Here is a 57,671-nt window from a genome sequence, read left to right as displayed (position 1 = left end):
TTTAGTTTCTTAACGGGCTCAGAGTTAAAAGGTTACCAATACAAATTTCATGCCGCTACTCAAGAGCTCTTTTTGGGTACAGTAAGAACCATGACCTTAACGGGATTAATGGGCAGTGTGTTTTACTTGGTGAATGAGTGGCTTTATTTACTTGGATTTGCGGCCTTGTCCGTACTGTTTTCTTTGTTGTATTGGCAAAGGTTAAAAGCACAAAATAGCAGTCTATTAACCTTTTTAGTCTGGGCGCTAACCTATAGTTATGCACCGCTAGTGATGACACAACCTCTGTGGCTGGCCTCTGCGGTTTTTGTGGTGATTGTTTTGTTATTAAATTCAAAACAGCTGTTAGCAGATTGGGCAGAAAAAGTATCAAATGAAGAGCTAAATACTTTAGCTAAACTTGTGTTGTTAAGCGTTGTTATATTGCCATTATTACCCCAAGAGAATATTAATCACTGGATTCCTGTTTCACCGTTTAAAATTTGGTTAGCGGTGGTTGTGGTATCGTCTGTTTCTTATTTGGGATATGTCTCACAAAAGTTCTTTGTAAAAGATCAAGGGCTGTTGATTACGGGCGTTTTAGGTGGGATTTATTCTTCAACGGCGACAACCGTTGTTTTGGCAAAAAAGTCGAATGACTACCCTAGGCTAAGTTACAAAATGACAGGCGCCATTATATCGGCCACGGGTTTAATGTATATTCGACTGTGGATTATTGCCGCTCTATTTATGTGGGATGTTGCAATGGAGCTTTTGCCGTTTATGGCGGGGCTAAGTGTTTTTGCATTTGTTCTGGCGTTTATTTATATTCAGGTAGAAAAACGTAATGGTGAACATAAAAGCGTGGATACAAGCAGTGTACAAAATCCATTAGAGCTCAAAGTGGCCTTTATTTTTGCTGGCTTATTTGTGTTAATGGCTGTGGTGACAGAATTTGTTATGAATAACTATGGCGATACAGGGGTGCGGTATTTTTCTGCTTTGGTTGGTTTTACCGATATTGACCCGTTTGTTTTGTCTATTTTAAATGGTCATTTTAATGTGCAAACGAACGTGGTTGCGGGGGCGATTTTAATTGCAGCAGGTTCAAATAATTTGCTTAAAGCCACTTATGCATTGGTGTGGTCAGAGCCAAAAGCTGGACGTTATTCCGCTTTTTGGTTGGTAGTTTTGGGTGTGGTAAGTATTGCAGTTGGTTGGCAGCTTTAATAAAGTTAAAGCAAATATTGCAGACAATAATACGAAATAACCTGGCCTGATAAAGTTGAAAATACCAGGCCTGGTAAATTGTTTTAAGAAAGGGTTTTAAGCAAGGCTATCTCTAACATATTGAATAATACTCGCCGTTTCTGGTTTTACCCCTCGCCAAATGTAAAATGCCTCGGCCGCTTGGCCTACCAGCATGCCTAAACCGTCCATGGTTTGACAAGTTGGTTGAGCTTGTTTAGCCCAGTCCATAAATACGGTTGGTTTTGCGCCGTACATCATGTCATATACCAAACTATTTTCACCAACCACATCCGTGGTAATAGGCGGTAACTTGCCTTCTAAACTGGCTGAGGTTCCGTTAATAATAATATCAAAAGGTTGTGCAGGAATATCTTCCCAACCACTTGCTGTAATAGGTGTAGACGCTTCAAAACGATCGCCAAGCACTTGTGCTCTTTTCTCTGTACGATTGGCAATATGTACCAGGCCTGGTAATTTTGCCAAAAGCGGTTCTAAAATGCCTTGAACAGCGCCACCAGCACCTAAAATTAACACGCGTTTGTCTTTAAATGCGCATTTTCCGTTGATTTCAATGTCATTTACTAAGCCAATACCATCGGTGTTATCGCCTAGGGTTTTGCCTTCACTTGTAAAGTCAAAGGTATTTACTGCGTGAGCGGTTTTGGCTCTTTCGGTAAGTTCATCGGCATATTCAAAAGCATCAAGTTTAAAAGGCACAGTGATATTGATACCTTTGTAGCCACGGTTTTTTAAATCTGCCATTGTCCATTCAAATGTGGTTTCTTCTGAATCGATTAAAATCGCCTCATAAACCAAATCTTGCTGCGTTTGTTCAGCAAATAAACGATGAATTATTGGCGATTTTGAGTGTGCAATAGGATTACCCACAACGGCATATTTATCTGTCATAGTTTTAAACCTTATTCCCTTATTTTGACCTTAATTTATGCTAATTTGAGCTTATTTCGCTTCATTTAACCAAATAGCAACTAACTTAGCGTAGTAGGTCAAAATGCCATCTGCACCAGCGCGTTTACAACTTAATAAGGTTTCTAAAACTACGGGTTTCTCATCAAGCCAACCGTTTTGAGTAGCGGCTTTTAACATGGCGTATTCACCACTGACGTGATACACATAGGTTGGCACTTTAAATTCATTTTTAATGTCACGCACAATATCTAAATACGGAATGCCTGGTTTAACCATGACCATGTCTGCACCTTCATTTAAGTCTAAAGAGACTTCGTGCAGAGCTTCGTTACGGTTTGCCGGATCCATTTGATAGGTGTATTTATTTCCAGAACCTAAGTTACCCGATGAACCGACCGCGTCACGGAATGGGCCATAAAAAGAAGAAGCGTATTTGGCAGAATAAGCCATAATACGGGTATTAATGTATCCATGATCTTCTAGTAATTCACGAATTTCTACAATACGACCATCCATCATATCTGATGGCCCAATTACGTCAGCTCCCGCTTCGGCATGCGATAGAGCTTGCTGCATTAAGGCATCAACCGTGTCATCATTTAGCACATAACCGTTTTCATCAATAATGCCGTCCTGACCATGTGTGGTAAAGGGGTCTAAAGCCACATCCGTCATAATGCCAAGTTCTGGACAAGCTGCTTTTACCGCACGTACTGCTCTTTGTGCCAAGCCTTCTGGGTTATAAGCTTCTTCAGCAGTCAATGTTTTTACTTCAGTAGGTGTAACAGGAAAAAGGGCAATCATGGGAATCCCTAAAGCATAAATCTCTTTGGCTTCTGCAACCAAAAGGTCTATACTCAGTCGCTCAACTCCTGGCATCGATTTTACAGGTTCGCGGCTGTTGTGGCCTTCAATAACGAACATAGGCAAAATTAAGTCATTGGTTGTCAATACGTTTTCACGCATTAAACGACGAGAAAACTCATCTTTACGCATGCGACGCATTCGGGTAATGGGGAATTGGCGATCAATCATAATAGTTACCTCTTTAAATAGTGTCAGATAAATAGAATCAGCGAGAATGGTTATAAACTGTATCGAATGATACTCGTCACAGCGTTAAAAATAAAGGAGCAGAATTGTGGAAGATTTGATGGAGTATATGTTTTTTGATGAAATCTTAGCAAAACGTTTTCAAACCTACTGTGAAGGCTTGGGGGTAAAAACAGAATTTGATCAAGATGTTACTCATACCGATGATGATTCATTTACCATCAAAATAGCGGGTAATTTAGATGACGATTTGACAGAAAAAATAGAAGATGAGTATGGTGAGATGTTGTTTGGTGAACAAGCCGCACAAGTAGAAGGTAATGATGGTGCTGGAGCAATTGCTGATGCTTGTGGTGTGCAGGTTCAACTCAGTAGCGGACAATATACAACCGTTGCTATTCATCCAGAGATAATGAATAAAATATTATCCGTACTTTCAATTGATGAATTACAACAATTTTTAAGTCAAGTGGCTGAAGATATTGAAGTCCCAAAAATGGGCCCAATATGTTCAAGAAAAGATTTACCCACTATATAGTGTGTATTTAGTACTGTAAAAGAGACTTCATAGATATCAGGCGTGTCCCTTATAAAAAATTTATATAAGAGAATCCTAATTTTTGTGTTGTTTAGGCTTGCAGTGCGCGGTTTTAAAATTTATTATACCGAGTTAGCAATAACTGTATTAGCCCTGGTTGGTATATTCAACTAATTGGCAATCAGGCTATTTGGATAATTTAAACTCTTGAATCTGGGGTGTTACTGTTTAGTAGGGCCATCAAGGAGCAATAAATGACAGATCAAATCGTAGAAAAGGTTGCAGTTCAGACTGAAGAAAGTCGCAACCAAGGTCGTCGTGCCTTTTTAAAAGGTAGTGCGGCTGTAGCTGGTGGAGTGATGTTCACTAAAGCAGCTAGTGCAGCAGAAGGTGCTGGTTATGATGCTAAAAAAGCAGTAGCCCCTTATGCTGGTGAGAAAGAAATTACAGAGGTATTACAAGACGGAGCGGCTCGTAAGTCACTTGGTTTTGGTGTTCGTAAATACCCATATGGTATGCCTTCTCCTTTTGAAAAAGAAGTTCAACGTCGTACTTTAGAATGGTTAACACCAGACTCTATGGCTTCGATTACTATGACTCCTATTCAAAGTCTAAATGGTATTATCACTCCTAACGGTCTTCACTTTGAACGTTACCACGGTGGTGTACCAACAATCGATCCTGAAGAGCATCGTTTAGTTATTCATGGTCTTGTTGAACAGCCATTAATCTTTACTATGGAAGACCTTAAGCGTTTCCCATCAGTATCACGTATTCACTTTATCGAATGTCCTGCTAACGGTGCATTAGAGTGGAAAGGTGTTCAGTTGAACTCTGTTCAGTGGACTCACGGTATGATGTCTTGTGTTGAATACACTGGTGTACTTCTATCTGACCTATTGAAAGAAGCGGGTATCAAACCAGAAGGTAAGTGGATTATTCCTGAAGGTGCTGATGCATCTGGTATGTCACGTTCTATTCCTCTTGATATGGCAATGGATGACTGTTACGTAGCTTACGCACAAAACGGTGAAGCACTTCGTCGTGAACAAGGTTACCCAATTCGTTTGGTTGTACCTGGTTGTGAAGCAAACATGTGGGTTAAATACCTACGTCGTGTACAAGTTCATGATGTTCCTTTACAGCACCGTGAAGAGACTTCTAAATATACTGAACTTATGCCTGATGGAACTGCACAGCGTTTCTCATGGTACATGGAAGCTAACTCAGTAATTACATATCCATCACCAGACTTTAAAATGCAAGGCCCAGGTAAATACTATCTACGTGGTTTAGCTTGGTCAGGTCGCGGTAAAGTTGCTCACGTTGACATCTCTGTTGACGGTGGTAAAAACTGGAAAGAAGCACATTTCACATCTGTTGTTCTAGACAAAGCTTGGACTCGTTTTGAGCTTGAATGGGATTGGGATGGTTCTGAAGCGTTCCTAATGAGTCGTGTTACTGATGAAACGGGTTATGTTCAGCCTGCTATGCCGCAAATGCGTGCACTAGAAGGTACGAACAACGTTTATCACCGTACAGCTATGGTTACATGGCGTGTACACGCATGGGAAAATGGTCAAAGCGGAGGCTTAGTAGAAAATGTTCAGTACTAAAAAAACGTTGGTTGTAGCTACTGTTACAGCATTATTCTCAGGTTCTGTTCTTGCTATGTCTGGAAACTCAGACAGCAACTCGGCGTCTGGCGAGAAAATTAATGGCAAATATGCCGCAAACTATAAGCAAATTATTGAAGATGCTGACGGTAAATATTTAGATTCTAAAGTTATCGAAGCCATTCTTGGTAAAGAAGCTACTTACGGTCGTGAAGGTCTTGAAGGTAAGTTAGATCCTGCTAACCCATATTCTTTTGAAGTTGACGACAGTATCGATGGTGGTAACCATGGTAATGCTCAGTGTAAAATTCCTGCGGCATTTGTCGATGTTCATGAAGCTGCTCACAAAAACTTCTATGACGATTCTAAATTTGTTGCCAAAGGATTTGGTAAGCCAATTGCAGAAGAAGCTTTAGCTAAATGGAATATCATGGTTGATGGTGACGGTAACGGTCTTCCTGATCCTAAAGTTGGTATGACTGTAGAAGAAGGTGGTAAGGTTTACGTTCAATTCTGTGCTATGTGTCACGGTGAGTTTGGTGAAGGTGCCAAAGGTTATCTACCACTAGCGGTTGATGAAAACTTAATTACATCTAGTTACACAGATCCTGCTCCTATGAAGACTGTAGGTAACTACTGGCCTTATGCAACGACTTTGTTTGACTACATTCGTCGTACAATGCCTTTCTGGACTCCAAATGCTCCGTTTATCGGTGACGCTGGATACATGGGTATGGTTGGTTATATCTTACAATCTAACTATGTTCCAATGGATGACGAAGGTACTGAGTTAGAAGATGATACTTTCTTCAACTCTGAAGTGCTTATGAAAATGAATAAGTACATGAAGAACCAAGGTAACTTCTTCTGTGATCACCGTCCTGTTGTACACAACGAACGCTGCATGACAAACTGTCCTGACGCTGAAGTTGGTAACGGTAAAGGTGATATTCATAAATATCGTCAAGCGCGTAAACTTCCTGACGGAACTCCTCAGTATAACGTTCCACAACGTATGCATGAAGATCCTCCAGGTGTTGGTCACGCTGGAATGTAATTTTAAGCGGCTGAAAGGTCGCTTAGCACCGCAATTTCTGCGTTAGAATCTAGTTACTGACATGTGTCAGCTTCTAAATTCTGCTTTGAACTTACGGCACTAATCGACATTTCATCGTGCTTAAATAAGCATTTAAAACCCGCGATTACTTAGGTAATCGCGGGTTTTTTTATGTCTAAAGAAAAGTTGACAGAATTAAAATTTAGAGTTAATGAAAAAAATAGGGGTCTGTTTTTAGATGTAACCTGTTTAAAATAAAGGGTTTTTAGGTAAAGTTTTAAAATGAGTTTTAAAAGTTTGCGAAAAAATGCCCTAAATGCACCTCAAATAGAACCAAAAAGGCAGGCAAGCGTAACGGTATCCAGCGTTACTTTTGTCACGTCTGCCAATCAAAATTCCAGCTCAAACGAAAGCCTAAAAAACACATCGATAAAGTCTTTAAGGAATACTTCTATCAAAGACAGACACTTCAATGTTTAGCCGATAAATACAAAGTAAGCATCCCCACTATTCGGTCATGGATTTCACAATATACCCCAACAAAAGCAACCGCAATTCCAAGTGACATCATCCTCATTGCAGATGCTACTTTTTTTGGTAAACGCATCGATAAGTTTGGCGTACTTGTGTTTAAAGATGCCATCACATCTAAGGTACTCTGCTGGCGTTATATTCAAACAGAAACAATTCAAGATTACATCGTTTTAAAACAAGAATTAGAGGATCAAGGATTCAATATAAATGGTGTCGTACTGGATGGACGAAGAGGCTTAATTCAAGCGTTTGAAGGAATTCCTGTTCAATTATGTTTATTCCACATACAAGCGACTATTACACGTTATTTAACAAAAAATCCCAAGCTAATGCCTGCAAAAGATTTAAAAGAAATCGCTGGATATATTCAATATGTTGACGAAGATTTATTTAAAGAAATGTTGGAAGAATGGTTTTCAAAACACGAAGCATTTTTAAAAGAAAAAACATTTCATGAGCATTCAAATCGATGGAGTTATAAACATCGCAGAGTAAGGTCCGCTTATCGAAGTTTGAAAACAAATATAGCATTTATATTTACTTATCAAAAACGCAAACGGCTTCAAATCCCAACCACCACAAATGGACTTGATGGCGGGGTATTATCACCATTAAAAAACTTACTTAGTGCGCATAAAGGAATGAATTTTGAGTTAAGAAAAAAGCTGATAGATGACTTTCTAAATACCTTACAAAAATAATGGTATCAGACCCCCGTTTTTTTCATTAACTCAAAATTTACCAGGCCTGGTATGCCCTTTGGATATTCATACTTTCTAAGGATAGAGTAAATAATATATTTGAATTAGGTCATGTTCAGTGAAATTAAGCGGCAAAAAGCGATATGTACTTAATTTGATTAGGATAATTAATACCAGCGAGTAATAATTTTAATAACAAATCATTGAATTCTAATATGTATTACGTGTAAAATGCGTTATCCCTTCTTGGCTATATCGCTAATTGAAATACTTCTGACTACTTTTGAAGTTTATAGGGAAAACAAAGGGCTTGTTACAACAAGAAAGATACTATGCGTAAAGAATTAATTGATCCATTTAATAGAAAAATTGAATACCTTCGAGTTTCAGTAACGGATAAATGTAATTACCGTTGTGGTTACTGTATGCCTGAACAAGGGGTTCATCCTGACGGTACCCATACAGAGTATCTTTCATATGATGAATTAGCACGTATTATTAAAGCCTTTGTTAAATTAGGGGTTGCCAAGGTACGCTTAACTGGTGGCGAGCCACTGGTACGCAAAAACCTTTCTAGTTTAGTAGAACAAATCAGTCAATATGATGGGCTTGAAGAGATTGCTCTATCAACTAACGCTCATCATTTAGGGCGTGAAGCTGATGCGCTTCATAAAGCGGGTATTACACGTTGTAATATCTCAATTGACTCTTTGAAGGTGGATCGTTTTCATAAAATTACACGTGGTGGCGATTTAGTTAAAGTGCTTGCAGGTGTTGATAAAGCTCTTGAAATTGGAATGAAACCAGTCAAATTCAATATGGTCGTGATGAAAGGGACCAATGATGACGAAATTGAAGCGATGGTCGATTACGGTTTACAAAAAGACGTAGAAGTTCGTTTTATTGAAACCATGCCAATAGGCCCAGCTGGTGTAAGCATGATGGATCAGCATTATCCGGCAGAAAAAATTTTAGCACGTGTTAAAAAACACGTTGGAACAGATTTAATTCCCTCTACGGGTAAAACGCATGATGGGCCATCCCGTAATTTTTTAATTGCCGGAACCAATACCAAAATAGGGGTTATTTCAGCGGTATCGCAGCATTTTTGTGAAACTTGTAACCGTGTACGTTTAACGGCTAAGGGTGTTTTGGCATTATGTTTAGGCCAAGAAGATTCTGTTGATTTAAGAACGCCTCTTCGCGAGGGTGTAACAGACGAACAGTTAGAGCAAATTATTATTGATGCTATGCTTAAAAAGCCTGAAAAGCACTTTTTTAATGAAAATGTACACAATATTGAATTTAGACAAATGGTTCAACTTGGCGGTTAACTTTAACGAACACATAGATAACGCTAATTTGTATAGGATAGAAAAATGGTAAACGTATTATATTTTGCAAGTTTTAGAGAAATGTTAGGCAAGGCTGATGAGCAAATTAAAGCCGATTACAGTACCGTAGGTGCTTTAATAGAAGACCTTTCAGCGCGTGGTGAAAACTGGCAGCAAGCTTTACTGCATAATCAAAATTTACAGATTGCAGTGAATCATGATATTGCACAAAGAGAAACTTCAATTAAGGCTGGTGATGAAGTGGCCTTTTTTCCTCCCGTTACAGGTGGTTAAATTTCTGTGAATGCATTTCCATTTATAAAAATACAAAAAGAAGATTTTGATCTAACGACTGAAATTGCAGCTCTACGTGCAGGCCATAAAAATATTGGTGCTGTAGTCAGTTTTGTGGGTACGGTTAGAGATATTAATGAAGGTGATGAGGTTAGTGTACTTGAATTAGAACATTATCCAGGTATGACTGAAAAGGCCTTAGAAAAAATACGTTTAGAAGCTCATGAGCGTTGGCAGTTAGAGTCGAGTTTAATTATTCACAGAATTGGTAAAATGAACCCAACTGACCAAATTGTATTGGTTGCTGTCTCCAGTCGCCATAGAGAAAATGCCTTTTACGCATCACACTTTATTATGGATTACCTTAAAACCAATGCGCCATTTTGGAAAAAAGAAACTTTACCAGGTGGTGATGAGCGTTGGGTGGATGCAAGAGTGAGTGATAAAGAAGCTGAAAATCGATGGGTAAAACCATAAATTTTTGTTTTATTTAACACCGTTATTTAGCCGTTTATCTTCTGTTTTGTTTATTACCACAACCATTGCATTACCAATAAGCTTTAAACCTACAATACCTGCCTGTTGACAATTTTGAGAATAGAATATGAAAACCTTTGATGAAGCACTGCATTATCTTCTAACAAAAGCCGTTACCACCGAACAAACTGAAATTATTCCTATTGCCAATGCTTTTGGGCGTATTTTAGCTGAACCAATTAAATCACCTGTTAATGTCCCACCACATAACAACAGTATGATGGATGGCTATGCATTACATGGCTTTGATTTAGAGCATATTATTACGTTTGAGGTCAGTCAGCGTATACCAGCAGGTAGTACTCCAGCACCGTTAAAAACGGGAACAGTTGCAAGAATTTTTACTGGAGCTCCTATCCCTGAAGGTGCCAATATGGTGATTATGCAGGAAGAGACGGAACAAGTAGGTGAAAATAAAATCCGTATTAATGCAACCAAAACAAAAGCCAAACAAAATATTAGAATGGTTGGTGAAGACATTGCTAAAGGGGCTACTATCCTTAAGCCTGGACAAAAACTGCGCGCACAAGAATTGGGTTTAATTTCTTCAGTGGGTTTTGGAGAGGTTAAAGTTTATAAACCTTTAACTATAGCAACGTTTACAACAGGCGATGAGTTGCTAGAACCAGGTCAAGCTCCGCAAGCAGGTAAAATTTATAATTCAAACCGTTATGTGCTAAATGGCTTGGTAACACAGTTAGGTTTTAAGCTTATTGATTTAGGGCGAGTTGAAGATACTTTAGAGTCGACTATCGCTGCAATGGAAAAGGCAGCGGATCTTGCTGATGTGGTTGTTACCACTGGAGGCGCATCAGTAGGGGAAGAAGACCATATTAAACCTGCTATAGAACAGCTAGGCAGTTTGGATATGTGGAAAGTAAAAATGAAGCCAGGTAAGCCGATTGCCTATGGTGATATTCAAGGTACACCTTTTATTGGTTTACCTGGCAATCCTGTTTCTGCCTTTGCTACCTTTAACTTATTTGCCCGTCCTTATTTATTAAAAATGCAAGGTGCAAACGTACTTAAGGCCAAGCCAATTTGGTTAGAAGCAAACTTTGATTGGTTAAAACCGAATTTTAGGCGAGAGTTTGCGCGCGCACGATTAGTCAATAAAAATCAAATTAGCGTGGTTGAAGTATATCCGCAACAAGGTTCTGGTGTTTTAACATCAACCGTTTGGGCTGATGGTTTTGTGGTGATTCCGGAAGATACAAAAATTCATAAAGGGGATAAAGTCGCTTTTTACCCTTTTAATCCAGTGGACGAATAAATCATGTCAGAAAATGTATTAACGCACTTAGATGAAAAAGGTCAAGCTCGTATGGTTGATGTAAGTGCTAAAGCACATACAGAGCGTTCTGCAACTGCAACCGCCACCATTTTTATGCAACCCGAAACCTTAACTATGATTGTAGAAGGTAAGCATAAAAAGGGCGATGTAATGGCCACGGCACGTATTGCAGGCATTATGGCGGCTAAACGTACACCAGATTTAATTCCAATGTGTCACCCGTTAATGATTACTTCAGTAAAAGTAGAGCTTACGCCAGACCTAGAAAAAAACTGTGTCGTCATAGAAGCCACTTGTAAAACGGTTGGGCAAACGGGTATTGAGATAGAAGCATTAACCTCGGCTTCTACAGCGGCTTTAACATTATATGATATGTGCAAGGCGGTTGATCGTGGCATGGTGATTGATCAAGTTAAACTACTTGAGAAAATCGGCGGAAAATCTGGTCATTGGCAACGGTAAGAAATTTTGGGTAAACTCATTTTATGCGTGATAAACCAAAATGTTTAACCGCAAAGATAGGTAAAGTTCTAAAATCTAATTCCGGTTGTATTTGAGGGAAGAACTGGTCTATTGTCACTGTTTATTGCACTTATAGCTTTATAAAGAAAGTGTTTCTGATACGTACATTAAAAGTGTATGAATTATCTTTATCCACTTGTTATTACCCATTTTTAAAATATTTATGCGTTTGTGGTTAGTCTGTTGCCAAACGAGATGATTAATCACAAGACATGGATGCCAAGGCTTGTTAACAGTCATTGTTGCTAATAGAAAGTACCGGCTGGGAATTTTTAAAAAGATGTTTTTCTTCATACATTTTTTTATCCGCTATGCGAATGACTTCTTCTGCCGATGGGTATTCATCAGGGCCTGCTTGCATAAATCCCACACTAATTGTTAAATCAGGTTCTTGTTGTTGAATCTCTTTAATTAAGCGCTGACTATAAATCTCGCACGCCTGTTTTTCCGTACAATTTGGTAATACAATGCAAAATTCATCGCCTCCATGGCGAAAACATTGGTCATTGTCTCTAGAAACTCTATTAATTGCGTTTGCAACAATGCGTAAGATTTCATCCCCTCGGTGGTGACCTTCATTATCATTAATGAGTTTAAAGTTATTAATGTCTAAATAGGCAACTGAAACAGGTTCTAGTCTACGTTGTGAAGCTCGTAGAGTTTTGGTTAATATTTGATTCAAATGACGAACATTAAGTAGCCCCGTTAAAGCATCAGTGCGAGAAACCATTTCTAGCTGCATAGTTCGTTCTTTTACTTTTTTCTCTAGTTCAATGGCATACTCTTCAGACTTTAATTTTGAACTTTCAATTTCAGAGATTAAGCTTCGAATGTAGGTATCAAACACTAAGGAAACATCAAACATAAATAATTTTTCTAAAGCCGACTGTATTTGTATAGATTTTTCTGGTTGGTCTTTAAAGAGTGTTTCGATGAGTTGCATGAGTAGTGTTTTAAGTTGATGTACAGCAGAGAGATATAATTTGGGTTCAACCCCAATGCGTTTATGAATCATTCCTATACGAAGGCGATTGTTAACGTATTCTATATCGTATATACCGCTAAATAAATCGATAATATATTGGTGTTGTGCGCCACGTAAACGTTCAAGAGTATCTGCATCTCCTATTAAGAGAGCAATTTCAGGAACGCTGGTTTGTAGGTCATAGAACTGTTTTACCAGGTGGTCAATTTCTCGTTCAATGAGTGGTTTTGCAAAACTAAGAATTTCCTTATCTTCAAAAGTGATATTGAACAATGCTTTTCTGTTGTTGATTTCAAGATCCGTTATACGCATCTGTTCAAGTAAGGTTTGATCTGTTCTATTATTCATTAATATTCTCGTGGTTTACGATTTGAAAATGTTGAAGTAGCCAGTCAGATAAGTATATTAGTGATTTAATTTTAGCCATTTTTAACCGTGGCGTGACTCGTGCAAAGATCTCATTAATTATAGTAAATGATTTTTTAAGTTCATTATTAATTATTATACGATATCTAAAAAATGTAAATATTATTGTTGAGCTGGAAGGTGTTTAATGAAAAATCCAATAAATTTAATTCAAGTTGAATCGCAAGGTGAATCAGATTTATGGTCAGTTTATTTATTACGCTGTGCAGATAATAGCTTGTATTGTGGTGTCACTACGAATTTAACCAAACGCTTGCGCCAACACAATGGTGAACTGGTGGGTGGGGCAAAATATACTAAGGTTCGCCAGCCTTGCAAATTGGTTTATTTTGAACATGCAAAAGATCGGAGTGAGGCTTGTAAGCGAGAGTATGAGATTAAGCAATTGCCTAAAAAAACGAAAGAACAATTAATATGTTGTGATTAGGGTAACTTTACCAGGCCTGGTAAACTAAGATTATATGCTTGATTTTATAAGAGTATAGACCATAAAAAACCCGCTTTAATGAGGGTTTTTTATGGTTAACTTAAATGAACGAAACGGTAGTCTAGCCACGTTTTGGCGCGCGACGAGGTTTACCTTTGTCTTTTCCTGCTCCGCCAGCTGGCTTATTGCGTGAAAGACGTTTACGTGGTTCACCCGCTCCGCCAGTAACTTCACGAATTTTAAGCTGTTGCCCACATACCCAAGCTTTACTTAAATCTTCTTTAGCCGCTTTTGGCATGTCTGAAGGTAAATCAACGGTGCTGTAACTATCTTCAATATTTAACTGGCGAATAAATTCGCTGTCTAAGCCCGCTTCATTGGCAATACATCCAACAATATTACCAGGACGAACACCATGTTGCGTTCCCACTTCAATACGGAAGCGAGTCATGCCTTCATCTGGTGTTGCAGAACGCTCACGACGTGGTTTGCGTTCTGAACGCCCACCACGATCACCACCACGGTCAGAACGACCACGACCGCCACGATCTTTGTCACCGCTATTACGTTCAGCACGAGGCTCACGAATAGGTTTGTCTGACATAAAGAACGGGATATCACCTTGTAATAAGCGCGCTAAACCAGCTGCAATCTCTACGGCAGGGATGTTTTTATCGCTTTCAATCTGTTCAATCATTTCTTGATAGAACGCAGTATCTTCTAACTGAGTTGCATCAATGATTCGTGATTTGAATTTCTCTACACGACTGTCGTTAATGTCTTGCGTTGATGGCAAGTGCATTTCTGGAATTTTGCTTTTAGTGGTACGTTCAATTGAACTAAGTAAACGGCGTTCACGTGGGGTAACAAATAATATTGCTGTACCACTACGACCTGCACGACCAGTACGACCAATACGGTGAACATAAGATTCATTATCTTGTGGAATGTCGTAGTTAAATACGTGACTAATACGAGGAACATCAAGACCACGAGCAACCACGTCTGTTGCTACTAAGATATCTAATTTACCTTTTTTAAGTTGGTCAACAATACGTTCACGTTGGTTCTGTGCAATATCACCGTTAAGGGCTGCGGCTGCATAACCACGAGCTTCTAAGCGTTCTGCTAAATCAACGGTGGCTGTTTTAGTGCGAACAAAGATAATTGAACCATCAATCTCTTCTTCAGCTTCTAAAATACGGGTTAAGGCATCAAGCTTATGACCACCACTGACTAATAGATATTTTTGTGAAATGGTTGTTGCGGTTGCTGTCTGTTGCTTAATAATCACTTCAGTTGGATTATTTAAGTAGTTACTGGCAATACGGTGAACTTCTTTCGGCATGGTTGCTGAAAATAATGCAATTTGACGAGTAGAAGGTGTTTGCTGAAGAATCCATTCAACATCGTCAATGAATCCCATACGTAGCATTTCATCAGCTTCATCTAAAACTAATAGTTTTAGGTTATTTAGTTTTAATGTGCCCTTACGGATATGATCCATAACACGACCAGGTGTACCAACCACTACGTGAACACCGCGGTTTAAAGCGCGAATTTGTGTACCATAGTCTGAACCACCATAAATAGGTAAAACGTGAAAGCCTTTCATGTGTTTTGCAAAACCTTGAAATGCTTCGGCTACCTGAATCGCTAATTCACGAGTCGGCGCTAATACTAAAATTTGGGGATCTTTTTGTTTAATGTCAGCTTGGGTTAATGCAGGTAAAGCAAAAGCGGCTGTTTTACCAGTACCAGTTTGTGCCATACCTAAAATGTCGTTACCAGTCATTAAAGCAGGAATCGCTTGAGCCTGAATTGGAGATGGCGTTTCATAACCAATATCTGTAATGGCTTGAAGTACTTCTGGTTTTAGGTTTAAGTCTTTGAAAGTTATATCAACAGTCATCGGGGGTGTCCTTTCTCATTTTGAGAAGTGTGTGCCCGTGAATAAATAAGCGTTTTTCAAGTCGATAGCAACTCAGCCATATACAAAATTATGTAATCTGTTGGCTTAAGGTAAAACTATTAACGAAAGGTTTGAATCGTTATTCTGGGGCAAATTGCTTTAGGGAAAATACCCTACTAGAGCACCTTTGCATCAGAATAATCAGATCGCTTGGTATAAGTAACAAGCGTAGGCAAATGGCTCTTTGAAGCATGATTTTTCTAAAGCAAACAAGTAGTTATGTGTGCCAAATCATTGCGAGTGCGCGGATTTTACTAAAAAGTAGGTGATAATGCAAATTAACGATGATATTAATTTTTTTGATGAAGAATACTTAGGAGGGTAAATGAAGAGAACCAAAACTCTGCGAGGAGAGAAATAAACAGAGTTTTGGTATAGGACTAACCTAATGGTTGTTAAAAATACTGGCTACTACCAAGATTTATAGGCTAAAAATTTACCATTCATGGTTACTTTTACACGATCGCCAGCTGGATTTTCTTCTTTATCAATATCCATTGTAAAGTCAATGGCACTCATGATTCCGTCACCAAACTTTTCATTAATCAATTCTTTCATTGTTGGGCCATAAACGCCAACGATTTCATATAAACGATAAATTAACGGATCTGTTGGGATAACTTGATCCCAAGTTTTAGTAGGAAACGCTTTAAGGGCATCTGCTACTTCTTTACCAAGACCTAAAAATTCAGCTAGTTTTTCTGCTGGTTGTGGATCAAGGTGATTCATTCCTAGGCAAGCAGAGGTTGTATAAACTTCACTTAATCCTGCTGCGGCTGCGATATCAGACCACCCTACTGATTTTTCACTCTTAGCTAGAATAATCGCTTCTGTCATTTGTACTTTAGTCATCATTATGCTGTTCTCCAATATTATTTGAGATATAAAAACAATGTCCATAATGCAATGAATGTGCCAGTTATTTTAACTTATTGAATTGTAAGTGTTATTTTAAAAATCTTACAATTTAATACAAAACCTTTAGTTACAAAATGTAACAAAGTTGGATAATTTGTAACCAATTGTTAACAAAGTATTTCAAATGTAATAGTTGGTTTAACTTTCTGTGTTAATAAAATGGTTTAACTAATTGAAGTTAAAAGAAATATTAATTTATGGCACTTTAAAAGCTATGTAAGGTTAACTTTTCGAATTACCGAAAACTTAATTAAATTAATAATACTTTTAGGAGAATCTCATGACTGATGTCGTTATCCCATCTTGCTTACGTCCAATTGATATGGAAGGCCTTGGAAAACTTGGTGATGCAGGTAAAGCTGCGCCAGATACTATTAAAACCCTTAAGAGCAGAACGGTTCTAGAAGGTCAGTTTAAAAATTATAACTACATTCGTAATTTAGAGCCTGTTGTTGTAGATGAGCCACCAGTTTTATTAGGTGAAGATACAGCTCCTAACCCTTCAGAAATGGCGCTACTTTCTTTAGGTTCTTGTTTGTCAGTTGGTGTGCAAGCAAATGCTTCAAACCGTGGTATTGCATTAACTAAGTTAGAAGTTGCCCTAGAAGGTGATATTAATATCACTGCTGTATGGGGTACGGGTGACTTAGATCCTAATAAAAAATTAGGTGTAACAGAAGTAAGAGCGATGTTTACTATTGAATCTCCAGGTACACCTAAAGAGGTTCTTGAAGAATTGGTTGCTCATGCAATGAAATGGTCTCCAGTAGCAAACACCTATTTGAACGCGGTAACTATGTCTGGGAAATTAGTAGACTAAATTTTTACCAGGCCTGGTGATTTGGTTTTACCAGGCCTGGTAAATTAAAGGAGCAAAACTCATGATTAATCAAATTGTAAAAGATCATTTAAAACCTTTAACGCTTTCAATTGACCACGGTACCTATACAACTGAAGTGCTTGAGAAGTTAGGAAAAGCAGGTGCCTTTCGTCACCATATTCCTTCTCAAAATAATGGCGAATTAAACTTATTTGGCACGATTGCAGATATGGCTACGGTTTCTGAAGAGTGTATGTCAACAGGTTTTATGATGTGGGCGCATACAGTATGTGCTTGGTATATTGAAAACTCTGAAAACGAATGGCTTAAAAGTGACATTTTACCCAAAATGGTAGATGGCGATTTATATGGTGCCACTTCGCTTTCAAACCCAATGAAACATTTTGCTGGGATTGAAGAAATTAAGATTACGGCTGAAGAAACTGAAGACGGCTATATTCTTAACGGAACTTTACCTTGGGTTTCAAACTTACTAGAAGGTTCAAGTAAACATTTCTTTGGTTCAATTTTTACAGTACACGACAAACACGGTGAACCAGATAGAGATGCAATGGCAATCATTCCTTGCGACCTTGAAGGTTTAACGATGAAGCAATTAGTTGAATTTGTTGGTATGGAAGGAACGGGAACATATGCACTGATTTTTGACAATGCATTTTTGCCAAAGAAATATTTATTAGCAGACCCAGTTCAGCCTTTATTACAGAAAATTAAAGCCGGTTTTATCTTATTACAAACAGGTATGGCCGCGGGTGTTATTCAGGGTGCGATTAATGATATGAATAAATCAAACCTAACACTGTCAGAGATAAATGAATACTTAGACGATTCACCAGAAGAGATGCAAGAAGAGTTGGAAGATGCATTGGAATTTATTGAAGCTTTGTGTGAAGACCCTTTTACCAAAGGTGAAGAGTATATTAAATCGGTTTTAGAAGCTAGATTATTAGGCTCAGAGATTTGTAAACGTGCAGCAGATTCAGTTATGCAACATGCTGGTGCTAAAGGTTATATTGTTGATGCGGTTGCCCATCGTAAACAACGTGAAGCCTATTTTGTAATTATTGTTACCCCTTCAATTAAGCATTTACGTAAAGAAATTGCTCGTATTGAAGAAGCGGCTTAGGAGAAGATGATGAGCAAGCCATTTCAGAAATATATTTGTAGAACTTGTGGATTAATTTATGACGAGGAGTTTGGTGATGAGGATTCTGGTCTAGCTCCGGGAACACGTTTTGAAGATATTCCTGATGATTGGTATTGCCCATTGTGTTTAGTCAGTAAGGATGATTTTGTGCTGGTTGATACCACAAAGAAAAAATCTTCTGAAGACCAACCAAAACGTAAAGTCAGTAATAAAGCCGATATTTTAATTATTGGTTCAGGTTACGCAGGGTGGCAAGCAGCAGAAGCTATTCGTAAAGAAAACGCCGATGCTGTGATAACACTTCTTACAGCCGATGATGGAACGGTTTATCCAAAACCCGCATTATCTATGGCCTTAAGTCAAAACCGTACGCCAGATGATTTGCCAGAAGCAACAGCAAATGAAAAAGCTGCAGAATTAAACTTAGGTGTAAAAGTCAGAACCAAAGTTATGTCTATTAATAATAAACGTAAAAAGGTAATGACTACTACGGGTAGTTTTAGTTATGACAAGTTAATCTTAGCCACGGGTGCTAAAGCATTAATGCCAAAAGTTGGTGGTGATGCAGGGCATGAAATGGTGACAATTAATGATCTTGCGGCGTACAAAAAGTTTTATAAAACCTTACAAGGGATTAAGAAGCTAACGTTGATTGGTGGCGGTTTAATTGCCACAGAATTAGCAGAAGATTTAAGATCATTTGGTGTTGAAGTCGATATGATTGTGCGTGGTTCTCATTTAATGAGTCAAATAATGCCTGAAGCGATTTCAAATAACCTTGAAAGTAAACTGCATGACCGTGGTGTAAATTTGATTTTTAACTCTGAAATTAAAGAGATGAATAAAACTGAAACAGGTTATGTATTAAAAACAGATCAAGGCGAAACCTATGAAACCGATTTAGTCTTAGCCGCAATTGGTTTGTCGCCAAATATTGAACTTGCTAAAAAAGCCAAATTAGAAACCAATCTAGGTATTTGCATTAATGAACATTGCCAAACCAGTGATCCTGACGTTTTTGCCATTGGTGACTGTGCTGAGTTAGAAGGTGTTGTTCAGGCTTATTTAGAGCCTATCAGACGACAAGTAAAAGCATTAGCTTCACATATTTACGGAGATGCAAAATCTAACTTTGATTCATTACCAACGTTAATTAAAACCAAAACGCCAAGTTTATCTATTATGTTAAGCCCTCCATTACATGCTACACATGGACATTGGGAAATGAATGATAGCTCGGGTGATAATCAACGATTGCTCTATACAATTGATGGTGATGTTTCAGGATTTGCTTTAAGTGGAGAGTTTGTTACCTCTGCTAATAAAATGTACCAAGAGTTGTATGCAAGTTAGTTTTTAAGTTAAAACGTATTGGATATGACAAAAAAAGGCTCTAAATTAAAGAGCCTTTTTTATGAATAAAATTTTTATTTTAGAGTGTACAAAAAGTGTTTTAGGGAGATAACTCTGTGCAGGCTTTATGTGATTTTGCACTGTAGACATTGAGAAGCCTTGTTGTGTTAATGAACTTGCCCAAATAAAGTAACTAAACAAAGAGTACGACTGAAAATCTAAGAGAATCTTGCAACTTACTGAGACAGGTTAGTGTGGTCATCCGACATTGTTTATATCTTCAAATTGTATTAATCGATCTTTGCACTAAGTCTTTTGCATCATTTACCCCAACGAGGAAGCTATTTCTCAATGCATGGACTATAAACACAAAGTTTTTATAGTTAATGGTTTTTAACGAAAAACACTTGTGATAAACAATAATCCATTTTCAATCTATACATTCAGATGAAATCTAATGTTTACAAATTAGCGATCAAGCCCCAGCTTTTTTAAGCGGTAACTAAATTGGCGAGGTGTCATGTTTAATAGCATTGCTGCTCTGGTTTTATTACCCCGCGCCATTTCTAGCGCTTGTTGCAAGCGTTCAGTTTCATTTTCAGATACGCGCCAGTAGGTACGTTTTTCAGCTTCAGCAGAATTAACGGTATCAACAAACTCTAATGGTGGGTAAGGATCAATACGATTAGGCACCTGTTCAGTTGGTGCGGGTGCTGTATTGTTTGGAGCTGTAACAGGTGCTGAGTGGTTGGGAGTAGCATTTTGAGGAATAGCTGTACTTTGTTGCCAGCGATCAGCATAGGCCGTTGGTTGTTGCACTAATGCAGGTGTTTCTTGTTGTGTGCCACCTCTAATAATACCGCTCTCTTCAGAAATGATTCGGTTAATTAGATTAGCAGAAATAAGACGGTTATTATCGGCTAATAATACGGCACGTTTCACCACGTTTTCAAGTTGACGAATATTACCAGGCCAGTCATAACGCTCTAAAAATGCAAGCGTTTCAGGGTCAAAGATTGCACTGGTTGAGTACTCTTGGTTTGCATGGTTTAAAAAGTGTCTTGCCAATAAACGCACGTCACCTTCACGCTCTCTTAAAGCAGGGAGTTCAATTGGAAAAACGTTTAAACGATAAAATAAATCCAGTCTAAAGGTTCCATTATTTACGGCAACATGAAGGTCTTTATGTGAGGCTACAATAATACGAACATCAATAGGAATAGGTTTAGTTGCCCCTACTCGTGTAATAGTGCGGTCTTCTAAAACGCGTAATAATTTAGTTTGTAAGGCTAAATCCATGTCACCAATTTCATCTAAAAACAGCGTACCATGATTGGCCAATTCCATTTTTCCAGGTTTGGTTTGTATGGCACCTGTAAAAGCGCCTTTTTCATGACCAAACAGCTCTGATTCTAATAACTCTTCAGGAATGGCGGCACAGTTAATGGCAATAAAAGGACCATCTTGGCGGCGAGAGGCGAGGTGAAGCATGCGAGAAAAACGTTCTTTACCTGTTCCCGATTCACCTTGTAGCATAACGGTAACAGAGGTATTTGTTGCACGACTGACTTTATTTAAGGCTGACATTAAAGCAGGACTTTCGCCAATAATGCCATATTGACTTCCTTGTCCTAACGCCATCGAACGAAGTTGTTCATTCTCTTCTTTTAAGATTTGAGTTTGTCTTTCAATCATGGCGTGTACAGACAAAATTTCACTAATGAATAAGGCAATGAGTTTAAGCAGGCCTAAATCTTTGTCTAATGAACGTTTGGGGTTTGCCATACGGTTTACAGCGAGTACCCCGATAACCGTGTTATTTCGGGTGATGGGTGTTGCAATATAGGATACTTTGCCTTCTGGCAGAATATCTCGATCAACCGTTCTAAACAGGTAATCATCTTCGTTATCAATATCTGAAACAATGGTCGGTGTACCTGTGTACATAACTTTTCCAGATATGCCTTCACTCATCGCAAAACGACTACGTTTTATTTCCTCTGGCGTTAAACCATAAGAATAAGCGGTATGCAAAAATCCAGTATCGCCATCTTGTAATAAAATACGGCCGCGATTTAAGCCCATTTGTCTTGATATAAGACTCAGAATGGTACGAATCGCTTTATCTGGATCGTAGGAGTTCTCTATTTGTTCAGCGGCTTCTTTTATAACGAGATATTCTAAATGACTGGCAATATCTAAATGTTCAACATCTTTCACGGAGTTACCTGTATTTACAGTCTTGTATGATTTTTGTTTAAAAGGGTAAGATGGCTTCATAGTATCACTTTGTTATATTAAGCTAAAGACAGAAAGGGACGAATTATGGGGATTTCTTGTTCTATTTATGACCAATTAGAAATTGCATCGATGCATCAACAATTAGTACGTTTAGTGTTCAGTGCCCAAAAATCTGAGCCATTTTCAGTAGAGGGTGTTATTGATAATTTATTTGCAAAAGAATCTAAAGAATATGTCTCAATTAAAGGTGGTAAAACATATTGTTTAGATCAACTGATGAGTATTGAGCCCATCAATTAGTTTTGGATTTTTGACTTACACGCAACCATTAAGTGACGTGTAAGCCAGCGTTGTAAACGTTAAGGTTTAAAATTTGATGCTAGTCCAAACCCATAGTTTTGATGTATCAGTAGCATAAGTATCTGCTGAATAATCGGCATATTTAAGACCCACTAAATAGTTTTTACCGAATTTCTTAGCGGCTAATAAGTTGACCTCAGAACCATAGTTATCACTGTTTTTATCTGACTTATAATCATGGTAAGCAGCGGCTAATTTAATGCCTGAAACTTTAGTGCCCAAAGTTGCATAAGTATCGACTAAACCATTAAGAGGGGTTGATAAAAACTTATCTGCCCAACCGTTATAAAGGTGTAAGGTTGCAAGAGGTGTTTGGAAAGACGATGTACCATCACCACCTAATTTTTCTTGTGCAATAGTGGCATTAAAGCCTTTAAATTTGCCGCCTAATTTGAAGTGATAGTAGTCTCCACCTGTATTGCTTGGCGCATCTTCGTACTTTGATTGGTCTGCATATTCTGCAAAATAGGTTAAATTAAAGCTTTCAGATAAGGCTGTTGAACCTTTGATTCTTGCACCTAGTGTTTGGCTGTCAGCAGTACTATTAAGTTTATCTATAAAATAACCATAACCTGTAATGGTTGCACCAGGAATCACTTTAATATCCGCTTGTAATGCGTGTGTTGCCATTGGTACTTGTGTTCCAAGAGGCGTGTCTTGTTCTGCAATATAAGCATAGTCAAATGAGACAGTATCAAACTCTTTGATTGTGGCATGAAAACCATTGTAAACCTGCTCAGTTTGTCTCCATCCTACGTTTCCTAAAAAGCGGTTATCCATAATGATGCGCTGTTTACCCACTTTAAAGTTTGATTTTGAAATGCTGTAACTTAACCAAGCTTGGTTTAAACGAGTAACGGCTGGGTCTAAGACAACGCCTTTTGCATTCGTATCGGCATCTGGACCAGCTGCTACATGATAATCATCACGGCTACCAATTGATTCTGTTCCACTCATTTCTACAAAGGCATTAAACCCTTTAAAATCGCCAGTTTTATAGCCGATACGAGTTCTTTCTGTAAATGCAGAACCGTTGCTTGAGCCATCTTGGTCAACCGACTCATAACGAACAGTGATATCAACGTTTGTTTTACCGCCAGTTAAGGCTTCCGTAAAGTTATCACCCGCATTGGCAAGGCTAGGGGCAAGTAAACAGCTTGATAGTGCTAATGCAAGTGGCGTTAAAGCGGGAGTTTTGTTTAAAGACATTTTCGTTGTCATGGTGTTTCCTTAGTTTTAAATTTTAGTTAGGACGCTTTAAAAAGCAGGCCTTATTTAGTTGTTTCAACGCCGTTGTTGTTCGTTTGTTTGCTCGTTTTTTCTTAAATTAAAGACCGCGAGCGTGTTTATTTTGGGTATAAGTAACCCTATTCATCTTTTGGAGAGAATGAATTTACTGTATTTCTAAGTTGATAAGGCCTAGCAAAGACGTTTTGCTAGGCTAAGATAAATATAGGTTACGTTTTACTCTACGCGCCATGAATAACGTTTTATTAACATAACGGCCACAGCATCTAGCATATAACCAATAACACCGATGACTACCACAATTGCAGCAAGTGAATCGTAGTCTAAAGTATCACGAGCATCGTTGATGGCATACCCTAAACCAGAGGTAACACCTAAGTATTCGGCTGGCACTAATACTACCCACGCCACACCAATTGCTAAACGAATCCCAGCAAAAACATCTTGTGCAATAGCGGGTAAGATTACGCGGCGTAACATTTGAAAACCATCGGCACCTAAGTTTTTTGCAACGCTAAACCAGTTAGGATCAATACGTTGTACACCGTGTGCTGTACCAAAAATAATAGGCCAAACCGTTGCCATAATCAGTAAGAAAATAATGGCATTATCCCAAGTTTCAAAAGCTAATACGGCAATAGGCATCCAAGCTAGAGGGCTAATCATTCGTAAAAACTGAAAAGGCATGTTTGCAACTTGACGTACTGCGACAAAGTAACCCACTAATATCCCAACCGGTACACCAATAACAATCCCCCAGAATAGACCGATAATAATACGGTATAGACTTGAATAAACGGTTTCCCAAATTGAGCCTGTTTCAAATAAATAAGCTAAAGCTGAAAAAGCAGGGCCTGGTGCAAAGCCTGAAAAAGCTTCAGTGTCAGGGTTTGATGCAATTAATATTCCACCAATCCACCAAAGTAGTAATAAGATGGCCATACCTAAAGCGGCGTTAGTAAAGTTTTGTAGCCCTGAAGGCAGTCTCTTAAAGCCAGAATAAATCTGACCAAAAGAAAAGCTGGGCTTTGCTGCTATTGTGCTCATAGTACAAATACCTCTTCACGGTTCGTTTTATCTTCAAGGTTTACGCCAGGTACTTTGTCCCAAACATCATATTTATCCATGGCATTTTTAACGTAGTCATAGTTCACTAAGTCTTTTACAACAAAGTCAGTGTCTAAATCATTTAAGAAGGTTTTATCACCAGCAACTAAAGTGTCTTTTAGCTCGTCAATAATGAACTTAGTCGCAGTGGGATAAGGATATGGGTTAAAGTCAATACGCCCAATTTTCCAGTCTTCATGTTTAATAGCATCTGGTTCTGCATAATGATCTGGAGCATAGTCAGTCATCGCTTTAAGAACTACTTTTGATTTCATTGGTAAGTAACGTTTACCTTCACGTGAAAGCATTTTGGCAACTTCTTCTTTATTCTCTTGAGCGTATAAAGCACCACGAACAACAGCGTTCATAACTTTTTGTGACCAAACTTTTTTCTTTTCAACATGTTCGTCATGCATACAAATTACGCAACAAGGATGGTTTTTCCAAATATCGCCTGTAAAACGAAGCATTTTGGCACCTGCTAATACTTCACCTGCGGCATTAAATGGTTCTGCAACAATAAACGCATCAATCTTTTTAGCGGCTAATGCTGGTGGCATATCTGGTGGTGGCATAATTTGTAGGTTAACTTGATTAGGTTTAAGTTCGTCAGTTTGATCTTGAATAACGGGTTCTAAGCCTGCATTTTTAAGTGCCATTTGCAATACAACATTGTGCATTGAATACCAATAAGGAACGGCAATTTGTTTTCCACCCAGGTCTTCAAACTTTTCTACACCCGTGTGTTTACCAACCACAAGACCTGAGCCGTTAGTGTGTGCCCAACCAGTGATTTTAATTGGGAACTTGTTGTTGTATCGCATCCATACAGGAATAGGCTTTAAAAAGTGAACCAAGTTAAATTTCTTAGCCGCAAAGCCTTCAATTAAAGGAGACCAACCACGAATTAAAGTAGGCTTGGCTACTTTTAGGCCTTCATCTTCAAAAAAGCCCATTGCATGAGCGACTAATAAGGCACTTGCGTCTGTAATAGGTAGGTAACCAATACGAACAACTTCATCGTCTGGCATTTCCATATTGGCAAGCGCGTCAAGAGGTAAGCTCATTGCAGCAGTGAGTCCACCAGCCGTTGCTAGGCTGTCTAAAATGAATTCTCTACGCCCTTTAGCAGGGTTGAATTTATAATCCACTTTTGCAGATTCTTCTGAAATATCACATAGTTGGCACATGGGTAAATCTCCTTAAAAATATAAAATTGGGTAGTGAAATTAAGAGGCCTGCTCTTGTAGTTCTTGTTGTTTGGCTTGATCGATCTTTTCGAATTCTGCAAATAATTGTTCTTTTAGAGCAACAAATGGGAGTGAACTTCGATCTCTAGGGTATTCAACGGGTACGTCAAGTGAACCAACAATGCGTCCAGGGTTGTGATTCATAATGATGACCTTGTCCGCCATGGCTACAGCTTCTTCAATATCGTGTGTAACCAGAACCATTGTGATACCTTGATCATGGCAAATTTGCGCCACTTCTGTTTGTAACTGTGAACGAGTGAATGCATCTAATGCTGAAAAAGGTTCATCTAATAAAAGTACTTCTGGTTCTGCGGCTAAAGAGCGTGCTAAAGCAACACGTTGTTGTTGACCACCAGAGAGCTGTTGAACATTTTTATTTTTATGTTCTTCTAACCCAACCATGTCTAACAGGTCTTCAACTTTTTGCTCATTGCCTTTGTAGGTTCCGGCAAAAACTAAAGATAGTGCTGCGTTTTCTCTTACTGTCATCCAAGGATAAAGAGAGGGTTTTTGAAACATCATGTTCCATTTGGCATTAGGTTTTAATACTGTATGAGTGTTGATTCGAACAGAACCCTCTGTTGGCATAAGTAACCCAGCCATCATTTGTAGTAATGTTGATTTACCACAACCACTTCGTCCTATTAATGCTGTTAACTGACCTTTAGGGATAGTCAGGTTAATATTGTCTAGAGTTGGTGATGTTTGTTTTTTATTGTAGTAATGAGTAAGGTCGGTAATCCAAATGTTCGAAGCTGACATAATGTTTATCCTAATTAATTTTATTATTTGCTTGGTATAACGCATTTATATGACCAAGTATTAAAAGTAATTAAAATTCAAGATGTTAGCTTGTATATTTAAAAAGACTTGTTATTAGTAGTGTAATTATTGCTTTAAATTGTTAACAATTGTAGCCAAAGTGGTGTAAAGTGGTTTGGAATTGTAAGAATCGACAAAGATTGTCAGAAATGTGAGGTTATTTTTTTATAGAAGTTAAAAAAGTTTTTTCAAACTCTTTGGCTGTGCATGGTTTAGAGTAGAGATAACCTTGAATAAGGATGTCTTGATTGAGTGAGTGAATAAAGTCTGCTTGTGCTTGGGTTTCAACACCTTCAGCAACAATATTGAGGTTTTTGGTTTGGGCGAGTCGTACTATAGAATCGACAATAGCAATATCATCTGCACTTTCAGGGATGCGTTGGATAAAGCTTTGGTCAATTTTAAGTTCACGTATAGGGAGTTTTTGTAAGTAACTTAAAGATGAATAGCCTGTGCCAAAGTCATCAATCGATATTTGAAACCCAAGGCTAACAAGTTGTTTGATTTTTGTTAAGGCTAAATCGGTGTTGTGAATAAGCACACCTTCGGTCAGTTCTAGCGTAATGTTTTTGGCATTTACTTGGGTATATTTTACCAAACCAAATACCAGTTCTACAAAGCTTTGTTCATGAAACTGTACAGGGCTAATATTAATAGACATACGGATATCACCATATTTTTTAGCCCATTTTCTAGCTTGAATAAAAGACTTGCTAAGTACCCAAAGGCCAATTTTTATAATTTGACGTCCTTCTTCAGCAATCGGAATAAACTGTCCGGGAGGTACTAAGCCTAGAGAGGGATGAAACCATCTTAATAAAGTTTCAACACCAATGGTTTTACCTTTTGAATCCACTTGAGCCTGAAAGAATAATTCAAACTCATCGTCCAGTTCTGAATGGTTAAGGGCTTGCAGCATATCAAGTCTTTGTTTGGCAATATCCCTTAGTTTATTTTCAAATAAATAAACTTGATTTCCGCCTAGGCTTTTAGCTTTATGCATGGCTAAGTTGCTATGACTCATAACAGTATTAGGGGTGTTTTCTTTTAAGGTGTTATTAAATAAATAAGCCCCTATACTTGCGGTAATGTGTAGTGATTGTCCTGTAATTTGATAGCGATCATCTAGGTTCTGTCTAATATTGTGCGATAAATTTAATAATTGTGTTTTCGCTTCAATTTCATCTTGATTACTGTGCTTAATAAAAACCGCAAATTCATCTGCACCTAAACGCACGGCTAAGTCGTTGTCAGAGGTAAGTGCTAGAATTTTCTTAGATACTAAAATTAATAGTTCATCACCAATACCATGGCCTAAAGTATCGTTAATCATTTTGAAATTATCTAAATCAATTAAGATTAGAGCTGAATGACAATAGGTCTTGTCTTCATTTTCTAGCGCAGAGGCTAAATTATTGTTTAATAAAGTGCGGTTAGCCAGGCCTGTTAAATTATCGTAATACGCTAAACGTTCAATTTTATTACGAGCTTCTTGTATATCTGTAATATCTTGTAAAACACCAATAAAATGTTCAATGTTCTGATTGCTATCTGTAATCATGGATAAGCTTAAAACAGCATGGTAATAGGTGTCTTTTGTTGGCGAAATTTGTACTTCGCCGCTCCAATGACCCTCTTCGATTAAGGCCTGCATAACAGAATCAAACGGCACTTTAAAAACGGCTTGTTTTTGTAGCCATTCAATATATGTTGTATTGTAAAGTTCTTCTGCTGATAACCCGGTATAAGTTGAAAAGGTATTATTTGGTTGTGTAATGTAGCCATGCTGGTCTGTAATGAACTGTGCCGCATAACTTGATTCTATGAGTTTTAACTGAGCTTCGGCTTGGATTTTAAAGGATTGGTCTTGAAAAGTGACTAATAGCTTTTGAGTGTTATGTTCGTTTGAAGGTATTTTATGAACGGTAATTAAAACAGGGATTAATGTTGCGCTACCTTGATTGTTGGATTTAGGTATTTTTATCCATAATAATGGGCTGGTAACGTTGTCAGGATTAAGACGGTTAGCCAAAAGCCATTCTTTTAAGTCAAATACGGTTTGGTGTCTTTTTTGACTATAAATTGCAATCTCTTCAAATAGGTTTTGAGTGTGAGAACTATTTGAAAAATATTGCTGAGCCTTTTGATTGATGAGTACTGGATTAAGGCCAAGCGTAAGCAATAACAATCCATCACAGAAAGTATCAGCAATAAGTTGCTTTTCTATGTCGTGAGCGTCATTCAGTTTACCAATAAATTGGCTAACATCGGATTGTGGTTGCTTTACAGGCATAAACCAATAGTCACATTAGTATGAATTGAAATACTAATCATAATACACAAAATGCTAAGGAATAAAGCATAGAAAAGATAAAATTTGTTTATTTACCGTTTAAAAAAGTTTCTTCAAAGGTTTGAGCGGGGCAAGGAATGCTGTATAGATAACCTTGAATTATGATATTGTCAGGTTGAGACTTTAAAAAATCAAGTTGCTCTTCAGTTTCAACTCCCTCAGCAACTATCCATAGATTTTTACTTTGAGCAAGCTTCACAATGGATTCAATAATGGCAACATCTTCTTTACTGTTAGGTATGCGAGAGATAAAACTTTTATCTATTTTAAGTTCATTAATAGGTAATTTCTGAAAGTAGCTTAAAGAAGAATAACCTGTACCAAAATCATCAATGGATATTTTAAACCCGAGTTTAACAAGGCGTTTAATCTTATCAACGGCACTTTCGGTGTCTGAAATCAATACGCCTTCTGTGAGTTCTAGGGTGATATTGTTCGGCTCAACTTGAGTGGCACTTAATATAGACAATACGTTTTCAATAAAGTCGGCTTCATGAAACTGAATGGGACTAATGTTAATAGAAAGATTAAAAGAAGGTAATTGCTTAGTCCATTTTTTAGCTTGTAAAAAGGCTTGGTGCATAATCCAAGCACCTAATTTTAAAATCTGACGACTTTCTTCGGCAATTTTAATGAACTTGTAAGGTGAAATATAACCATGCTCAGGATGATTCCATCTTACTAATGCCTCTGCGCCATGTAGCGTACCGTGACAATCTATTTGCGCTTGATAATACATCTCTATTTCATTTCTTTTATGCGCTAATAATAAATCGTTTTCTAATTGACGTCGGCTCTTTGCTTCTTCTGATAGCGTTGTTTCATATATAAAAATTTTGTGTTTCTTTTTAACATCTTTTGCTTTACCAACGGCTAAATCAGCTTTAATTAATAAGGCTTCTGCTTGATCTGCTTTTGCTTCAGGGAAAACAACAATTCCTATTCGGGCAGAACTGTGCAAGGTCAGTTCATCGACTAAAAAGTGGTGATTGAGTGCCTGAAATATTTTTTGAGCTAATTTATAAGCATTACGCGTCGTTTTTTCTGGGCTATCGTCACGGTCTCGGGTCACAATAATAAATTCGTCGCCACCTACTCGAGCAATTTGATCTTCATCTCTCAGTAATTTCTTTAAAACAAAAGAGACTTTTCTTAAGAATCGATCGCCAGTTTTACGACCAAAAGCATCATTGATACTTTTAAAACGATCCATATTGATTGAAATAAGCGCACTAAAAGTTTTATGACGCTTATGGTTTTTTATTGCCGTGTTAATGTATTCAATAGCAAGCTTACGGTTGGCTAGGTTTGTTAGGGGATCATAAAAAGCTAAATGCTCAATTTTTTTATGAGCCTCTTTAATGTCTGTAATATTTTGTAAAGTGACAATGTAGTGTTCAACATTAGACTCTTTGTCGGCAATCATAGAGATGCTAAGAATGGCATAAAAAGTGTTGCTGGGAGTTGGATGTATTTCTACTTCACCGCTCCAATATTTATTGATTAATAATTTTTGTAAAAAACCACCACTATTTTCATCCAGCACCACCTGTTGTTCAAGCCAGTCAAGAAGTGTCATCTTTTTTAAATGGGTTTCTGATAAGCCTGTAAGAGCTAAAAAGCTATCGTTAACTTTAATAATATAGCCTTTTTCATTAGAAATAAACTGCGCATTAAAGCTATTAAAAGCAGCTTCCATAAGGCGTTTTTGCTCATCAGCAAAGCGATAAATACTGCGGTCGTAAATGGCTAAAATAATGTTTTTAAGTTTGCCTTTTTTATTAAACAAGGCCTTGGCGCTTAATAGAAGGGGGGTGGCTTTTAAGCTTGTAGGCCCAAAATGCCAAACAATAATTTCAGTTGCTTCTGCGGTGGGGTTTTCTTTAATACATTCTAACCAATGGCTGAGTTTAAAAATAAGCGTCGCTTTTTTATTTTTAAATAAGGTGTGATTGTCTTTTTGGATTTTAAAACTTTTGTCTATTGAGAGGAGGGTTGTTGCTTGGTTATTTATAAATCGAATAGATAAATTTTGTTTAAATACAATGATGCCTTCGTGAAGTGCTTCGAATATTTCACGTTTGTTTTGTTCTTCTTCTTTTAAACGGAGTACCGTTTTTTGAAGTTGAATAATTTGCTGGTTAGCACTCATTGGCAGCTATTAGGCCTTATTGATTAAAATGAGTGTTTGATTCTAGCCTATGTTGCAGGGGCTTAAAAGCCCCATTAGTGCGTATTTTGTGAAGTAGGGTCTTATATTTACTCGGTATAGACAAGATTAGGTAGCCATGTCACGATTTCTGGCCAGATGGCAAGTACACCCAACATACTGAGTTGTATGAGAATAAAAGGGATTGTGCCTTTATAGATATCAATCGTTTTTAACTCAGGTGGTGCCACCCCTCTTAAATAGAATAAGGCAAAACCAAATGGCGGTGTTAAGAAAGCGGTTTGTAAGTTGATTGCAATCATAATGCCAAGCCAAATTGGATCAACCCCCATCATTAATAAAATTGGTGCGACAACGGGAACTACGACATAAGTGATTTCAATAAAGTCTAAAAAGAAGCCCAAAATAAACATTAAGAGCATAACGATTAACATGGCGGTAAATACGCCACCAGGCAAATCGGTAAGCAAGTCGGTAATTAAATCATCACCACCCAGGCCTCTGAAAACCAGTGAAAAGAACGCCGCACCAATAAAAATCAAAAAGATCATGCTGGTAACTTGCAATGTGTTTTGCATAACGATTTTTAGAGTGCTAAGCGAAAACTTACCACTTATAAGGGCTAACAGAATGGCTCCAAGCGCTCCTAATGAAGCGGCTTCGGTTGGTGTGGCAAAACCGCCTAAAATAGAGCCTAACACTAATAAAATGAGTATTAACGGCGGTAGTAAACTTTTAACTACACGTTTTGCCAGGCCTGGTGCAACTGGCTCACCAGCATGGTTTGGAATAAGCTCAGGGTTTCTAAAAGCCTTAAAGATAATAAAGCCCATATAGGCAGCAACTAATAACAGGCCTGGTAATAATGCGCCAACAAAAAGATCTCCAACAGATAAGGTTTCTGGCGAGAAAATGCCTTGATTCAGTTGCGCTTGTTGATAAGAAGAAGAGAGTACGTCACCTAATAATATCAGCACAATTGACGGAGGAATAATTTGCCCTAAAGTTCCTGATGCACAAATTGTACCGCTGGCAATTTTAGGGCAATAACCTTGTTTTAACATGGTGGGTAATGCTAATAAACCCATAGTAACAACCGTTGCGCCTACAATACCTGTGCTGGCTGCAAGTAAAGCACCAACAATAATTACAGCAATACCTAAACCACCTTTTATGCCACGCATAACCTCTTCCATGGTCTGTAATAGAGATTCAGCAATTTTGGATTGTTCGAGCATAATACCCATAAACACAAAGAGGGGTACGGCAATTAAATTGGCATTGCTCATAATGCCAAAAATTCGGTTTGGTACACTTTGTAAAAAAGACATATCAAATACGCCAAACAAGTTGGCAACCAGAGCAAATAGAAGTGAAACACCTGCTAAGGTAAACGCAACCGGGAAACCTGCTAATAAAGCGATAAAGACTAAGGCAAATAAAACTAAAGACAGCCATTCCATTATAGTTTGCCCTCCGTTTCTGGGTTATGATCTGAATCAGACGGAATAATAGGGGCAGGATGGTTTTTATCACCCGAAAATAACGTTAAGGCTGACTGCAACATAACGGAAAAGATTTGTAAAATGACCAATGTCGCCATAATAATAATCAATGTTTTTAGCATATATAAATAAGCTAAACCACCTGCTTCAGCCGAGCCTTCATGAATATGCCAACTGGTTAGGACATAATCCCATCCAGACCAAATAATAAAAGACATAACAGGTAACGCGAACAAAATCGTACCTAAAAAGTTAACCCAGGCTTTTTTACGCTCATTAAATAAACTGTAAAAGACATCAACCCTAACGTGTTTATCTTGCTCGTACGTGTAGGCAATACCCAGCATAAATAAAATGGCGTGGTTATACATAACGCTTTCTTGCATGGCAATTGAACCGCTATTAAATCCGTAGCGTAGAAAGACAACCAAAGCAGAAATGAGTACCAGAGATAAGGTGCCCCAGGCCACAAGTTGACCAAAGCTTTTTTGAAATTGGTTTTGTTTAATGATCAGATAAGAGAGTTTTTTAGATAACAACATAGTAAATAAGGTCTAAAGGTGAGAAATAATGACAGCTATTTTAACGTTTTTGTTGGAATATTTTTATTTATCTTGATGAAAAGTAGCGGTTTTATCTAGTGAGACCTTGACTCTGCTTGTGTTTTACTTATTTCCGGGCGACAAGTATGGATTTTAATGACAGCTTTGACAGAGGCATTAGATAACCATAAAACACCTTAGTGAACAGAAAGTTTGTTCATTTAAGGTGTTTTGTATTTTTTTAAATAACCAAGTTAACGACTGTGTTTGGCTTGATTTACGGCGTCAATTAAGCCACCTTGTTTTGATTTTGGTGTTGCCTTATGTGGCTGAGAACTTGGTTTACTGTGGTTTTTAACGGGTTGTTTGTTGTGGCTTTTGTGGTTTGGTCTATATTCTTTTTTAACGTTGTGTTTAGGCGAATGCTTTTTTATCTGCTTTATTGGAGCAGGGCGGTGCGATTTAACGTAAACGGGTTTAGAGTGAATCACTTTTACTTTTTTTACCACAATAGGTCTTGGCGCTGGCGCTGAATAATAAGGTCTTACAGGCTTTGCATAATACGGTTTGTGATAACCTGCTGGATAACCATATTTTTCATAATAAGCGAGGTTAGATGTTATTAAAATAGGCTCAACAACCGCTACTCGATGATGAGTGGATACAACGGCCTGTTGTACGCAGCCACTTAAACCGCCTAAAAAAACAATAATTAACCCTAAAAATCCAAGTTTATACATTGATGAAATATTCATAATTGTTTCTCGCTTCTTATATTCTCTTTCTGCTTTAGTTGTGTACTTAAAACCGAAAGAGTGTTTTACCAGGCCTGGTAAAATCGATTAATTGATAAACCACATCGAATCGTAAATGATTCGAGTACGAATGTTCATAATGCCAATTTCATTACCAATTCTAATGCGAATATAATCATTAGGTAGCGGCCTTAAACGTCTTTCTAAATTGGCAGGTAAACGTGTGTAGTGCATTTGTTTTGGCATAACATAACCACGTTTAAGTCGACGTTCACCTTTACGGTGTTTGTTATAAACACGCGTTTTATGATGATGTTGGTTTACGTAATGGCGGTCGTTATTGCTAAATAAAAACGTAACTTGAGTGCTAGGTGCTTTTTGGTGATGATGGTTGCCGTTAACGGGGTGCGCTGAAGCGTAGCCCGACGCCAAGAAAAAAGCACTACTAATAAATACAACTGACAATTTTTTTAACATGATTAAATCCTCCAAAACAAAGAAAGTGATTTTTCAGTTTTCTAAATACTGAATTTGTTTGTTTGCTTAGTTCCTAGTCTAGAAGCCTATATTGCAAACAATGTGCAAGATTGTGGATTTACTCTATGACGTATATTGTTTTAGCCTAAGTGTGATGAATAACGGTAAAATGCGGATACAGATTTTTTGCATTAAAAATTTGTACAAACAATATTGAATAAAAAATCAAACCAGAGAACTCGCTTGCCAACACCCAAAATTGCCAAAGTAGCCGTACCAGGCCCATTTTTATTTCCGCTAGATTATCTGCTAGAAACAGAGGCAGATTTACTGCGTGATCCTCAACCGCAAGCGGTAGTGGGTGGACGTGTTTGGGTACCGTTTAGAAATAAAAAAGTCATCGGATTAGTGATGGCTATTAGCGATTCTGCCGACTTTGCTATTAATAAAATTAAACCCATTAGTGAAGTCATAGATACTCAACCTATTTTGCAAACCTCACAAATTGCGCTGCTCAACTGGGCAAGTCATTATTATCACGAACCGATTGGTGAAGTGGTGATGGCCGCCCTACCCAAGCGGTTACGAGCAGGCGAAGAGGCTGAAATTAATGGTATGCAATACTGGCAACTGTCTGAACAAGGAAAAACGAAAACATTAGATGATATTTCAAAACGTGCTTTACGTCAGCGTGCGGTTTTAAACGCGTTTTTAGAAAAACCATTGCAATCAGAATCAGACTTAAATGCAGAGCTAGAAAACTGGCGAAGCACGGTTAAAAAATTTACCGAGATGGGATGGTTACAAACCACGTTTGGCCCTTGTTTGCGTGAAACCGCTTTCCCAGACACGCCAAACCATGTATTAAATGACGCTCAACAAGCTGCGGTAGATGCCGTAACGGGCAAAGAGGTTAATACACAAGAGTTTAAAGCATATTTACTTGAGGGGATTACGGGGAGCGGTAAAACAGAAGTGTATTTGGGGATGATTCAAGCCATGCTTGAACAAGGCAAACAGGTATTGGTGTTGGTACCCGAAATTGGGCTAACTCCACAAATGGTACAAAGGTTTGAAGCTTTTTTACAAACCCGTGTGGCGGCATTGCACTCGGGCTTAAATGATTCAGAACGTCACTGCGCTTGGCATTTAATTCGTACAGGGCAAATTAATGTGTTGTTAGGCACAAGGTCAGCCATTTTTACGCCTTTTAAAAATCTTGGATTGTGCATTATTGACGAAGAGCATGATCTCTCTTACAAACAACAAGAAGGTTTTAGATACTCAGCGCGTGACATGATTGTGCAACGAGCTTATCGCGAAAAAGTACCCGTGGTGTTAGGGTCTGCTACGCCCAGTTTAGAAACGTTACATAATGCCAAAATCGGGCGTTATGAGCATTTGCATTTAAAACAAAGGGCGGGGGTGGCCAAACTTCCTACTTTAAAACTATTAGATATTCGTGGTGAAAAAGTGCAAGAAGGGGTTTCTCGTCCACTTAAAACCGCCATGACTAAGCATTTAGAGGCAAACAGTCAGGTATTGCTGTTTTTAAATCGCCGTGGTTTTGCCCCGGTTTTAATGTGTCACGATTGTGGTTGGCAAGCGGCATGCCCAAGTTGTGATGCCAATATGACTTTTCATCGTGTTTACGATGCCAACCAACCCGACGCCGACTTAGGTTATTTACAATGCCACCATTGCGATGAACAAATGGCTAAACCTCAGTGTTGCCCAAGTTGTGGTAGCGAAGAATTTGTAAAAGTAGGGCAAGGTACTGAGCGATTAGAAGAGACCATTAAAGAGTGGTTTCCTAATAAACGTATTTTAAGAGTAGACCGAGATACCACCCGTTTAAAAGGTTCAATGGCCGAGCTGACAGGCAAAGCACAACGTGGCGAAGCCGATATTTTAATTGGTACGCAAATGCTGGCTAAAGGACATGATTTTCCAAATGTGACTTTGGTTGGTTTATTAGATATAGACCAAGGCCTATTTAGTGCCGATTACCGTGCTTCAGAACGCATGGCGCAACTTGTTTTACAGGTTTCAGGTCGCGCGGGAAGAGCAGAAAAACCCGGCGAAGTGTTAATTCAAACCCATCATCCAGACCACCCTTTACTAACCACTTTAGTAAAAAATGGTTATACGGCTTTTGCTAATAAAGCATTAGAAGAACGCCAAAAAGCCAAATTACCGCCCTATAAATATCAAATTTTAATTCGTGCTGAAGCCACGCATCCCAATGATGGCATGGCGTTTTTACATTCACTCAAAGCGGGTTTAGAAAACTATTGGAAACAGTGGCAAAATACAAATGTTGTAAAGGGTAATATTGATTTTTGGGGGCCTGTATCGGCACCTATGTTACGTCGCCAAGGCCGCTACCGTTATCAGCTCATGCTGCAATCAACAAATCGCGCCGAAATACACAAATTGCTTACCGAAATACACCCACATATATACAGTAGTCCTTTAACGCGTAAAGTACGTTGGAGTATTGATGTTGATCCACAAGAGATGTATTAAAACGTTTTGAGTGTGTCAAATTGAGTAAAAAGGCAAAATATTTATGTCTTTCTGGCTCCATGCCAAAGGTTCTATTAAGCATTTAATGTGTGGTTTTGTAAGCATTAATGCTAAATAATAAGGTATTATAAATCAAATAATAACAAGGTTTTTACCCGTAAAGTGAACTGGGTTAAGACCTTTTAAATTAGTCAAAAGCTTATATTTAGGAGAGTCATTATGGATTTTTTAGGATTTGTTGGAGTGATATCTGTAGTCATTGTGTTTTATTTTATTTTGGCGGTAAAGATTGTGCCACAAGCTGAAAAATGGGTGATTGAGCGTTTAGGGAAATATCATCGAACCTTGGATGCAGGAATCAATTTTATTGTGCCTTTTATTGATAAACGACGTTCGCATTACTCAACACAAGAGCAAATTATAGATGTACCTCGCCAAGCCGTGATTACTAAAGATAACGTTGCAATTCAAATTGATGCTGTGGTTTTTATTCGTATAAACGATGCCAAACAAGCCACATATGAAATTCAAGATTTAAAGTCAGCCATTGCCCAATTAGCACAGACCACATTACGTGCAGAAATTGGACGCATGGAGCTGGATGAAACCTTAAGCTCGCGTGCCGATTTAAATGCTTCACTGTTAACTGCGCTAGATTTAGCCAGCTCAACCTGGGGAGCAAAAGTAACCCGTGTTGAAGTGGCTGACATCTCTGTGCCAGAAGCTGTGCAACGTGCAATGGAACTGCAAATGGAAGCAGAGCGTCGCCGACGTGCTACAGAAACTGAAGCTGAGGGTGATAAAAATGCCCTGATTATGCAGGCCGAAGGTGAACGTCAACAAGCCTTTAAACAAGCTGAAGCGGTTGAGCGTATGGCGGATGCACAAAAATATGAAAAAGAACAACTTGCGATGGGTGAGCAACGTGCTATGGAGGTAATAAACCAAGCTATGGCCACTAATGGCAGTGCGGCCGATTTCTTATTAGCCAAAGACAGAATTGCGGCCTTTTCACAATTAGCGGGCAGTGATTCAGCAAATAAAGTAATTGTACCTGTCGAAACCTCAGAAATGGTAGGCTCATTGGTGGCATTAACAAGTTTGTTAAATCAAAATGGCAATGCCGCCGTTAAATAACAGTAGGTTGATTGTATGGAAAATATTATTGAAGTGATACCCGCATGGATTATGTTAACCATTGGTGTGGCGCTTTTAGGGTTTGAGCTACTGATTGGTACCTTTGTTATTCTGTTTTTTGGTATTGCCTTTGTGGTAATTGGTGCCGTTGGATTCTTTATGACTTGGCCATCTGGAGAGATACAAATTTTAGTCGCCATGTTATTAAGCGGCTTACTGGTTTTTATATTAAGACCCATGATGGTAAAAGGATTGCAAAAAGAAGATTTACCTTTAGAAACCATGCAAACTGGTGATATTGGACAAGTTGTAAATCATGGAGGTGAACTTCGCTTGATGTATAAAGGCACGACTTGGGCTTTTAAAGTTGAAGATCAAGCAAAAGTCGTTGAAGGAGAAGAGGTTCTTGTTGAAAAACTACATAACAATGTTGCTGTAATTAGAAAAGTGATTTCATAAAATTACATTTTTTAAGGTTGAATCTTTCTAAGAGCCGTAATTAGGTTGTTTTTAGTAAAGTCGAGTCATAATCGTAATTGTACTTAATAAATCAATAAAATTTATATGGATATAAAATTGTTGATTTATTGATATTATTCAATAGAATGTAAGCGATTAGAAAGACTTATCGTCTTGAATAAAACAGATTCCTAAAATAAGAGTAACAACATGAACTTCAAACTTATTACAGCGGCACTATTAAGTGCATCAATTTCATCTGTCGCATTTGCTGCAGAAGATACAGCGGCCGATCTAAAAGAAGCACGTACCATAGTAAAAGCATTTGGTGGTGAGCTTAAGCCAGAACTTCAAAAAGCAATGAAAGCAGGCGGTCCAGTACACGCTATAGGTTTTTGTCACGGTGAAGCGCCAAGAATTGCAATGGATTTAGCTAAAAAATCTGGTTGGACAGTGACTCGTGTTAGCTTAAAACCTCGTGGTGCAATGGCTAAACCAGACGCTTGGGAAACAACGGTTTTAGAGAAATTTGAAACGCTTAAAAAAGACGGAGAGCCTGTTAAGAAAATGGAATTTTCTGAAGTTATCCACGATGGTGATAAAAGTACGTTCCGTTACATGAAGCCACTACCAACTGGTGAAGTATGTTTAAAATGCCACGGTACTAATATCTCAGAACCTGTAAAACAAGCAATTGCTAAATTCTACCCAGAAGATAAAGCAACAGGTTATAAACAAGGTGATATTCGTGGTGCATTTAGTTTTTCAAAAGCAGTAAATTAATATGAAATCAATATTAACCATTTTTTTGATGTCGATAGCGTTTATGGCTCAAGCTCAAACGCTTAAAGCACAACAATTTGAAGATCAGTGGGAAAAACCAGTAGCATTAAATGAAGATACTAACTGGTTGGTATTAACGCAAACTAAAAATGCAGGTTCTGCCGTTAAAGAAGCATTCTCTGAGTTAGAATTAAAAGATTTAAACCAGTATAAAATGCTTTATATTGCTGATGTTTCAGGTATGCCAGGGTTTATTACCAGCATGATCGCAATACCTAAAATGAAAGACTTTGCCTTTCAAATTGGGTTAATTCGTGATGAAGCGGAGCTAGAAAAAATGCATTTAGGTGACGTAGATAAAGAACAAGTTTTAGTTCTTAATCTAAAAAATCTAGAGGTTGTTTCTACGCAATCATTTGCAGATAAAGAAAGCTTTGAAGCTTTTTTAAAAGCAAATGTATTAACAACAGCACAACAAGCAACCCCTGTTACTGAAGAAGCACCAAAACAGTAAAATTAGTTTTACTTAAAAACAAAAGCCCTATTTGTTGACCGCTCAAAAGGCGTAAGACAAATAGGGCTTTTTTGTTTTGTCGAAAATATAAGGTTGATTTACATATTGAATAATTAACCACAAAAAAGAGTTACCTTAAATAACCATGGTTTAAAACTCTATTGTTTAGGTGGGTACTGCGCCATAATCGCATCAATCACTTCTTGGGTATAAGTTTGTGCTTCTTCTGGGGTTTCAAACTCTTTTAAAGGCCTAATGCTTTCACCTGTCCAAATTAATTTACCGTTTGCATTGTAAATATCTACCTGCCATTTCACGTCGTAATAAATATCAGTATCGTAGCCTAATGGAACACGTGTACCAATGCCTACATTACGACCAAACCAACCAAAACCAACGCTAGTAGAAGGGGTAACGACTTGAGTTTTACTTATAGAATAGTGGTAACTGATATAGGCTTGAGCTTGGTTTCTATCAATTAAAGCGCCACGCTTGTGTAGGTTATTTAAAATTGCGGTTTCTATACGCTGTGCAATAAAAGGCTTTTGAGTTTTTAACTGTTGTGCCTTTGGTTCTGATTGCATATTGGCAGGCAACCATTGGTAAGTTTGATAATTGGTTAAATCATTACGATCTGTAAAATCTTGGCTAACTGGTATGCCACTACATGCCGTCAGTATTGAAAGAAGAATCCCAGCAAATGAAAGTTGTGTAAAGGTTTTTATTAACCGAGATTTATAATGCGCAGCCATTGTAGATTCTCCTATAAGAAATCATTTAAGCTATCATTGTAAGCTTAAGTGCTTATAAATGTACAGGGAACTAAATTGGAAAGGATTTAATGACCAATGTATAAAGTGAATTTAAGATAAATAATTTTGTTTCATATATTGGATTGATTATTTTTTGAGCTGTTTAGAAAACTCATCTAAAGAAATCTCAATGTGTCCTGATTTATCACGATTTGGGCCTTTAAAAATTTCTTGAGCTGCCCAAGCATGGCCATGAACAACTTCATAGGTGGCAGGTATTTTATTATCAATAGGGCTTTTTAGTTCTTCATAAGCGTTAAGCATTTGTGCAAAACGCTGTTTTCCCATTAGCCCAGAGTTGCGTTTTTGAGTGGCATTTGTTGCGCCAATGGCTTTTAAATCACGCAGTACACCAATGGGTTTGTCATAGGTTAAAGTAAAAATCTCCATATCCATTACAGGTTGTCCAAAACCTGCTCGAATAAGCGCATCTCCGACATCGTGCATATCAATAAAGTTATTTACATGTTCATAGTCGGCATCGGCCACTTGCCAAGCCTGCTTTAATTCTTTTAGAGTGTCGGGGCCAAAGGTAGTAAACATTAATAAACCATCTTGGCGTAAGACACGCCTAAATTCACTAAAAACACCGTCTAAATCATCGCACCATTGCAGCATAAGGTTGCTGACGATTAGGTCAACACTATTGTCGGCAAACGGCAGCTGATAAACGTCAGCATTAATGGATTTAGCCGCAGTACGCGAGGCTATTTTTTTTGTGATTTTACAGTTTTGTAAAAATCCATTGAGCTTTTTGGGTAGGCTTGGCCAGCGTGCGCCTTGTAATCTTGGTGCGGCAATTTGTAGCATATTACAGGATAAATCAACCGCAAAGATGTGCGCATTAGGATAGCGTGCAATAACTTTTTCTGTAAGTAAGCCCGTTCCTGCGCCTAAGTCTAAAATAGTTTTAGGTTCTATTGTTGTAAGCTCTAAACGTTCATCAATGCGTTCAGCCACGGTTTTTTGCAAAATCGCTGCCTCATCATAGCTTGGTGCGGCATGATTAAAATGCTTTTGAATATGTTGACGACTGAAGTTTTGCATAGGGCTCTGGCTTTATTAAATAAATGTTTAAGATTTAAAGGATGTCATTGTTAATAAGCTATTTATGATTTCACTTGGTTTAAGAAATCAATAATATAATCAGCCGTTTCATCGGCTTGGGAGAAGAAAGGAATATGGCTCCCTCCTGGTATTACTTTGATTTGGGCGCTAGGTTGCAGTTGCGCTAAATTTAAGCGAATATCTTGCGGAATAAGCGGATCTTTTTCACCTAGTAGCCATAATGTAGGCATGTGTAAATTTACCAGTTGCTCACGATTATCCATGTCTTTTAATAAAATTAAACCTTGGTTAAGCGGTTTAAGACTTGGCATATTACGGTTTGACATGTGCTTCACTAACTCTTTCATTAAAGCACGGCTATTGTCAGAACCTTGTAGCTGTAATCGCCAAAACTTTTTTAAAACGGCAGAAACTTCTATGCTAATTGCTTGAATAAAATCACTAATAATTTTGGGGCTAACCGAGCGTTGCCAACCATCGTTTTGAGTAAAGCGTGGCGTAGTGGCCAAGCAGATTAAACTTTGAATTCGCTGTGGGCAACGTAAGGCAATTTTTTGTGCCAAAAGTCCGCCTAACGACCAACCTAAAAGGTGGGTTTTTTCAGGCAAAACCTCAATTAGTGCGTCTATCCAGTCGTCTTCTATTGTTGGACTGTTAGGTAGCGCAGAACTTTGCCCAAAACCAGGTAAATCAATTAGGGTAACGGTGTAAAAAGGGGCAAATTTTTCAGTTGCCCATTTTTCCCAAACACGGCTTTCTGCTCCCCAACCGTGAATTAAGGTGAGGTTAGGATTGGGCTGTTGGTTTTCATTAAGGGATGGAATAACAATCGTGTTTAATTTCATGCGGCTATTTTAGCGTTTTTTAAAAGGTTCGGTATGATGCATTTAGGCTTGTAAACTTGCTTTGATGTTAATTTATCTTTTTACCAGGCCTGGTAAAATCATTTTTTATTGTGAATATTCTACGACGAATAAATTTCTATATTGTTAACTTAACCTGACCATTTGTTTTATCGTTGGTACTGTCTTTAATTATTTTAGGTTTACAGATAAAAACTTGGCCGCCAGTGACACCTAATTTTAGTAAATAACGTTTAATGTTTTTTTGACGTTCTTCAGCTAAATGAAGGAGTTGTGCATTACTGATTTTAATATCAGGTACATTTATCGTTTGTTTATTATCAGAATTAGTCGGTGTTTTATCAGTAGGTTGCTTTGTTTGTTTTGCGATAGCTTGTTTTATAGCAAGTTGTTTTAATGCAATGCGATCCGTTTCAGTGACACCACCACAAAGCTTAATTTGAATGGCTTTACGTTCTTTAAGTAAGCCTTGAATTTTTGTTAAATAAGTTTGCATTTCAGGGGTGATTTTATCGCTGCCATTTATAAATTTAACGGGCTGTAAAGTGATAGCCGATGCTTTGTCCAAAGCATATTCTCCCGCTAAAGCAATGGCGCCAAAGGGCTGTAACGCTAAGAGCAAATAGGTGCGAGTTGCTCCCGCTAAGGCACTGCCTAATGCGGTAGAAATAACATCGTTAATATTAAAATCGGGCTGGCTTAAATCGCCCTCAATTGGCAACGACAGTTCAATATTGTCGTTTTTGTCTTGCAACATCGCTAAGCCCGTTTGCAAAGGAATTGGAAACCCTTTGTTTAAATTATCGGTTTTTTCGGAATCTGCTTGTTCAAGTTCGAGTTTATTAAAGTGCAATTCATTTTGCGCTTTAATGGTGTTATGTTTTATATCGGTTTTTAATTCTGCCGTTAACTGACCGCTGGTAATTTCATAACCCACTTTGTGCTCTACTAAAGGCGATAACCTTGTTAAGGGTAAACCGTCTAGGTTGGTATTGGCATTAAATTCATGCGTAGGTTTTAATGGGGTAAAAACTCCCTTACTGGTCAGTTTACTAAATTCATCAAAAGCAATATTTAAAGCAAATTGAGTCGCTTTAAGAGGGGATTTACTGGCGATTTTACCGACTTTTAAGTTTTTAATTTGTACGGTTTGTTGCATTACTGGCGTGGTTTGTTGGTCAATCAATGTTATAGGGTTATTGCCAGTAATTGTTAACCCTGCAATTTGGTAGTTAAGGTTACTCTGCTCAGTATTTTGTTTTTCGTTTATAGGTTTTTCGATTATAGGTTTTTCTTTTGTTGTTTTAGTTTTTGTAATAGGTTTGTTGGTCTGTTCAGCGTCTTTACTCGATGTAGTAGGCAAGGCTGCTAATAAGGATTCTAACTGAGTTATTTTGCCATCTTTATTCAAGCTAATATGCGTTTGGCTACCATTAATAACGACCTGGCCAATATCAATAAATGATTGCGTATTCTGCTTTTGATAATTAAGCGTATTTACAGCAATATTTTGTATTTTTACCAGGCCTGGTTGTTTGTTTTTTTGCTTAACGGGTTCACCAAGAGAAAAGCCATTTACGTTTAACTTGCTTAGTTTTATATCATCCAGACTTTGCAGGCTAAAATTGGCAATATTCGCTTTGTTTATTTGAGTGATGGTTGTATTACGTTGGCTATTGGCTAAGTTAAATTGATTTAAGGCTAATTTACCTGTTGATTGAATGGTTACCGTTTTATCGGAGGTAACATTAAGTAAGCCGTCCCACTTAAATTGCTGTAATTTAGCCAGTAAATCTTGTTGCGAACCGCTTAGGTTTTTAAGGGTTAAATCCCCCTTATGGTTAATCTTTATTTTATCGTCATCAATATTTACTTTGGTATTAAGTGTGGCCGATATATCCGTTAATAAAGCCTGTTGACTGGCTTTGTCTTGTAGTGATAAACCCGTTAAATTTAATTTTTCATTCGCATTTACATTTATCGTTTTGCCCAATGTTATTTGGCTTTTTCCTGCTAAAGATGTGCTGGCAATTGCTATGTTTTTCTTGCCTTGATTAGCCAGTAATTTTTGTAAACTTAATGTGCCATCAAGGTCAATTTTTTGGTCATTTTTATCTTGGCTATAAAGTAAATCACCTTTCCAGCTTAGGTTATTAAAAGCCGCTTGTAAGCTTGATTTTGTATTGTCTGCTTTAGGGGTTGGAGAATCATTTGGTGTTGTTTTATTTACAGCAACCTCCGTTTGATTCATAGCAAAGTCATGCAGTAATATTTGTCCTTGTTCAAATAATTTAGGCCCAAGGTCTGTTTGTTCAAATGTAAAAGTAATATCGCTTGTTAATTTACCTTGCACGTTAAGTTGTTTGTTTTTAATAAATTGAGAAAAGTTGCCAAGGTCTAAGGCATTGGTTTTTAAAGTTCCTACTACTTTAGGATGTTCTGAAAACAGGTGTAATTGCAAATTAGCTTGAACAGGTTGATTGTTTAATAAAGCCTTGAACTGTAAGCGACCAAAATGATTTGACCAAGCATAAAGATGGTTCAAACTTAAATGATTAATGGTAAAGGTGGTGGTTTTTGATTGATGTGCCAGAGATAGCTGAATATTGTTAAATTCAACATTATCCAGGCCTGGTAAAAACGTGCTAGATGAATTTTCTGATGCGGTTTTTGTTTGCTCAGAAAATAAGGGAATATTGGCTAAATACAAACGGTTTTGATCGTCTAATTTAAACGGAAGATTGGCATCGTTAAAGGATAACCCTTGAATCGATAGATGTTTTTTAAACAGGGGTAACCACTCAAAATCAATGCCTAACTGTTTAATATGAATAACGCTTTTTTGCGAAGGATGGCTGCTGTTTTCAGGTTTTTTATACAGTTCTAATTGGTGAATGCTTAAGGTGCCTTTAAAAAGATTTAGGGATAAATCTGATAAATCGACCTGCTCAATACCATAAGGTTTGGTGTAGTCTAAAATGGCGGTTTTTACAGCATACTGCAAGATGTAAGGCAGTATGAGTAACAGTGCAATAAAAGAAGAAATTATCGCGGTTTTCCATTTATTCTGTTTAACAACCGTAAGCATGTTGGCTTCTCGTAAAAAGTTTATAAAAGTCTTACTTAAAGATTAAAAGTATCTGTGATAAGTATAGCCTAACCTTGAAAATAAAAATAACCCTGCTGTATGACAAATTGCTTGAGATGACGCAAAGGCGAGGGTAGAAGGCCAGAGTTGATGAAAAAATCGATAAACTAGCTAGTGGATTGAATCTTTTGCAATGCCGCTAAAAGCTGGTCAATTTGTTCACTGTTATGCGTTGCCGACAGCGTAACGCGTAAGCGTGCTTGGTTTTTAGGAACCGTTGGTGGGCGAATGGCAGTAACCCAAAAACCAGCTTGTTTTAAGGCTTCACTCCATGCCATTGCGGTTTCACTTTTGCCTAACAAAATGGGTTGAATAGCCGTGTCGCTAGGCCAAAGTTGTAGGCCCATTTTTTTAGCACCTTCTCTAAAGTGCAGAATGTTTTGTTTTAAGGTTTCACGTGAAGCTTTGCCATTTTGTACCAGTTTTAAGGCTTCACGAATGGCTAAGGCATTGAGTTGTGGCATGGCCGTTGTATAAATGTATGGACGAGCAAATTGAATGAGCGTTTCTATCATTACCTGACTTCCTGCTACAAAGGCACCCGATGTACCAAACGCTTTACCTAAAGTACCTACAATAATGGTGTTTTCATCAGGCTGTAAACCAAAATGTTCAAAACAGCCTTTACCGTTTTCACCCAAAGTACCAATGCCGTGGGCATCGTCTACAAATAACCAGGCCTGGTATTTTTGGGCAAGTTGTTGCAAGGTGTTTAAAGGTGGCATATCGCCATCCATACTAAATACACCATCAGTCACAATCATGGCTTGGCTTTGGCTGGCTTGCGCTTGTTGTAAACGGCGTTCTAAAGCTTGCATATCTAAATGAGGGTAACGCTTAAAATCCGCATCAGACAGTTTTGCACCATCAATCAGAGAAGCGTGATTTAACTTATCCGCCAAAATGGTATCACCCGCTTGCATTAAGGTTTGTTGCACCGCTAAGTTAGCCATATACCCCGTAGAAAATAGCAGGGCACGTTCCGTGCCTAGCCAATCCGCGATTTCATCTTCTAAAAGATGGTGGTGTAAATGATGTCCGGTGACTAGGTGCGCGGCACCAGAACCATAACTGCTGTCGCCGTTTTTTAATTCATTTATTAACGCCACTTTAATTTGTGGATTATTGGCTAAACCAAGATAGTCATTAGATGAAAAATTAATGCAATCAGTGCCATTAATTTGCATAACAGGTTGCTGTGGCGAAAACACCAGTGGACGACGGCGATACAAATGTTCTGTTTCGCGCTCTGCTAAAAGAGGGGTAAAGCGTTGCTTAATTGACATGATGATAAGGTATTGAGAGGTTCAGCTTAATCACTGAACCCCTTAAATATTTTAAGCCGTAAGTTCGGTAATTTGTTCTGCCATTTGTTTGGCTTGTTTTTCGGCTTTGGCATTTTTTTGCATTTCAATACCTAGCTTTTTAAACAATTGTATATCGTGGTCTGACTCTGGATTTTCAGTTGTGAGTAGTTTATCACCGTAAAAAATAGAGTTTGCACCCGCAAAGAAACAAAAGGCTTGGGCTTCATCTGTTAAGGTCATGCGCCCTGCAGATAAACGCACATAGGTTTGCGGCATAATAATACGTGCGGCGGCAATGACTCTAATAAATTCAAAAGAGTCTGTTTTGCCTTTCATGTGTGCTAAAGGTGTACCTTCAATGGCCACTAATAAGTTAATAGGCACTGAGTTAGGGTGCACGCGCATATTACCAAATGTTTTTAATAGTTCTGCACGGTCTTTGTGCTGTTCACCCATGCCAATAATACCGCCAGAACATACGTTAATACCGGCTTGTTGTACTTTATCAATGGTATCTAAGCGGTCTTGATAACTGCGTGTAGTAATGACTTGTGGGTAAAATGCTTCTGATGTATCTAAGTTGTGGTTGTAATAATCTAAGCCCGCTTCTTTAAGTTGGGCAACTTGATCATCATTTAACATACCTAATGTTAAGCACGTTTCTAAGCCTAAATCTTTAACCACACGTACCATTTCTAATACACGAGGAAAGTCCTTTTTGTTTGGATTACGCCAAGCCGCACCCATACATAAACGAGTAGCACCACGTTCTTTTGCCGCTAGAGCTTGCTCAAGAACTTCTTGAACTTCCATCATTTGTTCTTTTTCTATGTCGGTGTAGTTACGAGCACTTTGTGAGCAATAAGAACAGTCTTCGGCACAACCGCCTGATTTAATATTAACCAGGGTACTGGTTTGCACTTCATTTGGGTTAAAGTTTTGACGATGCACGGTTTGTGCTTGAAACATTAGGTCATTAAAAGGCTGATCCATAATGGCTCTAATTTCTTCAAGAGTCCAGTCGTGGCGAATTTGTCCAAGATTTTGCATTGTCATAGTGCTTTCCATTTTTGTGCTAACAAAACCCTTTTAAAAAGAGGGCTTTGTGAATAAATTTTGAATTAGGTTATTATATCTTATGAGACGTTTGCACGAGTCATGGATGAAAGAAAAATAATAAAAAATTTACTGGCTAAAAGTTTAAAGCAAGTAAATATAGGGGTTTAGGCCGATTTTAAAACGAAAATTTTGTGATATTTTGGCTATTTTTACTGGTTAATAATTTACTGGTTAATAACTTGTGCAAAGGTTTGCTGATAGGTTGTGAACAAAAGAGGTGTTTATGCATTGGCTAGAACGTTGGTTGCTACCTCCTGAATGTGTGTTGACACACCAGGCCTGTGAAAAACAAGATATTTCACCCAGTTTGGTTGGCCATTGGCCAGTGCCGAGTGAAGTGTGTCCGCAATGTTGTGAGCCAAGTAAAGACAGTAAAGTTTGTGGCGCGTGTTTAGCTAATCCTCCTTCTTTTGAGCGTACTCAAGTTGGGTTTTATTTTGATAAAGAATTGGTGGAATTAATACACGGTTTAAAATACAACAGCAACACGGCTTATGCACGAATTTTGGGTGAGTTATTGGCAGAACGTATAGATAAAAAAGGGGTTGAGGCGATTATAGCCATACCCTTATTTGACCAGCGCTATAAAGATAGAGGGTTTAATCAAGCCCAATTAATTGCAGAAACGGTAGCAAAAGAACTGAATATTGTTTTGCTTAATAAAGCGGTAACTCGTATTAAAAATACGCCAAGCCAAACACATTTAAATGCCAAACAACGACGTCAAAATCTTAAAAATGCCTTTAAGCTTGATGCTCGTAAGTTTCTAGGGTTTAAAAATATTGCTTTGGTGGATGATGTTATTACCACTGGAGCCACCATGCAGTCTTTAGCGGAGTTAATTCAGGCTAAAACTTCGGTAGACTTTATTCAAGCTTGGTCTGTTGCTAAAACAAAGTGATACAATTAATGCCGTTATTTTTACACATTATCTATTTACCATATTGCCTCTGTATTTGAAGGAGATTACATGAGCGTTCAGCCTGTATCACATCACCATAATCATATTGGTCAAGCCAATAAGTCTAATAAACGTAAGATTATGATTGCCGCCATTATTACTGCCAGTTATATGATGGTTGAAATCATTGGCGGTCTTTGGGTAAATTCAATAGCGTTAGTAGCCGATGGTATACATATGATGACTGATGCCATGGCATTAGGTGTGGCTTGGTGGGGTTATCATATTGCACAAAAACCTGCTAATGAACGTATGACATTTGGTTACCAACGTTTTCAGATTCTAACGGCGTTTATTAACGGTTTTACCTTGTTGTTAATTGTTGCGGGTATTGCCGTTATGGCGATTCACCGGTTTATAGAACCGCAAGAAGTCATGGGTAAAGAGATGTTTATAATTGCCTTGATTGGTTTGCTTAACAATTTAGTCGTATTTTGGATTTTGCATTCTGGCGATCAACATAATATGAATATGCGCGGGGCAACCTTACACTTTTTGGGCGATACCTTAGGTTCTGTTGCCGTTATTGGTGGGGCGATTTTAATTTATTACACAGGGTGGATGCCAATTGACCCAATACTCTCTTTAGTGATTGCTTTGATTATTGGTATAGGGGCTTATCGTTTAACACGTGAATCAGCACATATTTTGTTAGAAGGCGTACCAGCCGGTTATGAAATACAAGACATTAAAGAAGATTTAGAGGCGCATTTTAAAATGATTACTAGCGTTCATCATATTCACCTTTGGGCAATTAGTGAAGAACAAGTGGTGATGACGTTACATGCTAAAACAGACTTACAGCACGTGAATGACGAAACTTTGCAAAGCATTAAACAATACTTGTTTGATAAGCATAAAGTTCATCACGTTACTTTACAGTTAGAAACGGAAATTGAAGTATAAAAAAGGTATAAAAAAGGTATAAAAAAGGTATAACAAAGGTGTATCGATAGGATGCATTGGTGTTTAAATTAGAATTAAATTGCGTTTTACCAGGCCTGGTAAAACGCAAACTCATCTATCTAAAAGAACTAAATTTTAGCTAACCTCAAGTTTAGATTGTTCATGTCTAACGTTTAAGGGCTTTAAGCCATTTCCATAAATTAAATAAGCTAGAAAGCGATGCAGCCACGTAAGTCATGGCACAGGCAAATAAGATCTTTTTGGCTATTTTTTGATCTTTTTTATTTAAATAATCGCCTTCCTTTAAAAGGGGTAATGCGCGTTTAAAGCTTGCATCAAATTCGACGGGTAAGGTACTTAAATGAATGATTACTGGTACACCCATGGCTATAAAGCCGGCTCCAAACGTTAATAAAGCGACCATTGGCGTATGGGCTAATGGAATTAGAAACGGCGTAATCATTAGCGCAACCCCTGCAAATTTTTGCATAACGGCAGATCGTTCAATTAAGGCAGTACGCTGTTTAAGTTCAGGGTAATCATTTTTATCTTGCAGAGCATGACCAATTTCATGTGCAACAGTAGTAATAGCAGTAAGTGAGTTGCTATGCGCGTTTGCGGTAGATATGCGCACCACTTTTTCGATAGGGTCGTAGTGATCGCCTTGTTCTGTCTCTTCGAGTTTAACGCCCTGTAAATCCAGTTTTTTAATTAGGTGTTCAGCAAACTGTAGACCTGTACCAGGTATATCAGGATGAGGTTTGCGATGTTTATTTAAAACCGCCTTAGTCCACAGACTCGGCAGTGTTGTTAAAAAAAACAGCAGAACAAAAAGAATAATCAAGGGGCCCATATTTTGCCTTTTAAATTTACTGCGGTTATTTTACGGGATTTATGGATTGGTTAATACAGTTTAGATGATTAAGATAACTGGCATAATTAAGAGGTTGTGCCAGTAATAACGGTTGAGCATTAAGGGTTAACTGAGGCTGTAAGCAGTTAATTAATGCCGTTGGGCTAGGAATAGCATTATCGGGCATTGCCCATTCACCAGTTTGTTGCGGCAGTATGGGGGTAGCATCGTAATGCCAGCCATTTACACTGTAAAATTTTCGGTTAATGGCTTGGTCTATAAATTGAATTGTTTTGGTATATTTTTGTGTGTGTAACCAGGCCTGGTAATCTTCTAAACCTTGTTTAATAAACGCATAATCTTGTAGATTAGCTTGCCCCATAAATTTACCCGTATTAGATAAGGCTCTAGGGGGCGAAGGTTGTGTAATTAAGTTTGATAAAGTATCGGCTAATTGGTTTGCCTGGTGCTTGTATTTATCCTCTTTTAACACAGCATACGCTTGACTTAATGCGCTTAGTACCAAACCATTCCAACCTAAAATACTTTTGCTGTCTGTGGGTATATTGGTTGTAGCCGTTTGCAACTTTTGTTTTATTTCTTTCCAAATTGAGTTTGGTTTAATAGGGGTTGGATGCCAACCTAATTCGTAGGGCGGTGAATGTTCTAATGACCAGGCCTGGTAAATTGTTTGAAACTCTTTTTGAGTTAATTCTTGTTTAAGCTGTTGTAGGCTAAATAAATAACTACCCCCTTCATTACCTTTAGAATCTAAAGCCGATTGGCTGCTTTGGTAAAGTTGTGTTGTGGGTGAATAGAGTTGTGTGCGCAAAAATTCTAAAGTTGTTTTGGCCGTTTGTAAAAAATCAGTTCGTTTAAAACGTGTTCCAGCAAGCAAAAAGGTTTTTGCTAATAACGCATTGGTATAGGCCATTTTTTCAAAATGTGGTGTTTGCCATTCTGGGTCAACGGTATAGCGGTAAAAACCGCCATTAATATGATCCATTAAGTGCTGCGATTGCATCTGTTCTAAGGTTAATATTAGCCACTCTTGAGTTTCATTGGGTAAGTTTTTAATGGTCAGAAGGGTATTTAATAAAGGCGCTTCTGGAAATTTATTGGTCGCTTTTAAACCACCACTTAAATCATCCTTTTTATGGTTGGTTTGTTTAATAAGCTGATGGCTAAACTTTTGTTCAAAGAAAGGGTCACTAGGGTTGGTTTTGATTTGTGGATTTGGCTGTGCTTCTTTTTGTGCAAGCTGTTCAATCATCTTTGGCTGAGTTTGCCATAAGGTGACTATTTTATGTAACAGGTTAGTAAAGCTTTGATTAGGTAAATAAATAAACGCACTAAAAGGGTAGCCGTCAGGCGTCAAAATAACATGTTGAGGCCAGCCTGCTTGCCCAGTGGCTTTTTCAGAAAATTCTATTAAGGCTTTATCCAACTCGGGGTTAAGTTCTCGGTCAATTTTAACGGGTATAAAGTATTGGTTAACCAATTGTGCAGTCGTTTGGTTTTGATAGTTTTCACGCTGCATAACATGACACCAGTGGCAGGCAAAATAACCGCTAGAAATAAAGATTAATTTATTCTGCTGTTTTGCTTGTTTTAGAACATTGGCATTCCATAATTGCCAATGAACGGGGTCATTGCCATGCATAGCCAAATAGGCACTGCTGTTATTCTTAAGTTGATTATTGGCAAGGTTTGTTTGCGCAAACGTATTTGAAGAATGACATATTGTATAGAGACAAATTACAAAAAGTGGCAAGGAGTGCGAGATTGTAACAAAGACGCGTATGGGGCTGAGTAAAAGGGAAAAGAGGTTGCTTTGGAACAAGCAAAAACCAGCCGTTTGGACAACGCCTGGTTTTGATTGATTAAGATTTGTCTTTTGAATTGTCTTCAGAAGAACTGTCTTTAGGAGCTTCAGTCGTTTTATCAGGAGTAATTGACTCTGATTCAGCTGTTTTTTCAGATGTTGTATCCGTCGCGTCATTTTCATCTTTTGATTTCTCCGACTTACTACGACTAGAATAATCTTTTTCTAATTGCGCCATTTCTGAATCAATTCTATCAAATTCAGCATCCCAATCTAAGTCATCGTCAACCTGGTCTGCATAACGGTCATCAAAGTCATACTCAGGCTGTTCTTGGTTTGCTGATGAAGTTGCAGTGTTATTTGTAGAGGTTGAATCTACGTTCTCTTGTTCCGTTTCATCTTCGTCTTCGCTTTTTTTACGGCGTTTTACAATGGTTGACCCTATTAATAAACCAACCTCAAACAGTAACCACATTGGTACGGCTAATAATGTTTGAGAAACAATATCTGGAGGTGTTAACAGCATGCCAACCACAAAGGCACCTACAACAATATAAGGTCGTGCATGGCTCAATTTTTCAGGTTTAGTGATGCCCGTTAAAATCAATAAAATCGTAACAATAGGTACTTCAAACGCCATCCCAAAAGCAAAGAACATTTTGATAACAAAGTCTAAATACAGACTGATGTCGGTTGCTATGGTTACACCTTCTGGTGCGGATTGCGATAAGAATCCAAAGACTAACGGAAATACCACATAGTAGGCAAATAACCCGCCAGAATAAAATAAGAAAGAGCTAAAGAAAAGCAGTGGGGCAACCAGCTGTTTTTCATGTTGATAAAGTGCAGGAGCAATAAAACGCCATAGTTGATAAAGTAAAATTGGCATAGCAAGATAAATGGCTAATACAAAACTTAATTTAAACGGTGTTAAAAAAGGTGATGCAACGGCAGTTGCAATCATGCTTGTGCCTGCAGGCAAATAGCGTGTTAGCGGTTCTGATACATAGGTATAGATTTCATTCGCAAATGGAAACAGAAATATAAAAAAGACAATAATGGCTAGGATGCTACGAGTCAAACTGGTTTTTAAATCCAATAAATGTTGGATTAAAGTCATCTCTTGATCGTTTGGTGGTAGTGCAGCGTTACTCATAAAGGGGGCTAACTTTTTTGAGTGTCTTTTTCAGGAGCAGGCGGTACTGTTTCTGAAACGGTGGAAGAACTCTTTTCTGCAACTGTTGCAGAAGTGCTGAGGTTTGTTTCTTGTTCTGGAGTGGAATCTGTTTCTTGAGTAGGTAATTGAGGTTGTTTAGGGGCTTTATTGAATTGGTTTACACTGTTTTGTTCAGGTTGGTTTTCACCACCAAACGGACGTTTAAGCTCATCTAAGTTAACTTCATTAAAATCTAAGCTATCTTGAAACTCTTTGCTCAGATTTTGAATATTGGTTTTTTCTTCTTCAAGATTCATAGAATCTTTGATTTCACGAAGAGTTTCTTGTACTTGGCCTTCTTCTTTCATCGAATTAACAAAACGACGCATTTTGCCCATGAATTGTCCAATTTTACGGGCAAGTTCAGGCATACGCTCAGGCCCTATCACTAATAAAGCGATGACCAGTACGACTAAAATTTCAAGAAAACCAATATCAAACATCGAATTATCTACTCAAAGAGAAGGGGGATTAAGAGAAGGCAATTAAGCCTTATCTTTTTTCTCTTCAGTTTTCTTTTCTTCAGCTTCAACATCAAACACGTTGTTGCCATCTTTCTCTTCTAGTTTTTTCTCATCTTCAGCTTTAGATTCTTCTTCTTTTACTGCTGATTTAAAGCCTTTGATTGCTCCACCTAAATCGCTACCTACATTACGTAGTCTTTTTGCACCAAATAGTACTAAAACGATTGCTAGGATAATAAGTAATTGCCAAATGCTAATGCCCATGGTTTTGCTCCATTTAAAATCTAATTTGTGGCTTGGTTGCCTGTTTTTTCGGGTTTTATCTGTTGCCCATAAAGCCGAATTTTTTAGTGACCGCTAATCATACCAAATTCATTGATTTGTTGGCACTAAAAAATTCGATTATATTAAGTTGTTGATATTTTACAAACCAAATGCGCGGTTTTATTCGTATTTAATCGTACGTAAAGCACGCGCAGGGGTTGGCTTTAGTTGCCAAGCAAGTGAATGTGTATATGAAAGACTTCTTGTCCTCCAGATTCGCCTGTATTAATTTGAGTTTTAAAACCATCAAGTCCTTGTGACTGTGCAAGCTGCGGTAACAATAACATCATGTGTCCCATAGTGTCTTTGTCGTCTGGTTTTAAATCAAATAGGGTAGCAATAGGTTTTTTTGGAATGACCAATAAATGCACTCTTGCTTTTGGGTTGATATCACTGATTACAATACATTTATCATCTTCATAGATAATATCGGCTGGAATTTCACGGTCGATGATTTTTGAAAATACGCTTTTTTCTTCGGTACCCACTTGTGTCATCCTTTAGTTTAATTTTGTTCTTTAAAAGAAATCTGTGGTTCTTGCATAGATTTCTCAAATGGAATGATTATTCGCTTCGGCTGGCTTTTTCTTCATGGCCAGAAAGGCCAAAGCGTCTTTGTAGTTCTGTCGTCACATCGTTGCTCGACAAATTTTGGGAAGCTAATAGTACCATAGTGTGAAACCAGAGGTCTGCAATTTCGTACACCAGGTGTTCTTGATCTGTTTTTGGGTCTTTGCTATGTTCTAAGTCTTTAGCGGCCATTAGCGTTTCTGCAGATTCTTCACTGATTTTTTTGAGTATTTTCTCTATGCCTTTGTCATATAAGCTTGCAACGTAAGAACTGTCTGGTGATTCGCTTTTTCTTGCTTCAAGAACTGCATCAAGTTGTTTTAATATATCGCTCATAATCGTACCTCAATGCCTTCTTTTTGCATGGCTAGTTTGGCTTCTTTAACGGTGTGTTCGCCAAAGTGAAAAATGCTTGCTGCTAATACGGCTTCTGCATGACCTTCGGTAATACCTTTTGCTAGATGGGAAAGTTCACCCACGCCACCAGAGGCAATAACGGGAATGGAAACCGCGTCCGAAATTGCACGCGTAAGCTCTAAATCAAAACCAATTTTAGTGCCGTCACGGTCCATACTGGTAACTAAGAGTTCTCCTGCGCCTAAACAGGCCATTCTTTTTGCCCAAACAATAGCATCAATACCGGTTTCTTTTCGACCGCCATGAGTAAAGATTTCCCATTTATTCTCTTCTCCTTCGGCGCTAACTTTTTTGGCATCAATGGCTACTACAATGCATTGTGAACCAAAGGCATCGCAAGCTTCTTGTACAAATGCAGGGTTAAAGATAGCGGCAGAATTAATGGCTACCTTGTCTGCACCAGCATTAAGCATGGTGCGAATATCTTCAACACTACGAATGCCGCCGCCTACTGTAAGAGGGATAAAGACTTGGCTTGCCACTTGTTCTACCATATGAACGGTGGTGTTACGTTCGTGTGCGGTTGCCGTAATGTCTAAAAAAGTGATTTCATCTGCCCCTTGTTGGTCATAGCGTTTTGCTACTTCAACAGGGTCGCCAGCGTCACGAATATCAACAAATTGAACACCTTTAACAACGCGACCATCGTCAACGTCTAGGCAGGGAATAATGCGTTTTGCAAGACTCATAATGAATTCCTTGTAAGAGTCGGTAAATAACCAGGCCTGGTAAAAATAAGTAAAGCTTTAATTCTGTACTTATTAAAAAGACGGTAGGCTATTTTTTAGGAGCGAGTTGATCTGAAAGAGATTGACCTTCTTTAAAATCCAAAGTACCTTCGTAAATCGCTCGACCGGTAATAGCTCCTGTTACACCATCGGCTTCAATGTCGGCAAGTTTGCGAATATCGTCTAAGTTTGTAATGCCGCCAGAAGCAATAATTGGGATTGTTAAGGCTTTGGCAAGTGACTGAGTGGCTTCTATATTTACGCCTTGCATCATGCCATCACGACCAATATCGGTATAAATAATAGCTTCAACGCCATCGTCTTCAAACTGTTTACCGAGTTGAGTGACTTCGTAATCAGTGACTTCAGCCCAACCATTGATAGCAACCATGCCATCTTTAGCATCTAGGCCAACCATTATATGGCCAGGAAAGGCTTTACAAGCTTGGGCAACAAATTCTGGATTATGAACGGCTTTGGTTCCTATAATGCAGTAACTTACGCCAGCATTAAGATAGGCTTCAATGGTTTGTAAGTCACGGATTCCGCCACCAATTTGAATAGGTAAATCTGGAAACGCTTGGCGAACTTGATAAACGGCTTCACCATTAACCGGTTTGCCATCAAATGCACCATTTAAATCTACCATGTGTAAACGACGAGCGTCTTGATCGACCCAGCGTTGTGCCATGGCAACTATATCACCTGAAAATACCGTCGCATCTTCCATAATGCCTTGGCGAAGGCGAACGCATTCACCATCTTTAAGGTCGATAGCTGGAATTAATAACATGTTTGAACCTTTAAAAAAATTATTGCCCGTTCCACTGTAAAAAGTTTTTAAATAGTTGCAAACCATGGTCTGCACTTTTTTCAGGGTGTGCTTGAATTGAGAATAAATTATTGTGACTTAGCGCTGAAGGGAAGGTGATCCCATGTGTCGTTTGTCCGCATATATAATCGGCGTTTTCTGGTTGAACATAGTAGCTATGTACAAAATAAAAACGACTGTCTTGGGCAATGTTATGCCAAAGCGCGTGTTCTTGTGTTTGTTTGATTTGGTTCCAACCCATATGCGGTGTTTTTAATGGGCTGTTATCAGGAAAGTTAAAGTGTGTAACATTGC

Annotated in this window: 53 protein-coding genes and 1 pseudogene (2 of these 54 running past the window's edge); 22 read left to right on the top strand and 32 right to left on the bottom strand. The window is 38.1% G+C overall.

The window, feature by feature from the left end; all coding sequences use genetic code 11:
* On the top strand, positions 1-1,209 hold the 3' portion of the coding sequence (locus ACYQ0E_RS12975; protein WP_460188648.1) for an MgtC/SapB family protein. It extends 51 nt beyond the left edge of the window; 1,209 of the gene's 1,260 nt are visible here — the last part of the coding sequence; the start codon falls outside the window, past its left edge; the stop codon is at positions 1,207-1,209.
* A gap of 96 nt (positions 1,210-1,305) precedes the next feature.
* On the opposite strand, the gene aroE is transcribed toward ACYQ0E_RS12975, so the two are convergent.
* Complete coding sequence (gene aroE / locus ACYQ0E_RS12970; RefSeq protein ID WP_460188647.1) at positions 1,306-2,139, bottom strand: shikimate dehydrogenase; 834 nt, start codon at positions 2,137-2,139, stop codon at positions 1,306-1,308.
* A gap of 51 nt (positions 2,140-2,190) precedes the next feature.
* Positions 2,191-3,195: a porphobilinogen synthase gene (gene hemB, locus ACYQ0E_RS12965; RefSeq protein WP_460188646.1), complete on the bottom strand. Its 1,005-nt coding sequence runs from the start codon at positions 3,193-3,195 to the stop codon at positions 2,191-2,193.
* Between the two features lie 106 nt (positions 3,196-3,301).
* On the opposite strand from hemB, the gene ACYQ0E_RS12960 reads away from it, so the two are divergent.
* The 9 genes and pseudogenes from ACYQ0E_RS12960 to moaC all read left to right on the top strand — a co-directional run bounded on the left by ACYQ0E_RS12960 (position 3,302) and on the right by moaC (position 11,580).
* The gene (locus ACYQ0E_RS12960; protein ID WP_460188645.1) at positions 3,302-3,751 is read left to right on the top strand and encodes a hypothetical protein; all 450 of its coding nucleotides are present in this window, start codon (positions 3,302-3,304) and stop codon (positions 3,749-3,751) included.
* 254 nt (positions 3,752-4,005) lie between these two features.
* Positions 4,006-5,367, top strand: coding sequence for a sulfite dehydrogenase (gene soxC, locus ACYQ0E_RS12955; RefSeq protein ID WP_460188644.1), 1,362 nt, complete (start codon positions 4,006-4,008; stop codon positions 5,365-5,367).
* Positions 5,354-6,424, top strand: a complete 1,071-nt coding sequence (locus ACYQ0E_RS12950; RefSeq protein ID WP_460188643.1) for a c-type cytochrome — start codon at positions 5,354-5,356, stop codon at positions 6,422-6,424. The genes soxC and ACYQ0E_RS12950 overlap by 14 nt, the downstream gene beginning before the upstream one ends.
* A 317-nt stretch (positions 6,425-6,741) precedes the next feature.
* Positions 6,742-7,659, top strand: a pseudogene (locus tag ACYQ0E_RS12945) (IS256 family transposase, variant Zn-binding type); the annotation flags it as partial.
* Positions 7,660-7,991: 332 nt separating this feature from the next.
* Positions 7,992-8,993: a GTP 3',8-cyclase MoaA gene (gene moaA / locus ACYQ0E_RS12940; protein WP_460188642.1), complete on the top strand. Its 1,002-nt coding sequence runs from the start codon at positions 7,992-7,994 to the stop codon at positions 8,991-8,993.
* 45 nt (positions 8,994-9,038) lie between these two features.
* Positions 9,039-9,287 (top strand): molybdopterin converting factor subunit 1, encoded by a 249-nt coding sequence (moaD, locus tag ACYQ0E_RS12935; protein ID WP_460188641.1) that lies wholly within the window; start codon positions 9,039-9,041, stop codon positions 9,285-9,287.
* A gap of 6 nt (positions 9,288-9,293) precedes the next feature.
* Positions 9,294-9,764 carry a molybdopterin synthase catalytic subunit MoaE gene (gene moaE / locus ACYQ0E_RS12930; RefSeq protein WP_460188640.1) on the top strand — a complete coding sequence of 157 codons (471 nt, stop codon included), beginning with the start codon at positions 9,294-9,296 and terminating at the stop codon, positions 9,762-9,764.
* 127 nt (positions 9,765-9,891) lie between these two features.
* Positions 9,892-11,097, top strand: coding sequence for a molybdopterin molybdotransferase MoeA (locus ACYQ0E_RS12925; RefSeq protein WP_460188639.1), 1,206 nt, complete (start codon positions 9,892-9,894; stop codon positions 11,095-11,097).
* Between the two features lie 3 nt (positions 11,098-11,100).
* Positions 11,101-11,580: a cyclic pyranopterin monophosphate synthase MoaC gene (gene moaC / locus ACYQ0E_RS12920; RefSeq protein WP_460188638.1), complete on the top strand. Its 480-nt coding sequence runs from the start codon at positions 11,101-11,103 to the stop codon at positions 11,578-11,580.
* A 289-nt stretch (positions 11,581-11,869) separates the two neighbouring features.
* Here the strand turns inward: moaC and ACYQ0E_RS12915 are convergent, their stop codons facing one another.
* On the bottom strand, positions 11,870-12,973 hold the full coding sequence (locus ACYQ0E_RS12915; protein ID WP_460188637.1) for a GGDEF domain-containing protein: 1,104 nt from the start codon (positions 12,971-12,973) through the stop codon (positions 11,870-11,872).
* Between the two features lie 205 nt (positions 12,974-13,178).
* On the opposite strand from ACYQ0E_RS12915, the gene ACYQ0E_RS12910 reads away from it, so the two are divergent.
* The gene (locus ACYQ0E_RS12910; protein ID WP_460188636.1) at positions 13,179-13,478 is read left to right on the top strand and encodes a GIY-YIG nuclease family protein; all 300 of its coding nucleotides are present in this window, start codon (positions 13,179-13,181) and stop codon (positions 13,476-13,478) included.
* 121 nt (positions 13,479-13,599) lie between these two features.
* Here ACYQ0E_RS12910 and ACYQ0E_RS12905 read toward each other — a convergent pair whose 3' ends face one another.
* Both ACYQ0E_RS12905 and cynS read right to left on the bottom strand, forming a co-directional pair.
* A complete protein-coding gene (locus tag ACYQ0E_RS12905; RefSeq protein WP_460188635.1) occupies positions 13,600-15,390 on the bottom strand; it encodes a DEAD/DEAH box helicase in 1,791 nt (596 codons plus the stop codon).
* Between the two features lie 471 nt (positions 15,391-15,861).
* Complete coding sequence (gene cynS, locus ACYQ0E_RS12900) at positions 15,862-16,305, bottom strand: cyanase (protein WP_460188634.1); 444 nt, start codon at positions 16,303-16,305, stop codon at positions 15,862-15,864.
* Between the two features lie 343 nt (positions 16,306-16,648).
* On the opposite strand from cynS, the gene ACYQ0E_RS12895 reads away from it, so the two are divergent.
* From ACYQ0E_RS12895 to ACYQ0E_RS12885, 3 genes are all read left to right on the top strand, one after another.
* Positions 16,649-17,188 carry an OsmC family protein gene (locus ACYQ0E_RS12895; RefSeq protein ID WP_460188633.1) on the top strand — a complete coding sequence of 180 codons (540 nt, stop codon included), beginning with the start codon at positions 16,649-16,651 and terminating at the stop codon, positions 17,186-17,188.
* A 61-nt stretch (positions 17,189-17,249) separates the two neighbouring features.
* Positions 17,250-18,335 (top strand): acyl-CoA dehydrogenase family protein, encoded by a 1,086-nt coding sequence (locus ACYQ0E_RS12890; protein ID WP_460188632.1) that lies wholly within the window; start codon positions 17,250-17,252, stop codon positions 18,333-18,335.
* A gap of 9 nt (positions 18,336-18,344) precedes the next feature.
* Entirely contained in the window at positions 18,345-19,709 is a 1,365-nt protein-coding gene (locus tag ACYQ0E_RS12885; protein WP_460188631.1) for an FAD-dependent oxidoreductase, read from the top strand.
* Between the two features lie 468 nt (positions 19,710-20,177).
* Here ACYQ0E_RS12885 and ACYQ0E_RS12880 read toward each other — a convergent pair whose 3' ends face one another.
* Positions 20,178-21,929 carry a sigma-54 interaction domain-containing protein gene (locus ACYQ0E_RS12880; protein ID WP_460188630.1) on the bottom strand — a complete coding sequence of 584 codons (1,752 nt, stop codon included), beginning with the start codon at positions 21,927-21,929 and terminating at the stop codon, positions 20,178-20,180.
* A gap of 105 nt (positions 21,930-22,034) precedes the next feature.
* Here ACYQ0E_RS12880 and ACYQ0E_RS12875 point away from each other — a divergent pair, with 105 nt between their 5' ends.
* Positions 22,035-22,250, top strand: coding sequence for a hypothetical protein (locus ACYQ0E_RS12875; RefSeq protein WP_460188629.1), 216 nt, complete (start codon positions 22,035-22,037; stop codon positions 22,248-22,250).
* 66 nt (positions 22,251-22,316) lie between these two features.
* On the opposite strand, the gene ACYQ0E_RS12870 is transcribed toward ACYQ0E_RS12875, so the two are convergent.
* From ACYQ0E_RS12870 to ACYQ0E_RS12825, 10 genes are all read right to left on the bottom strand, one after another.
* Entirely contained in the window at positions 22,317-23,531 is a 1,215-nt protein-coding gene (locus tag ACYQ0E_RS12870) for a hypothetical protein (protein WP_460188628.1), read from the bottom strand.
* Positions 23,532-23,774: 243 nt separating this feature from the next.
* Positions 23,775-24,605, bottom strand: coding sequence for an ABC transporter permease (locus ACYQ0E_RS12865; RefSeq protein ID WP_460188627.1), 831 nt, complete (start codon positions 24,603-24,605; stop codon positions 23,775-23,777).
* Entirely contained in the window at positions 24,602-25,855 is a 1,254-nt protein-coding gene (locus tag ACYQ0E_RS12860; protein WP_460188626.1) for an ABC transporter substrate-binding protein, read from the bottom strand. The genes ACYQ0E_RS12865 and ACYQ0E_RS12860 overlap by 4 nt, the downstream gene beginning before the upstream one ends.
* 39 nt (positions 25,856-25,894) lie before the next feature.
* Complete coding sequence (locus ACYQ0E_RS12855; RefSeq protein WP_460188625.1) at positions 25,895-26,680, bottom strand: ABC transporter ATP-binding protein; 786 nt, start codon at positions 26,678-26,680, stop codon at positions 25,895-25,897.
* A 217-nt stretch (positions 26,681-26,897) separates the two neighbouring features.
* Complete coding sequence (locus tag ACYQ0E_RS12850) at positions 26,898-29,033, bottom strand: sensor domain-containing protein (protein ID WP_460188624.1); 2,136 nt, start codon at positions 29,031-29,033, stop codon at positions 26,898-26,900.
* An 88-nt stretch (positions 29,034-29,121) separates the two neighbouring features.
* Positions 29,122-31,245 carry a sensor domain-containing protein gene (locus ACYQ0E_RS12845; protein ID WP_460188623.1) on the bottom strand — a complete coding sequence of 708 codons (2,124 nt, stop codon included), beginning with the start codon at positions 31,243-31,245 and terminating at the stop codon, positions 29,122-29,124.
* Positions 31,246-31,352: 107 nt separating this feature from the next.
* On the bottom strand, positions 31,353-32,726 hold the full coding sequence (locus ACYQ0E_RS12840) for a TRAP transporter large permease (RefSeq protein ID WP_460188622.1): 1,374 nt from the start codon (positions 32,724-32,726) through the stop codon (positions 31,353-31,355).
* Positions 32,726-33,310, bottom strand: a complete 585-nt coding sequence (locus ACYQ0E_RS12835; protein WP_460188621.1) for a TRAP transporter small permease subunit — start codon at positions 33,308-33,310, stop codon at positions 32,726-32,728. Before ACYQ0E_RS12835 ends, ACYQ0E_RS12840 begins: the two co-directional genes overlap by 1 nt.
* Before the next feature lie 254 nt (positions 33,311-33,564).
* Positions 33,565-34,065 carry a hypothetical protein gene (locus ACYQ0E_RS12830; RefSeq protein WP_460188620.1) on the bottom strand — a complete coding sequence of 167 codons (501 nt, stop codon included), beginning with the start codon at positions 34,063-34,065 and terminating at the stop codon, positions 33,565-33,567.
* An 87-nt stretch (positions 34,066-34,152) separates the two neighbouring features.
* Entirely contained in the window at positions 34,153-34,542 is a 390-nt protein-coding gene (locus ACYQ0E_RS12825) for a hypothetical protein (RefSeq protein ID WP_460188619.1), read from the bottom strand.
* A gap of 243 nt (positions 34,543-34,785) precedes the next feature.
* Between ACYQ0E_RS12825 and ACYQ0E_RS12820 the strand changes: the two genes are divergently transcribed.
* From ACYQ0E_RS12820 to ACYQ0E_RS12800, 5 genes are all read left to right on the top strand, one after another.
* Positions 34,786-37,071 (top strand): primosomal protein N', encoded by a 2,286-nt coding sequence (locus ACYQ0E_RS12820; RefSeq protein ID WP_460188618.1) that lies wholly within the window; start codon positions 34,786-34,788, stop codon positions 37,069-37,071.
* Between the two features lie 219 nt (positions 37,072-37,290).
* Entirely contained in the window at positions 37,291-38,208 is a 918-nt protein-coding gene (locus tag ACYQ0E_RS12815) for an SPFH domain-containing protein (RefSeq protein WP_460188617.1), read from the top strand.
* A gap of 15 nt (positions 38,209-38,223) precedes the next feature.
* A complete protein-coding gene (locus tag ACYQ0E_RS12810) occupies positions 38,224-38,667 on the top strand; it encodes an NfeD family protein (protein WP_460188616.1) in 444 nt (147 codons plus the stop codon).
* A 210-nt stretch (positions 38,668-38,877) separates the two neighbouring features.
* Positions 38,878-39,450 (top strand): Tll0287-like domain-containing protein, encoded by a 573-nt coding sequence (locus ACYQ0E_RS12805; protein WP_460188615.1) that lies wholly within the window; start codon positions 38,878-38,880, stop codon positions 39,448-39,450.
* A 1-nt stretch (position 39,451) separates the two neighbouring features.
* A complete protein-coding gene (locus tag ACYQ0E_RS12800; RefSeq protein WP_460188614.1) occupies positions 39,452-39,964 on the top strand; it encodes a hypothetical protein in 513 nt (170 codons plus the stop codon).
* Between the two features lie 158 nt (positions 39,965-40,122).
* Here ACYQ0E_RS12800 and ACYQ0E_RS12795 read toward each other — a convergent pair whose 3' ends face one another.
* From ACYQ0E_RS12795 to bioB, 6 genes are all read right to left on the bottom strand, one after another.
* The gene (locus ACYQ0E_RS12795) at positions 40,123-40,716 is read right to left on the bottom strand and encodes a DUF4136 domain-containing protein (protein WP_460188613.1); all 594 of its coding nucleotides are present in this window, start codon (positions 40,714-40,716) and stop codon (positions 40,123-40,125) included.
* 147 nt (positions 40,717-40,863) lie between these two features.
* Positions 40,864-41,823, bottom strand: coding sequence for a malonyl-ACP O-methyltransferase BioC (gene bioC, locus ACYQ0E_RS12790; RefSeq protein WP_460188612.1), 960 nt, complete (start codon positions 41,821-41,823; stop codon positions 40,864-40,866).
* Positions 41,824-41,885: 62 nt separating this feature from the next.
* Positions 41,886-42,689 carry an alpha/beta fold hydrolase gene (locus ACYQ0E_RS12785; protein WP_460188611.1) on the bottom strand — a complete coding sequence of 268 codons (804 nt, stop codon included), beginning with the start codon at positions 42,687-42,689 and terminating at the stop codon, positions 41,886-41,888.
* 136 nt (positions 42,690-42,825) lie between these two features.
* Positions 42,826-45,795 (bottom strand): DUF748 domain-containing protein, encoded by a 2,970-nt coding sequence (locus ACYQ0E_RS12780; RefSeq protein ID WP_460188610.1) that lies wholly within the window; start codon positions 45,793-45,795, stop codon positions 42,826-42,828.
* A 167-nt stretch (positions 45,796-45,962) separates the two neighbouring features.
* Positions 45,963-47,141, bottom strand: coding sequence for an 8-amino-7-oxononanoate synthase (bioF, locus tag ACYQ0E_RS12775; RefSeq protein WP_460188609.1), 1,179 nt, complete (start codon positions 47,139-47,141; stop codon positions 45,963-45,965).
* Between the two features lie 51 nt (positions 47,142-47,192).
* A complete protein-coding gene (gene bioB / locus ACYQ0E_RS12770) occupies positions 47,193-48,212 on the bottom strand; it encodes a biotin synthase BioB (protein ID WP_460188716.1) in 1,020 nt (339 codons plus the stop codon).
* Between the two features lie 292 nt (positions 48,213-48,504).
* Here bioB and ACYQ0E_RS12765 point away from each other — a divergent pair, with 292 nt between their 5' ends.
* Complete coding sequence (locus tag ACYQ0E_RS12765; protein WP_460188608.1) at positions 48,505-49,182, top strand: ComF family protein; 678 nt, start codon at positions 48,505-48,507, stop codon at positions 49,180-49,182.
* Between the two features lie 69 nt (positions 49,183-49,251).
* On the top strand, positions 49,252-50,148 hold the full coding sequence (locus tag ACYQ0E_RS12760) for a cation diffusion facilitator family transporter (protein ID WP_460188607.1): 897 nt from the start codon (positions 49,252-49,254) through the stop codon (positions 50,146-50,148).
* A gap of 166 nt (positions 50,149-50,314) precedes the next feature.
* On the opposite strand, the gene ACYQ0E_RS12755 is transcribed toward ACYQ0E_RS12760, so the two are convergent.
* From ACYQ0E_RS12755 to hisH, 10 genes are all read right to left on the bottom strand, one after another.
* Entirely contained in the window at positions 50,315-51,001 is a 687-nt protein-coding gene (locus ACYQ0E_RS12755; protein WP_460188606.1) for a zinc metallopeptidase, read from the bottom strand.
* Between the two features lie 25 nt (positions 51,002-51,026).
* Entirely contained in the window at positions 51,027-53,003 is a 1,977-nt protein-coding gene (locus ACYQ0E_RS12750) for a thioredoxin domain-containing protein (protein ID WP_460188605.1), read from the bottom strand.
* A complete protein-coding gene (gene tatC / locus ACYQ0E_RS12745) occupies positions 52,885-53,982 on the bottom strand; it encodes a twin-arginine translocase subunit TatC (protein WP_460188604.1) in 1,098 nt (365 codons plus the stop codon). The genes ACYQ0E_RS12750 and tatC overlap by 119 nt, the downstream gene beginning before the upstream one ends.
* A gap of 8 nt (positions 53,983-53,990) precedes the next feature.
* Positions 53,991-54,485 carry a Sec-independent protein translocase protein TatB gene (gene tatB, locus ACYQ0E_RS12740; protein ID WP_460188603.1) on the bottom strand — a complete coding sequence of 165 codons (495 nt, stop codon included), beginning with the start codon at positions 54,483-54,485 and terminating at the stop codon, positions 53,991-53,993.
* Positions 54,486-54,527: 42 nt separating this feature from the next.
* A complete protein-coding gene (gene tatA, locus ACYQ0E_RS12735; RefSeq protein ID WP_460188602.1) occupies positions 54,528-54,770 on the bottom strand; it encodes a Sec-independent protein translocase subunit TatA in 243 nt (80 codons plus the stop codon).
* A gap of 224 nt (positions 54,771-54,994) precedes the next feature.
* On the bottom strand, positions 54,995-55,318 hold the full coding sequence (locus ACYQ0E_RS12730) for a histidine triad nucleotide-binding protein (protein WP_460188601.1): 324 nt from the start codon (positions 55,316-55,318) through the stop codon (positions 54,995-54,997).
* A gap of 76 nt (positions 55,319-55,394) precedes the next feature.
* Positions 55,395-55,736 (bottom strand): phosphoribosyl-ATP diphosphatase, encoded by a 342-nt coding sequence (locus ACYQ0E_RS12725; RefSeq protein WP_460188600.1) that lies wholly within the window; start codon positions 55,734-55,736, stop codon positions 55,395-55,397.
* Positions 55,733-56,506: an imidazole glycerol phosphate synthase subunit HisF gene (gene hisF / locus ACYQ0E_RS12720; RefSeq protein WP_460188599.1), complete on the bottom strand. Its 774-nt coding sequence runs from the start codon at positions 56,504-56,506 to the stop codon at positions 55,733-55,735. The genes ACYQ0E_RS12725 and hisF overlap by 4 nt, the downstream gene beginning before the upstream one ends.
* A gap of 88 nt (positions 56,507-56,594) precedes the next feature.
* Positions 56,595-57,338, bottom strand: coding sequence for a 1-(5-phosphoribosyl)-5-[(5-phosphoribosylamino)methylideneamino]imidazole-4-carboxamide isomerase (hisA, locus tag ACYQ0E_RS12715; protein ID WP_460188598.1), 744 nt, complete (start codon positions 57,336-57,338; stop codon positions 56,595-56,597).
* A gap of 19 nt (positions 57,339-57,357) precedes the next feature.
* A protein-coding gene (hisH, locus tag ACYQ0E_RS12710) for an imidazole glycerol phosphate synthase subunit HisH (protein WP_460188597.1) crosses the window boundary here: on the bottom strand, positions 57,358-57,671 show its final stretch. Its footprint extends 325 nt past the window's final position; only the last 314 of its 639 coding nucleotides appear in the window; its start codon lies off the right edge, out of view; its stop codon occupies positions 57,358-57,360.

The organism is Thiomicrorhabdus hydrogeniphila (genome assembly GCF_054656895.1).
Note: the sequence above shows the minus strand (reverse complement) of the source record. Positions and strands in the feature narration are given on the sequence as shown.

What these genes read in the sequence shown, in the direction of transcription:
- aroE (WP_460188647.1), bottom strand. Translation starts at nt 2,139, where the DNA reads ATGACAGATAAATATGCCGTTGTGGGTAATCCTATTGCACACTCAAAA.
- hemB (WP_460188646.1), bottom strand. Translation starts at nt 3,195, where the DNA reads ATGATTGATCGCCAATTCCCCATTACCCGAATGCGTCGCATGCGTAAA.
- soxC (WP_460188644.1), top strand. Translation starts at nt 4,006, where the DNA reads ATGACAGATCAAATCGTAGAAAAGGTTGCAGTTCAGACTGAAGAAAGT.
- ACYQ0E_RS12950 (WP_460188643.1), top strand. Translation starts at nt 5,354, where the DNA reads ATGTTCAGTACTAAAAAAACGTTGGTTGTAGCTACTGTTACAGCATTA.
- moaA (WP_460188642.1), top strand. Translation starts at nt 7,992, where the DNA reads ATGCGTAAAGAATTAATTGATCCATTTAATAGAAAAATTGAATACCTT.
- moaD (WP_460188641.1), top strand. Translation starts at nt 9,039, where the DNA reads ATGGTAAACGTATTATATTTTGCAAGTTTTAGAGAAATGTTAGGCAAG.
- ACYQ0E_RS12925 (WP_460188639.1), top strand. Translation starts at nt 9,892, where the DNA reads ATGAAAACCTTTGATGAAGCACTGCATTATCTTCTAACAAAAGCCGTT.
- moaC (WP_460188638.1), top strand. Translation starts at nt 11,101, where the DNA reads ATGTCAGAAAATGTATTAACGCACTTAGATGAAAAAGGTCAAGCTCGT.
- ACYQ0E_RS12915 (WP_460188637.1), bottom strand. Translation starts at nt 12,973, where the DNA reads ATGAATAATAGAACAGATCAAACCTTACTTGAACAGATGCGTATAACG.
- ACYQ0E_RS12910 (WP_460188636.1), top strand. Translation starts at nt 13,179, where the DNA reads ATGAAAAATCCAATAAATTTAATTCAAGTTGAATCGCAAGGTGAATCA.
- ACYQ0E_RS12905 (WP_460188635.1), bottom strand. Translation starts at nt 15,390, where the DNA reads ATGACTGTTGATATAACTTTCAAAGACTTAAACCTAAAACCAGAAGTA.
- cynS (WP_460188634.1), bottom strand. Translation starts at nt 16,305, where the DNA reads ATGATGACTAAAGTACAAATGACAGAAGCGATTATTCTAGCTAAGAGT.
- ACYQ0E_RS12895 (WP_460188633.1), top strand. Translation starts at nt 16,649, where the DNA reads ATGACTGATGTCGTTATCCCATCTTGCTTACGTCCAATTGATATGGAA.
- ACYQ0E_RS12890 (WP_460188632.1), top strand. Translation starts at nt 17,250, where the DNA reads ATGATTAATCAAATTGTAAAAGATCATTTAAAACCTTTAACGCTTTCA.
- ACYQ0E_RS12885 (WP_460188631.1), top strand. Translation starts at nt 18,345, where the DNA reads ATGAGCAAGCCATTTCAGAAATATATTTGTAGAACTTGTGGATTAATT.
- ACYQ0E_RS12875 (WP_460188629.1), top strand. Translation starts at nt 22,035, where the DNA reads ATGGGGATTTCTTGTTCTATTTATGACCAATTAGAAATTGCATCGATG.
- ACYQ0E_RS12870 (WP_460188628.1), bottom strand. Translation starts at nt 23,531, where the DNA reads ATGACAACGAAAATGTCTTTAAACAAAACTCCCGCTTTAACGCCACTT.
- ACYQ0E_RS12865 (WP_460188627.1), bottom strand. Translation starts at nt 24,605, where the DNA reads ATGAGCACAATAGCAGCAAAGCCCAGCTTTTCTTTTGGTCAGATTTAT.
- ACYQ0E_RS12860 (WP_460188626.1), bottom strand. Translation starts at nt 25,855, where the DNA reads ATGTGCCAACTATGTGATATTTCAGAAGAATCTGCAAAAGTGGATTAT.
- ACYQ0E_RS12855 (WP_460188625.1), bottom strand. Translation starts at nt 26,680, where the DNA reads ATGTCAGCTTCGAACATTTGGATTACCGACCTTACTCATTACTACAAT.
- ACYQ0E_RS12850 (WP_460188624.1), bottom strand. Translation starts at nt 29,033, where the DNA reads ATGCCTGTAAAGCAACCACAATCCGATGTTAGCCAATTTATTGGTAAA.
- ACYQ0E_RS12845 (WP_460188623.1), bottom strand. Translation starts at nt 31,245, where the DNA reads ATGAGTGCTAACCAGCAAATTATTCAACTTCAAAAAACGGTACTCCGT.
- ACYQ0E_RS12840 (WP_460188622.1), bottom strand. Translation starts at nt 32,726, where the DNA reads ATGGAATGGCTGTCTTTAGTTTTATTTGCCTTAGTCTTTATCGCTTTA.
- ACYQ0E_RS12835 (WP_460188621.1), bottom strand. Translation starts at nt 33,310, where the DNA reads ATGTTGTTATCTAAAAAACTCTCTTATCTGATCATTAAACAAAACCAA.
- ACYQ0E_RS12830 (WP_460188620.1), bottom strand. Translation starts at nt 34,065, where the DNA reads ATGAATATTTCATCAATGTATAAACTTGGATTTTTAGGGTTAATTATT.
- ACYQ0E_RS12825 (WP_460188619.1), bottom strand. Translation starts at nt 34,542, where the DNA reads ATGTTAAAAAAATTGTCAGTTGTATTTATTAGTAGTGCTTTTTTCTTG.
- ACYQ0E_RS12815 (WP_460188617.1), top strand. Translation starts at nt 37,291, where the DNA reads ATGGATTTTTTAGGATTTGTTGGAGTGATATCTGTAGTCATTGTGTTT.
- ACYQ0E_RS12810 (WP_460188616.1), top strand. Translation starts at nt 38,224, where the DNA reads ATGGAAAATATTATTGAAGTGATACCCGCATGGATTATGTTAACCATT.
- ACYQ0E_RS12805 (WP_460188615.1), top strand. Translation starts at nt 38,878, where the DNA reads ATGAACTTCAAACTTATTACAGCGGCACTATTAAGTGCATCAATTTCA.
- ACYQ0E_RS12800 (WP_460188614.1), top strand. Translation starts at nt 39,452, where the DNA reads ATGAAATCAATATTAACCATTTTTTTGATGTCGATAGCGTTTATGGCT.
- ACYQ0E_RS12795 (WP_460188613.1), bottom strand. Translation starts at nt 40,716, where the DNA reads ATGGCTGCGCATTATAAATCTCGGTTAATAAAAACCTTTACACAACTT.
- bioC (WP_460188612.1), bottom strand. Translation starts at nt 41,823, where the DNA reads ATGCAAAACTTCAGTCGTCAACATATTCAAAAGCATTTTAATCATGCC.
- ACYQ0E_RS12785 (WP_460188611.1), bottom strand. Translation starts at nt 42,689, where the DNA reads ATGAAATTAAACACGATTGTTATTCCATCCCTTAATGAAAACCAACAG.
- ACYQ0E_RS12780 (WP_460188610.1), bottom strand. Translation starts at nt 45,795, where the DNA reads ATGCTTACGGTTGTTAAACAGAATAAATGGAAAACCGCGATAATTTCT.
- bioF (WP_460188609.1), bottom strand. Translation starts at nt 47,141, where the DNA reads ATGTCAATTAAGCAACGCTTTACCCCTCTTTTAGCAGAGCGCGAAACA.
- bioB (WP_460188716.1), bottom strand. Translation starts at nt 48,212, where the DNA reads ATGCAAAATCTTGGACAAATTCGCCACGACTGGACTCTTGAAGAAATT.
- ACYQ0E_RS12765 (WP_460188608.1), top strand. Translation starts at nt 48,505, where the DNA reads ATGCATTGGCTAGAACGTTGGTTGCTACCTCCTGAATGTGTGTTGACA.
- ACYQ0E_RS12760 (WP_460188607.1), top strand. Translation starts at nt 49,252, where the DNA reads ATGAGCGTTCAGCCTGTATCACATCACCATAATCATATTGGTCAAGCC.
- ACYQ0E_RS12755 (WP_460188606.1), bottom strand. Translation starts at nt 51,001, where the DNA reads ATGGGCCCCTTGATTATTCTTTTTGTTCTGCTGTTTTTTTTAACAACA.
- ACYQ0E_RS12750 (WP_460188605.1), bottom strand. Translation starts at nt 53,003, where the DNA reads ATGACGCGACGGATACAACATCTGAAAAAACAGCTGAATCAGAGTCAA.
- tatC (WP_460188604.1), bottom strand. Translation starts at nt 53,982, where the DNA reads ATGAGTAACGCTGCACTACCACCAAACGATCAAGAGATGACTTTAATC.
- tatB (WP_460188603.1), bottom strand. Translation starts at nt 54,485, where the DNA reads ATGTTTGATATTGGTTTTCTTGAAATTTTAGTCGTACTGGTCATCGCT.
- tatA (WP_460188602.1), bottom strand. Translation starts at nt 54,770, where the DNA reads ATGGGCATTAGCATTTGGCAATTACTTATTATCCTAGCAATCGTTTTA.
- ACYQ0E_RS12725 (WP_460188600.1), bottom strand. Translation starts at nt 55,736, where the DNA reads ATGAGCGATATATTAAAACAACTTGATGCAGTTCTTGAAGCAAGAAAA.
- hisF (WP_460188599.1), bottom strand. Translation starts at nt 56,506, where the DNA reads ATGAGTCTTGCAAAACGCATTATTCCCTGCCTAGACGTTGACGATGGT.
- hisA (WP_460188598.1), bottom strand. Translation starts at nt 57,338, where the DNA reads ATGTTATTAATTCCAGCTATCGACCTTAAAGATGGTGAATGCGTTCGC.